The sequence below is a fragment of the Collinsella sp. LCP19S3_D5 genome (assembly GCF_052121415.1).
In the GTDB taxonomy this organism is placed as follows: Bacteria; Actinomycetota; Coriobacteriia; order Coriobacteriales; family Coriobacteriaceae; genus Collinsella.
The window spans coordinates 1-57,671 of sequence record NZ_JBQKEH010000009.1 but is presented as its reverse complement, the minus strand read 5'-3'; the positions used below and the strand labels follow the sequence as shown (position 1 = coordinate 57,671).

Sequence of the window (57,671 nt, the reverse complement as noted above, 5' to 3'; positions counted from 1 at the left end):
CAGGGCATCCGAACAAATCGGATGGAGCGTCAGCTCGCACTACACCATCTTCGAAGGCCTCTGCCCCAACTGTAGGTAGATTTTGGGACATGCCTTAAAATCAACTTTTCACCGATTGCGGCAAAAGAAAGATTTCCAGGCATGTCCCAAATGTCTACTCAGCAAGTAGGCGACGCAGCTCTTCTTCGACCGTGCGCACGTAACGGACGCGGTCGTTGATACCGCGCATACTGGGATTGCAGCTCTCCATCAGACAGGGATGGCCCACCACGTTGAGCATGTCGCGGTCGTTTTCATTATCGCCAAACGCCATCATTTCGTTAGGTGAGATCCCCAGCGCACGACCATAATCGGCAAGCGCGGACCCCTTGCCCGAATCAAAGCCGATAAAGTCGGTCCATTCGGTTCCCGACGTCATCACATCGACCCGGTCGCCAAAGCGACGGACGAAATACTCCAGCGCCGCCGGCTGCTCTGTCTCGGGCGTTTGAAACGCGATCTTAATGACGTCCTCGTCGATGTCCTCGGGACGGTCGACCACCGCCACATCGCAATGGACCTCGTAGCGCAAATGGTCGACGAATGCATCGTTGCCGCTCATGGTGTAGAGGTGCCCCTCGCAGGAAAGGGTCACGTCGGCATGGGGATACGCAACCACGGCATTCGCGATATCCATAGCAAGGTTACGCTCCATGGAACGCTTGACAACGGCACGCCCCTCGCTCATCACGAGGGCTCCGTTTTCGCATACATAGGCGAGCTCATCGGCCACCGGGGCAAACAGAGAGCGCAAGCTCGCATATTGACGGCCGCTCGCCGGCATAAACACGATGCCACGACGATGCAACTCATCGATGAGCTCAAAGGCCTCGGAACGCGGCTCGCACTCCCCCGGATGCAGCAACGTGCCGTCCAAATCGCATGCAATCAGCTTGATTCCCTCAAGACCCATATGCTTTCCCCCACAGCACCTCATCAACAGCAAGACGGACTTTGAATAGCTGCCTCTCAAAGTCCGTCTTACTCATACGCACGTTAACCGCGCGCCTTTTTTACGATCGTAAAGTCGGGAGCCATGCTCACAACGGCATCCGCCGCACTCGACGCAAAGCGCCGGTCCGTATCGAGTTCACGGGTAACCACCGAGAGCATAACGCCCTCGACGCCCCGGAGCATGCGGCCCAAAACAGGCTGCACCGGCGTATACATGCGCACGGTATGCTCGTCCGAATCGCCTCGGAAAAGCGGCGCGTGCATATTGCCGATCTCCCAGCACGCATGCGCGAGCGCAATCGGATCCATGCGGTCGACTTCGACCAAATAGACCTCGGCGCTGCGCAGGCGCACGACAACCGCCACGGGCACCATGCCCGAACGGTCGATGGCGAGCACGTCGCCGTCGGCAAGACGACTGCCGTCGGCAGCATCTAGCCGAACATCGACCGTGCGCCCCAGCTCCGTCACGCCCGCAAACGCGCAAACATCAGCCTGGTCCCAATCGAGCAGCAGCTCGTCAACTTCAAAGATGCCACCCAGCTCCCGACGAAGCAGGAGTTCATAGGACGGATCGTTGAGATTTCCCAAGCATGTCGTCGAAACCAAGCGTTCAGGCATACTCTAACCCTCGACCTCGACGAGCTCGATATCAAAGTTGAGATCCTTGCCGGCCAGCTCGTGGTTAGCATCGAGCGTCACGGCCTCGGGCGTCACATCGATGACAACGGCAGGGACAGGCATGCCGCTCGGCGTGGACAGGAAGAGCTTCATGCCCTTCTCGATCTGCTCGATGTTGGGAACCTGCTCGGCCGGGAAGGTGATAACCATCTCGGGATTGTGCTCGCCGTAGGCATCGGCAGCAGGAATGTGCACGGTCTTCTTCTCGCCCACCTGCATGTCGACAACGGCGGCATCGAAGCCCTTGATCATCTGACCGGCACCGCAGGTGAACTCCAGCGGCTCGCCGCGATCGTAGGAGCTATCGAACTGCGTGCCGTCGTCGAGCGTGCCGCGATAATGGGTCTTGACCTTCTTGCCCTGGTTGGACATGGAAACCTCCGTGATAAGGGCGGCACACAACGCGGGCCGCCATGAACGTATGGCGCTAACTATACCCTAGTCATACAATTCGAAGACAGTTTGCAAAGAAACGCTGCAACCGGAGGAACCATGGCATATCCCGTATTTGACTTGCACTGCGACACCGCCGACCGCATCGGCTGGGCCACACTCGATCTCGACCTGCGCTTTACCGCCGGCACCGACGGTTATTTCCCCGGCGACGAGACGCATCCGCAAGATTTCGACCTCATCGAGGGCAATGCCTGCGCCATCTCGCTCGCAAAGATCGGCAACACGCCGTGGGCACAGTGCTTCGCCACGTTTATCCCCGACGAGATTCCCACCGCCCACGCCGCGCGCTTCCAGGCGCAGATCATGGCGCATATGAGCGGCCAGGCAATGCTCAACCACGACCGCATGGTCAACGTACGCAGCGCCGCTGACATTCGCCCTGCGCTCAAGGACGGCAAGGTCGCCTGCATCCACACCATCGAAAACGCCACGTTCTTTGCCGAGGACCCCGCACTGATCGAGGTGCTCAAGAGCTTGGGCGTACTCATGTCGTCACTCAGCTGGAACGCGCAGGGGCCGCTCGCGAGCGGACACGATACCCACGCCGGCCTCACCGCCGCCGGCATCGAGGCACTTACGCAGATGGAGCACGCCGGCATGGTGCTCGACGTCTCCCACCTCAACGATGAGTGCTTTGACGAGGTCGCCGCCCGCGCCACGCGTCCCTTCGTCGCCAGCCACTCCAACTCCCGTGCGGTTTGCGGTGCCAAACGCAACCTTACCGACGACCAGTTCCGCACCATTCGCGACATGGGTGGCATCGTCGGCCTCAACTACTGCAGCGAGTTCCTTTCCAACGACGCAACCGACAAGACCGCCGCAGACGTCACCTTCGATCAGCTAGCGGCACATATCGAGCACTGGCTCGACCTGGGCGGCGAGGACGTCATCGCGCTCGGCGGCGACTGGGACGGCGCCACGGTCCCCGCTTTCCTCTCCGATGCCAGCAAGATGCCCGAGTTCCAGAACATGCTCTCCAAGCATTTTGGCAAGACCGTGATGCAAAAGCTCTGCAGCGACAACGCGCTTGCCTTCTTTGAGCGTTATTAATTTCACATCCCTTGAGCGGGCCGGCATGCCGAACGGCTGACATGCCGGCCCGTCCCCAATCTGAAGGACCGCTTTTGACGCAGCAGTTTACGATTTCCGTATCCCGACCGGATGGGATGCCCATCCCCGTCGTCGTTACCAAAAAGCGTGTCAAGAACTTCAACCTACGCGTCACATCGAGCGGTGAGGTCCACGCCAGTGCGCCGCTCGGCGCCAGCCGCGAGCGTATCGAAGCATTTGTGAAGCGCAACAGCGCCTGGATTATCAGCCGACTTGCCCAGCGCGAGCAACGTCAGGCGACGGAGCGAGAGCCGCTCAGCCCCTCGTCCATCATTGCGCTTTGGGGCAAGCCCATCACGGTACAAGATGCGCTCGATCACAACTTTGCATCACCCGCACCGCGACCCAAACAGGCCACCTTCGCAAGTTTTATGGGTACCGACGAGCCAGACGAACACCCACAGGCCAAGCGGCACGCAATCCTCGACGGCCTAACGCCCGATGAGCTCCAAGCCCGCATCGACCAGCTCTATACATCCGAGGTCACCACGGCGCTGCGCGATATGGTGCGCACATACGAAATCGCAATGGGTGTCGCCGCTTCCCGCGTTTCCGTGCGCAGCATGAAAACGCGCTGGGGCTCGTGTACGCCCAAAACCGGCGCCATTCGCATCGCACGCGAGCTTGCCGCCTACCCCGTCGAGTGCCTTGACATGGTTGTCGCCCACGAGCTCGTCCACTTGCTCGAGCCAAGCCACAATCAGCGGTTTCACGCCCTGCTCGACACGTACTGCCCCAACAATAGAGCTCTGTCGCAGCGGCTCAAGCAGCCACCCATAGAGACGTATTAGAACCGGTTAGCGCACGCGCTCGATCTCGACACCGCAGCTTGCCAGGGGAAGACCGACGGGCGCCCAAGGCTTATCGAGCTTAACACGCACGCCGAGCAGCAGGGGGTAACGACGTAGCAGCATCTGGGCCACGCCCTCGGCTGCGGCCTCGATGAGCTTAAACGTATGCTCGCGCAGATAGCCATCGACATCGTGGCACACCGAGCCGTAGTCAATCGAGGCATCCAGGTTATCGTGCTCCCCTGCTGCACGCAGGTCGGCATAGAGCACCAAGGACACGATGAACTTCTGACCCAGGGCGTTCTCCTCGGGATACACGCCGTGGTTGGCAAAGACCTCAAGACCTTCAACGGTGATGCGATCGGCATGGCACAGATCGTCATAGCTCACGTGGGGCACCGCCGTTGCGGTGGATATTTCGTCCCTTCCACGGCGGGCGAGCTCGGCGCCTTCAGTCTTGGTTGCATTCTCGGGCAGTTTCTTGTTGGTCATCGCGATCGTCTCCTTCGTTTAGAACCCCGACCGCGCAAACCAACTACACGCGAATCGACAGGTTCTTTTTATCATCGCTCCAGTTGCAGGCATTGCGCGCGGGGCATGCAAAGCAGGCGCGCGATGCTTTGTCGGCTGCATAGAGCAGACGCTCAAGCGGTTGGCTGTTCGCGCGCAGCTTTCTATGGCCTAAAATGGCCGTCTTAATGGCTGCGGCATCGGCCGGATCAAATGCCACGTCATCGGGCATGCCGCCAAGAATCGCATCAGCGACGCGCTCGCTTGCAACATCATGGGATATACCCGATTCATACTGTTCATCTTTGCCGATATCGTGAAGAAGTGCCGTGGCGTAGATGACCTCGCGGTCAAATTCGAGCTGTTCCTCAAGATTCTTAATCCACATAATGCGCGCGACATCCAGCAGATGGTCAATACCGTGGCGGCAGAAGATACGCCCCGATTCCAACTGTGCAATGTTGCCCAGGTGCCGCCGGAACAGCCCGTTGGCACAAATGTAATCAATGCGAGGCATGGCGCCAAAGGGAGTCAGGCCCGAAGCCATAAAGCCGCGACGCGGCGTCCCCTCATCGGTCTTCGATGTAAAGTCGTTGACGACTCTCATGGTTAGCGGCCCAGCATCCTAAAGAATCGCTCCTCGAGCGCGGGATCGGTCTCAAAGACACCGCGACGAGCAAGCGTTACGGTCTTGGTACCGGGCTTTTGCACGCCGCGCATGGTCATGCACATATGCTCGGCTTCCATCAGAACGATCGCCCCTTGGGGAGCAAGATATTCCATGAGGGCATCGGCAACCTGCGCGCACAGCTGCTCCTGCAGCTGCAGACGACGGGCATAGACCTCAACCGTGCGAGCAAGCTTAGACAGACCCGCCACGCGACCGTTAGGGATATAGCCGATCGCAGCCTTGCCATAAAACGGCAGCAGATGGTGCTCGCACAGCGAGTAAAACGTAATGTCGCGCTCGATAACCAAATCGTTCGAAGCGACGGCAAAGGTTTTGGACAGGTGCTCCTCGGCACTCCGGCCCATACCGCCGGCAATCTCGCCATACATACGGGCGACGCGTGCCGGGGTCTCCAGTAGGCCCTCACGAGTTGGGTCCTCGCCTATACCTTCAAGCAGCAGCTTAATAGCAGTCTCGACTTTTTCCTGATCGACCATCTGGGCCTCACTTTTTTCGATTTCGCGTTCGCGCTATGGTACCACGCTGGAACGCAACCTCTTCCAGCTACATAGTATGGGTCGAATAGACCGGATCGTCCCGCCAAAGCTCCACAGCGTCGCAAAGCGCAACGCCCTCGCGCGCAGCACGAGCGCGCGTGGCGTTCATGTCGATCACGCGCTGATTGCTCGAGCCCCTAAAGCGCAACGAAATATCGTACAGATCTTGAACGAACGGACCGTCCACCAGCATGTCGAGGCAAGCAAGGATACGGTCCGTCACGTCGGTATGGTGACGGCCGCCCGGCATTAGTTCCTCGAGCACGTCACCGGTAAAGCACCAAATGGTCTTCCCAGACTCCACAGGGTAGGTCGCACGCACGCGTTCGATAAAATCAACGAGCCCCGCCTGGTTCTCGGGTTCCATAGGCTCCCCGCCCAGAATCGTCAGGCCATCAATAAAGGGATGATCAAGACTCTCGATGATTTTGTCCTCGACGGCACGATCGAACGGTTCACCCGCGGCAAAGTCCCACGCGACGGAGTTAAAACAATTCTTGCACCCACGACGGCACCCACTCACAAACAGAGAAGTACGAACGCCTTCTCCATCAGCAATGTCGAAATACTTAATGTTCGCGTAGTTCATAGGTAACCTTCCTGGGGGTCTGGAGCATATCATCCCGTCCTCAAACATTCTCGGCCTTCGGCCTGCGAAACTGCGGGCGGGACGATATGCTCCAGATCCCTCGCGAGCGACACTCGGTGAACAAAGCGAACATCGAGTATGGGGTTCGAGGTCCAATAAAAACTGGGTTGCGGCTCAACCGCCATCGCAAGTAAATCGCAGCTGCAGCTCGAATTATTTCCGCCAAGAACTTCGAGGAGTGGGCAGACCGCATGCTGCATCTCAGCTACATCAACTTGGCTGCCCCGTAGCGAGGCCCCGGACCTTTACTCGATATGAGTTCCGCACGAACAGGAGGCGCCAGTGGCGCCTCCGTCGTGAGCCAGGACTGTCCGAAATAGCGAGTAAAGGTCCGGGGCCTCGCTACGGGGCAGCCTGGGATGGTTATTAGAGATGCAGCACGCGGTCGCGGATCTCCTCGGTTCGACCCTGGTTCCAGAACTGGGTACCGATGTAGCCGCACGTGCGACGGGCGACATTCATCTTCTCCTGGTCACGATTGCCGCAATTGGGGCACTCCCACACCAGTTTGCCATCGTCCTCGACAATGCGAATCTCGCCGTCATAGCCGCACACCTGGCAGTAATCGCTCTTGGTGTTGAGCTCAGCGTACATGATGTTGTCGTAGATGTACTGCATTACGCGAATGACCGCCTTGAGGTTGTCCTGCATGTTGGGAACCTCAACGTAGGAGATAGCACCGCCCGGCGAAAGCTGCTGGAACATGCCCTCAAACTTAAGCTTGTCGAAGGCATCGATCTCCTCGGACACGTGGACGTGATAGCTGTTAGTAATGTAGCCCTTGTCCGTCACGCCCGGGATAATGCCGAAACGGCGCTGCAGGCACTTGGCGAACTTGTAGGTCGTCGACTCAAGCGGGGTGCCGTACAGCGAGAAGTCGATATCGCTTTCGGCCTTCCACTCGGCGCACTTGTCGTTCATGTGCTGCATGACGGCCATGGCAAACGGCGTGCCCTCCTTCTCGGTGTGGCTGTGGCCCGTCATGTACTTGACGCACTCATACAGACCGGCGTAACCCAGGCTAATGGTGGAATAACCGCCCACGAGCAGCTTGTCGATCGTCTCGCCCTTCTTAAGGCGCGCCAAGGCACCGTACTGCCAAAGAATCGGCGCAGCATCCGAAAGCGTGCCCATCAGGCGCTCATGACGGCACAGCAGGGCACGGTGGCACAGCTCAAGGCGCTCATCGAAGATCTTCCAGAACTTGTCCATGTCCTGATGCGAGCTCAGCGCGACATCGGGCAGGTTGATGGTCACAACACCCTGGTTAAAGCGACCATAGTACTTAGGCTTGGTCGGGTCATAGTTCAGAGCGTTGGCGACATTGTTAAAGCCGTTGCCCGAACGGTCGGGCGTCAGGAAACTGCGGCAACCCATGCAGGTATAGCAATCGCCGTTGCCGGCGGTCTCGCCCTTAGACAGCTTGAGCTCGCGCATCTTCTTCTCGGAGATGTAGTCGGGCACCATGCGCTTGGCGGTGCACTTGGCGGCGAGCTTGGTCAGATAGAAGTACGGCGAATCCTCGCGGATGTTATCGTCCTCGAGCACGTAGATGAGCTTGGGAAACGCCGGGGTGATCCACACGCCGGCTTCGTTCTTAACGCCCTCATAGCGTTGACGAAGCGTCTCCTCCACAATCATGGCAAGGTCGTGCTTCTCCTGGGGCGTACGGGCCTCATTGAGATACATAAAGACCGTCACGAACGGCGCCTGGCCATTCGTGGTCATAAGGGTCACGACCTGATACTGAATCGTCTGGACGCCGCGACGAATCTCATCGCGCAGGCGTTCCTCAACGACCTCGCGAACCTTCTCGGCAGATGCCGAAACACCGAGCTCCTCAAGCTCGCGAGCAACCTCGCCGCGAATCTTTTGACGGCTCACCTCAACGAACGGGGCGAGATGGGTCAGCGAAATAGACTGACCGCCGTACTGGGAGGAAGCAACCTGAGCGATAATCTGCGTCGCGATGTTGCAGGCGGTCGAGAAGCTATGCGGCTTCTCGATCAGCGTGCCCGAGATAACGGTGCCGTTCTGGAGCATGTCCTCCAGGTTCACCAGATCGCAGTTGTGCATGTGCTGGGCAAAGTAATCCGAATCGTGGAAATGGATCAGGCCCTCATTATGGGCATCCACGATCTCCTGGGGCAGCAGCACGCGTTGGGTCAGGTCCTTGGAAATCTCGCCGGCCATATAGTCGCGCTGAACGGAATTGACGGTCGGATTCTTATTGGAGTTCTCCTGCTTAACCTCTTCGTTATTGCACTCGATCAGCGACAGGATCTTGTCGTCGGTCGTGTTCTTTTGGCGCTTCAGGCTCTGAACATAACGATAGATGATGTAGCGGCGAGCGACCTCGTAGCAGTCGAGACGCATGATCTCGTCCTCGACCAGATCCTGGATCTCCTCGACCGATACGGTATGGCCGGCCTTCTCACATGCCTCGGCGACGTTTTGCGCCGCGTAGATCACCTGGCGGTCGGTAAGACGAGAGCCCTCCTCGACCTCCAAGTTGGCGGCGCGAATCGCATTGACGATCTTATCGATGTCAAAGGCAACCTCGGTGCCGCTGCGCTTGATGATCTTCATCCTCTTGCCTCTTTCGCGTCGTAATCCCATTGCGCTTCAGAGCCAAACGATGCCTGGCAGGGCTTGTCCCTGTCTTGCGGCGCCGTCGCGCAATCTGTGTTCTCGATAAACCATAGGTCCTCATGCGGACAATCCTCGCGGCCGATCAAGCGGCTCAAAGGCGTGTCCAAATGGGACGAACAAGGTCTTCGTTCTCTGTCCGCCATCTATCATACGACAAAGACGCCTCTATATCCTGTATTCTTTTTTTAGGTCAAACACAACATATAGTGTTTCAGCAGGTCAAAGCAATTGGTCATTTTACAGACACATTAATTATGAGGGTTTCTCGGCAAGTCGGTAAAACGTTACCAACGCGGCTACCTGCAAGGCAGTTATAAAACCCCCTAGTCAAGCCGCCGACAAATCCTACCAAAACCAAGCCGCTCACGCGAAAAGAATCCAAAAGATTATGCTTGACCAACATGTTGCGGTCGAATGCCGGCGGACGGAGTGACAGGGCTGCAAACGCTCGGAAGACTACAGCCCCGACACCCCGTCCGCCGGCATTCGATAGGCGAGGGGCTATTAGTTCTCTTCGCGAGCTATCATGCGGCCGAGAGCCGCTGTAAAGGGATCGAGCAGCACGCCGGCGATAACCACAAAAGCCCACCCCTTTGTGACAAGGCCCGCCCAGCGCGCGAAGAACGTACGGCCTTCAATCGTTCCGAATCCTCCCTGGAAGGCAATCTCGCCAAAACCGATCACCATAAAAGATTGCGCGGGGGTCAACCATGGAAACGCGGGCGACGTGCACGGTTATGATCAAAATAATCATCTCCCACGAGACCAAGAGGCCAATAACGACAAATTATGCTGGGCAGCAAATGCAACGTGAAAAAGCGACCGAGGTCGATAATTTGACGGCATATTATGTGTGTTTATAACAAAACAGTCCAGAAGCAAAGCCTCTGGACTGCGAACATTTGGTGGGCGTTACAAGATTTGAACTTGTGACCTCTTCCGTGTCAGGGAAGCGCTCTCCCCCTGAGCTAAACGCCCAAATGGAGCGGACAACGGGGCTCGAACCCGCGACCCCAACCTTGGCAAGGTTGTGCTCTACCAACTGAGCCATGTCCGCTTACGGGGATTAATCTTACGTGATGCCCGCATCTTATGCAAGAACTTTTTTTGAAAAGTTTTGCGACGCCCTCGCGAACCTCACGAAGACATCAGCCACCTCAAAAAGGCCGAGCTCCTCACCCTGATACACGTATGCCGAGCCCGGAAGCGCCAGCTCAAGCAAAAGGGCCGCCCGCGCGCGGCGCTCGCCGAGTTCACGGTCCTCGTCATAAGACGACCCGTCGCGTAAGAGCCAGTCGGGCGCAATCTGGCGGTAGCGCGTCGCCTTGATTTGCGGCAGGGCATAGCGCGTCGCCACGCGCGATAGATCTCGTGGACCTCGTTGCGGTCTCACAGCGGATGGGTGTCGTCGTCAACCATGTCATCGCCCTCGGCGAGATGCCACCGGTCAGGGTCATCGCGGTCGAGGTCCTTGGCGAGACCGTGCGCCACATCAATGCGAAAGCCTTCAACGACTCGATCGCTCCAAAACGTCAGGACGTCGCAAAAGAACGCATGAACCTCGGGGCATGACCAGACAAAGTCCGGCCGCTCGGGCGTAAACATATGCAGCTACCACTGACCGTCCGCAACACGCGTCCAGGCGGGGCCGCCAAAGTTGGCATTCCAATTGGTGGGAGGCAGCTCGCCATGTTCGCCGCGACCATCGCGGAATATATAACGGGCGCGTTCGGGCGATCCAGGGCCGGCGGCAAGAGCGGCTTTGAACCAGGGGTGCTGGTTGGATGAATGATTGGGCACGATGTCGACGATGACCTTGATGCCGCGCGCGTGAGCCGCAGCGACCATGTCATCGCAGTCGTCAAGCGAGCCGAGACGTGGGTCGACATCGCAGTAGTCCGCCACATCATAGCCACCATCGACAAGAGGCGATGGGTAAAACGGGCTCAACCAGATGGCCTCGATGCCCAGCCGCTCAAGATAGTCCATCTGCTGGGTAATGCCCGCGATGATACGCCCAAAGCTGTTATTCGCGGCAAATAACGCCACGGCCACGCCCCAAGACGCTCGCTCCCTCTCGGGTTCGAGCCTCTGCAATGGGTACGAAAAAGCCCGGCTACCGTGGTAGTCGGGCTGTTGTGCTTGGAGCGGACAACGGGGCTCGAACCCGCGACCCCAACCTTGGCAAGGTTGTGCTCTACCAACTGAGCCATGTCCGCATATGTAAAACAAAACGGGCGCCGGAGCGCCCGGATGTTGCCTGGAGGCGAAGCCCGGATTCGAACCGGGGGTAAAGGCTTTGCAGGCCTCTGCCTTACCACTTGGCCACTTCGCCGAAAAAGGACCGTTAAGAACGGTCCGGAAATGCAATGGAGCGGACAACGGGGCTCGAACCCGCGACCCCAACCTTGGCAAGGTTGTGCTCTACCAACTGAGCCATGTCCGCTTGCGGGTTATTAATTTACGCGAGTTATCCAAAAGACGCAAGTACTTTTTTCAAAAAAGTTGCCCAAAGCAAGTTCACTCAGGAAAATCATGTCAACCCAAAGCGCTAAGCGCACGATTCCAATGCCGAACTAAACAGCTTCACCATCCGAACGCGTGTGCCGGCACCATCCGTGCGACGGGCAACCTCCACATTATCGACGAGCATGCGCATAAGCTTGATACCGCGTCCGCGTTCCTCGGACGCCATAGGTTCGCTCGCCCCATCGATAGAATAGCCAGAACCTCGATCAAGCACCTCAAGCACAACACGGTCCCCATAGGCCTGAATCGTCAGGATGCAGCCAACACCGCCCGCATGGTCATATGCGTTACCCAATGCCTCCCCCAACGCTAATGCGACGTCATAGCGCTCATCACGCCTCAGGGGAAGCGATTCGAGAAGCTCGGCCACACGGTGCCGATAATACGGGAGATTCTCGATGCCTCGCTGCACCTTGACGCTCTTGCTCCATCGCGGCAACTCCCCCACCGGAATGGCGGGAATCGACTCCCGCACCGGACCCGCAACATGAAGGATGTCGACAAGTCGGGCAATCTCCAAAAAGCGAACGACCTCATCGGAGGCGTTAACAAGCGAAAGCAGCCCTTCTCGTCTCATAAGCTCTCTGGCACGCGTAAGCAAAAACGCCAAACCCGTCGAGTCGATAAAACCCACGGTCTGGCAATTGATGACAACACGGCGCACGCCCCGGTCGATTAAATTATCCAACCGTCGGCGCAGCTCGGGCACCGAGGCGATATCGATATCGCCCGGTGGCGCCAAAACCGCTATGTCATTCCACTCATTCATGCGACCATGGTTCCCCAAAAGAGCTCGCTCGATGCAAACTTTTCTGCAACCGTTAGGATTCTGTATGCCCAACGTCGCGACCTACGATCGACCCCGTAAAAACTCAAGGGACACCAATGCAATGTCATCGTCCAGCGCCGAGTCGGTAAAGCGGTCAAGCTCGCCCAAGACCTTACCGCAGATGCCCGATACGCCCTCACCCGAAACAGAGAGTAGAAGGTCGCGCAGGCGTTGCTCGCCAAAGAAAGCACCCGAGCGGTCGCGCGCTTCGATCGTTCCGTCGGTATACATAAACAGCATGTCACCAGGATCGAACGTAAACACGCCCGTCTCGTACACCATGCTCTCAAAGGCACCGATCACGCCCGATTGGCACCCAAGGAGCTCCACTTCTCCCCCGCAGGTCTCTCCTCCGCCATGCGGCGTCGACGACGGCCTAATGACCATAGTGGGAGGATGTCCCGCAGAGCAATAGGTAGCGCGGCCCGCTTTAAGATCAATCTTGGCGATAAACGCCGTCACAAACGTCTCGACCCTCGAAAAGCCCATGAGCATGCTATTGAGCGAGCGGGCCATGCGAGCGGGTCCCGCACCCTCCCAGGCATAAGCCGTCAACGCCGTCTTGACGAGCGCCGACATCGACGCCGCCTCAATTCCTTTGCCGGAGACATCGCCCAATATCATAACGGCGCAATCGTCGGGAAGACGGACAAGCGTATAGAAGTCACCACCAACCAACGCCGAATTCGTTGCCGACAGGTATACCGAATCGGTTGCGATGCCCGGAACGTCGCCTAGCGAATTTCTCATGCCAATCTGAAGCGTCTGAGCGATATGACGCTCTTCACGCTTTTGAGACTCGCCCTCATAGATCAGCTCAAAGTCGTGTGCCAAATGCACCATGTAGTCGTATTCAAGGTCGTCGATTGGCTCCTGGCTGCCATCACGGAGCAGCAAAACGCGCCTCGTCGGTCCCTTGGCGATATCAGCGGGCACGATTGCATCGTTGCTTCGCGTACCATCCGCCTCCGAGCGGCAGCGCCCCGCCTCGATACCGGAATCGACATAAAGTCCCTGACACGGCAGGCCGTGGGCTCTCAACCATGCGCCCATAGTCGTGGATTCGTCCACGCGCGTAAGGCGCACGTGCTTGAGGTCGTCGGCGCTCGTCCCGCCCAGCACCGATGTCTCAAATCCATCGGAAATTGCCCCCAGGCGCGCCGCCGGCGTCGTGACAGAAAAGAAGAGTGACTCCGGATCGCCCGGCAATGCCACACGACTGCCGCCTTCAAAATCGATGACATAGGTTCCGAGGCCCGCATCATACTCCACGGGGCAGAAATGGCAACTGAGCACAGCGCAGATTTCGGTCGACACCGCACGCGAGGCGGCAATAGGATCATCGAGATAGGCAAACAACTCATCGCGCAGCACGTTGAGAGAACGGCCAAGCTCTGCCGTGCGACGTGAACGCAGACTCGATGCCATGCCGACTAGTTGGATGGAGAGATAATCGCAAATGACCTCGAGCACGTTGACATCATAGGCAAGCGGCGCCTGCGGACGTTTCCAACCGACCTCCAACACACCGAGCACCTGAGTGCCATAAAACACGGGAAGACATATCTCGCTGCGGTATGGAGGCATATCTTGCACGCGTAGCAGGTGCTTAGAACGATTGTCCAGGTCCATGAACATACCCGAGGCAATCCTATCGCCCTCAAGGTCCTGCTGAATCGACAGGCGGCAGGCACGAGACTCACGGAGCACATACGTCGGGATACCCGCACCATACGGCATAAACTCGGGCAGGTAGCTGTCATACAGCTCCTTGGAAACACCGCGAAGCTTAAAACCGCCGCTCTCAGAAAAATAGATGGCAGCACCCGAGGCATCGAGGGTTCCTACAAGCTGGTTCAAAACGGTATCCAACAAACTAGGCAGCTCATCGGAGCCCACCGTGCTCATAATGACCGACAACGTGCCCGAGAGGCGCTTATTCGCCACTCTGAGCTCCGAAAGCGCACGCTTGAGCTGACGGTCATGCGAATACTGCTCTTCGATACTATGGAGCGCCACGAGAACACGCGGCGCACGGCGGCCAAAGATACGAGGCGGCGTAACCGAGCCGGCACAAACTAGGACGGGAATAAAGGAGCCGTCACTTAGCTTAAGCATCAGCTCGCTCTCGGTACCATTGGTCTCAAAAGGAAGACGATGTTCTGTCGCGCGTTCAAATGCTGACGAGTACAAGAGATCTTTAACGTCCCCGTTGATCACATCGGAACGTTCCTCGCAGATCAAGTCGAGCAAGCGATTGTTTACATGCAAAATGGTTCCGTCGAGCTCGCAGATAATGACAGCATCGCTCGTAATATCGACCAATTGGGCAACGTCAACCCACTCATTGCGCTCAAGCGTTTCCATCGTGAACCTCACCGTCTATCGGTAACAAAAAAGCCTCCGAAGAGGCTTCTCAAATGCGATGGTGTCGGAGGCGGGACTTGAACCCGCATGACCAAAAAGCGGTCACTAGCACCTCAAGCTAGCGCGTCTGCCAATTCCGCCACTCCGACATGCTATATTGTTGATTCGCAGTTCGTTTTGTTGGACCCGCGCTTTCAACGAGGAAGATAATAACCTATGATTCGAGAACTGTGCAAGCACTTTTTTCAAAAAAGTTTACGAATTTGAAAATGAGCAGGTAGACTGACCTGTTCGGGCAGGAATGAGGTTGCCTTCCAACGCGTCCTCGGGCATGCGGCATTATTTTGATCTGCGCTTCGCGCTACAAAATAATGCCGCCCCCTGCGGAATGCGTTGGAAGGCAACCTCATTCCTGCCCTAGGGGCACATGCTTCATGCACAGTTCTCAAACATGTTCTGGGGGCTGATATTAATTTAGTGGCTCGGCTTTGCCGAGCCCTTTTATGGGGAGGCCGGAGCTAAAGCTCCGGCATCGCTCAATTTCTTATTAGATTAAGTGAGCGATCAAGGAATCGCCCCCCTGCAGTGGTAACACAGGGCCCGTGCTGGACTTAGTTTTCAGAACATTCCGCAGACCAGGAAACCCCCTTATCCGCAGCTCCAAAGGAGCAGGATAAGGGGGTTTCCATGGTCGAGGACGTTCTGAAAACTAAGTCCAGCACGGGCCCGGACGAAAACAACCGACTACAGGTCGATATGCGATTCCTTGATCGGGAACGGCTCGGCGAAGTGGCAGGCGCAGCAGTGGCCCGGAGCAACTTCCCTAAACTCGGGAAGCTTCTCGGAGCAGATGCCCTGCGCAATCGGGCAGCGCGTGTGGAAACGGCAGCCAGTCGGCGGATCCAGCGGTGACGGCGGATCGCCGGCAAGGATGATGCGCTTACGAGACTTTTGGATATCCGGATCGGGAACCGGCACGGCAGACAGCAGCGACTGCGTATACGGGTGGTGAGGCTCGCTATAGAGCGTCTTCCAGTCAGAAACCTCGACCACCTTACCCAGATACATAACGGCAACGCGATCGGAGATGTGCTGAACGACGGACAGGTCGTGGGCGATAAACAGATACGCCGTACCAAACTTGTCCTGCAGTTCCTTAAGCAGGTTCAGAACCTGGGCCTGAATGGACACATCCAGAGCGGATACCGGTTCGTCACAGATAATCAGCTTGGGCTTCAGCGCAAAGGCGCGGGCAATGCCGACACGCTGACGCTGGCCACCCGAGAACTCATGAGGATAGCGGTTGATGTGCTCGGGGTTCAGTCCGACAACGTCGAGAAGCTCGCGGACGCGCTCAATGCGCTCCTCCTTGGTTCCCACGCCGTGAATGGTCATGGGTTCGGAGACGATCTCGCCGATGGTCATGCGAGGATTCAGCGAGGCATAAGGATCCTGGAAGATAAACTGCATCTCGCGACGCATATCCTTGATCTCATGCTTGCTCATTTCGGCAACATCTTTACCCTGGAAGAACACCTTACCGGCGGTCGGCTTGGTCAGGCGCATGATGGTGCGACCCGTAGTGGACTTACCGCAACCAGACTCACCAACCAGACCAAAGGTCTCACCAGGATAAATCTCAAAAGAGATGTCGTTTACAGCAGAGACGACGCGCTTGGAAAAACGCTTGGCGAACATGCCGGACTCTGCGGGGAACTCCTTAGAGAGGTGCTCGACCTTCAGTAGCGGAGTGCGCTCGTTATTGTCTGCCATTTACGCCTCGCCTCCCTTCTTGGAATCCTTACGCGTGCGGGACGTCTCAGGGGCGTTCTTGAGGAACTCGGGGTCACCGGAATAATGACACGCAGAATAGTGGCCGGACTCGGTGACAAAACGCTCGGGGCGCTGCTTGCGGCACTTATCGGTCGCATAGGGGCAACGAGGCGAGAACACGCAACCCTCGGGCAGGTTCATGAGCGAAGGCGGGTTGCCGTGAATCGGCGTAAGCGGCTTCTTCTCATCGATGGCCTGCTCCGGGATGGAGCGAATCAGGCCCCAGGTATAGGGGTGACGGCTCTCGTAGAAGATTTCCTCAGCAGTACCGAACTCGACGGGACGGCCGGCGTACATAACCATGATCTTGTCGGCCATATCGGCGACAACACCCAGGTCATGGGTAATCATGATGATGGCGTTACCGTTCTTCTCCTGCATTTCCTGCATAAGCTCAATAATCTGAGCCTGGATGGTAACGTCCAGGGCAGTCGTGGGCTCGTCGGCAATCAGAATATCGGGATCGCAGGCAAGGGCCATGGCAATCATGACGCGCTGACGCATACCACCAGAAAACTGGTGCGGATACTCATTGACGCGTTTCTCGGGCTCGGGAATGCCAACGAGGTCCAAAAGCTCGGTGGCGCGCTTGAGCGCCTCCTGCTTGGAGTAGCCACGGTGCAGACGAAGGCCCTCACCCACCTGCTTGCCGATCTTATAGACCGGGTTCAAGGAGGTCATAGGATCCTGGAAGATCATCGCGATATCGTTGCCACGAATGTGCTGCATCTCTTCCTCGGTCATCTCGAGGATAGAACGTCCGCGATAGCGAACGTCACCGCCCTCAATCTTTCCCGGAGGCATCGAGATAAGACCCATGATGGTCATGGCGGTCACGGACTTACCGGAGCCGGACTCACCGACGACACCCAGGGTCTCGCCACGATCGAGCGTGTAGGACACACCATCGACAGCGCGAACGACGCCATCCTCGGTGTGGAAATACATCTTAAGGTCATCAACCTCGAGCAGATGCTGGCCCTCGGGAACCGGCTGGTCCTTCAGGTCCACATAGTTCTTGTTCTTCTTCATCCTTATGCGTCCTTCATCTTGACGTCGAGGGCGTCGCGCAGACCGTCACCCAGCAGGGTGAAGGCGAGCACCGTCGAGAGAATTGCCAGACCGGGCATGATCATCATCCAGGGAGCAGTCAGAAGATACTGCTGACCGTCCTGAATCATGGAGCCCCACGAAGGCGTAGGCGGAATAACGCCCATGCCGAGGAAGGACAGAGCGGACTCGGTCAGAATGGCGCCACCAATGTTCATAGTCGCGTAGACCACGATGGAGGCAACGGAGTTCGGGAAGATGTGACGCACGATGATACGAACATCAGATGCACCCATCGCGCGCGCAGCGTCAACATAGTCGTTTTCCTTGACCGTCAAGATCGCGGATCGGAAGACGCGCGCAATCGAAGGCCAGCCAAGAATACCGATGGCGATAAAGACGTTCTGAAGACCACGGCCGATAACGGCGATCATGGCGACAACGAACAGCACGTACGGGAACGCAAGGAAGATGTCCGCACAGCGCATGATGATCGTATCCCAGATGCCGCCGTAGAAACCGGCCAGAGCGCCCATGACCAGACCAATCACCGTGGAGATCGCAGTGGCCATAATGCCGACGGACAGCGAAACGCGTGCACCGTAGATAACGCGGACGAGAATGTCACGGCCAAGGGAGTCGGTGCCAAACGGGTGCTCTGCACACGGAGCCAGCAGCGACGTCTCGGCCATGGTGGTCGAATCGGAAGCCGTCGGCGAACCGAGCCAGGGCTTAGCCCACAGATCTGCGGTCAAGGCAACCACAACGACGATAATGATCCAGCAGACACCGATAACGGCGAGCTTGTTCTTACGAAGACGCTTAAAAGCGTCGCCCCACAGCGTGCGAGACTTGGCGGGAGCAGATGCAGCCATGGTGGCGGTAGCCTGCTCCTGAGACTGAGAATCAGTTTCCTGCATGAGACGTACCTCCCTTAGGCCTTATCCGACGGACCGCCAAGGCGGATGCGCGGGTCGAGGAATGCATAGCTAATGTCGACGAGCAGGTTGATCACCATGACGACGACGACGATGAGCGTAACGCCGCCCATAACGATGGGCCAGTCACGCATGCTAATGGCGCGATAGACCTCATAGCCGATACCGGGCCAGTTAAAAACCGTCTCGGTCAGGATGGCGCCCGAAAGCATGGCACCAAAGTCGACACCAATATAGGTAACGACGGGGATGAGTGCATTCTTAAGCGCATGCTTGATGATGATCGCGCGATTGGAGAGACCCTTGGCCTTTGCCGTACGGATGTAATCCTGGCTCATGACGTCAAGCAGCTGCGAGCGCATAATGCGGGCGGCATAAGCGGTCGAAACCGAAGCCAGCGTAATGGTCGGAAGCACATAGTGCATCCAATCCTGATACTGAGAACTGGAACCACCGGCACCCGAGATCGGCATGGAGAATGCACCGCCCGTGGCGTCCTTGAGAATGACGCCAAAGAACAGCTGCAGCAACATACCGAGCCAGAAGGCCGGGACGGCAACGAGGATCGACGTGGTGAGCGTTACCAAAATATCCCAGAAGGAATAACGCTTTACCGCCGAAATGATACCCGCACCGATACCCATGATTGCCTCGAGTACGATGGCGCACGCGGCAAGTTTGACCGTATACGGATACTTCTGGGCAAAGATTTCCGTAACCGGCAGCTTGCGCTGATAGGAATTACCCAGATCGCCATGAAGCAGGCCGTTCATGTAATACAAGTAACGGTCCACGAGCGACGTTTGAACGGGGTCGCCGTTCTCGTCAAGGATCGCGTTGCCGTCCTCGTCCGATTGGACCAGGTGATAGCGGACGCGAAGCTGAAGCTCCACCTCGGGGGACAGAGCCTTGTCTCCACCGATCAGCTTGATCGGATCTCCCGGCACGATATTCTGGAGGGCGAACAGAATCAGCGTAACGCCCAAAAATACCGGGATGAACTGAAGCACACGTTTAACGATGTACTTACCCATACCACTCCCCTATCTAGGGATTAACTTAAATGGGATGCCGATCGCCAGACCGGCATCCCAAAATTACCATCAGCCAGTTTACCCCAGGTTAGGGAGAACTGTATGTTTCCCATGAGGTCTACGTAAATACTTGACCCTCACGGAAGCTGCAAAACTCTTAGGCGAGCTCAGCGGTACCCAGATCGGCGTGCTTCTGCGGATCGACATAGAGGTACTTGATGCGATCGGAGCCGGCGATGGTGTGCGTGTAGAACATCAGCGGGATGACCGGGCAGTCAGCAGCGACCATTGCGTCGGCCTCCTGCATCTTAGCGACGCGCTCTTCGTCGTCAATCGTGGTACGGGCCTCGTCGACCTTGGCGTCGAACTCGGGGTTGTTGTAACCAGAACGGTTGTCGCCACCGAGGGAGTCGGAGTGGAACAGCGGATACAGGAAGTTGTCCATGATCGGGTAGTCGGCAATCCAGCCCAGACGACCGAACTGATAGTTGAGGTTCTGGTACTGCTCGAGCAGGGCAGACCACTCGGGGGTATCGGAGACGGCGGTAACGCCAACCTTGGCAAGGTCACCGATGATGGACTCCATGATCTCCTTGTGGCCACCGTCCTGGTTGTAGGACAGAGTCACGTTAATGCCACGATCGCCGTTGGCGTCAGCGGGAGCAACCTTGTCGAGGTACTCGTTAGCCTTGTCGACGTCGTAGGCGCAGAACTCCCATGCGCCCTCCTTGTAGCCATCGATGCCCGGAGGAACAATGCCGTCAGCGGGGGTGCGGGTACCCTTGAAGATGGTCTTGCAGATGGCCTCACGGTTGATGGCCAGGGAGATACCCTTACGCAGATCGGCGTTGTTGAACGGCTCGGCCGTGGTGTTGCAGGTCAGGTAGTAGGTGGAAGGCTCGGCACCGAGCAGCATGCGCTCGCCGTCGCCCATGGTGTAGCCGTCCTTGGACTCGCCGCGATCCTTCTTGGCGGCGTCGATCTGGGCAACGGGAACGTCGCAGATGTCAAGGTTACCGGCCTGGAACTCCTTGTAAGCGGTCTCCACGTCCTTGATGACCTGGAAGTGGATGCCATCGATTTTGGCCTTGTCGCCATAGTAATCGTCGAACTTCTTGAGGTTGATCTCCTGACCATCCTCCCACTTGCCGTCCATCATGAACGGGCCGTTACCGATCGGGGCAAGGTAGAAGCTCTTAACATCGGACTCGGCGCACTCGGGAACAGGGGACAGAGCCGGATGAGAGGCGACGAAGGGGAAGTCGGCGTAAGCGGAAGTCAGCTTGACGACGAGGGTCTCATCGTCAGGGCAGGTAACACCGCTGAGCTCAGTAGTGTTACCGGCAAGCAGATCGTCATAGCCCTCGACCATGGAAAGGTGATAGGAGACCTCGGAAGGACCATACTCTTGAGCGACAGCGGACTTGGTGCTGACCAGACGCTCCCAACCGAGCTTGAAGGACTTGGAGGTAACGTCATCACCGTTGTGGAACTTGGCCTTCTTGATCTTGAAGGTAAACTCGGTGGCGTCGTCGTTGGCCTCGAAGGACTCGCAAGCCAGCGGAACGATCTCGCCCTTCTCGGCGTCATAAGAGGTCAGAGCGTCAAAGAGCTGGTACTCGACCTGAGTGCCCTGGTCCTCCTGGACATTGTAGGGGTCGATGCAGACCGGGTTATTGATGTAGAAGTTCAGCGTCGAACCGGACTCAGAACCGGAAGCGTCGCCGCCCTTCTTGCCGCATGCGGCAAGAAAAGCCATGGAGCTCGCAGCAAGGGTACCGCCGACAAAGGCGCGACGACCCATAACGGGCTGGTGGAACATAGAATCAGCCATGCCATCCTCCTTATGAGATAGGACAAAGAAATGTTCAGTCGGACATTTGTCGAGACAATCCGATCCGAACTATCGAAACGCCGCCCGTTGCTATGGCTGGTTATGCACAACAGGCCAACGTTTTCAATACAGTAGCGCATTTTATGCACGATTTGGGGCCAATTCCGGTTAACGGTCGAGAATTTCTTTAGTTGGGCGCAGTATGTGGTGATATTCTGACTCTGTTACAAATATGTAAACAAAAAGGGCCCCGCACTTGCGGAACCCTTTTTATTTTTTATGCGATTCGTGCTTAGTAGCCCACGATGCCCTGCGGGAAGAAGAACATGCACAGGACGACGCACACGGCAAAAACAACGGCCATAATTACCGTCAGGCGATCGAGGTTCTGCTCCATGACGCCCGTGGCAGAGCTGGAGTTATACAGCGAGCTAGCGATCATATCCGAAACGCCGGTGCCCTTACCGGAATGCATCAGGACGAGAATCGTCAGCGCCACGGCTGAGACAGCCCAAACGACAAACAGAAGAATCTGGAACGGACCCATAGATAAGCTCCTTAATAGAACAGTTCAAACTCCAGTACTGTACCACAATCCCCCGCTCTCCCCTACCTGACACTCAAGGACGGGGTGGAAATGGCAGAAATACCAAAAAGGGGGTTGTCCGGTTGTGGACAACCCCCTTACTAGAAAACGGTATTTGTTTTCTATTAGGCCTCGGTGGCGAGCACGCGGCCCGTCATCTCGGCGGAAGGCTCCAGACCAGCCATGGTGAGCATAGTCGGGGCGATATCGGAAAGTCGACCGTCCTCGATACCGGTGAGCTGTGCCTTCTCATCAACGATGATGAACGGCACGCGGTTGGTGGTGTGAGCCGTAAACGGATGCTTGGAACCGTCGGAAGCAACGTCAAACATGTGATCGGCGTTGCCGTGGTCGGCGGTAATCAGCGCAAAGCCGCCCTTAGCGAGAATCGCCGGGACAACCTTGGACAGGGCATCGTCAACAGCCTCGACAGCCTTAACGGCCGCGTCGAAGACACCGGTGTGACCAACCATGTCGCAATTCGCGAAGTTCACGATGTAGAAATCAGCGCGGTCCTCGTTGATGGCAGCGACGAGCTTCTCGGTAACCTCGGGAGCGCTCATCTCGGGCTGCAAATCGTAGGTAGCAACCTTGGGGGAAGCGACGAGCACGCGCTCCTCGCCCTCCTTGGGCTCCTCGATGCCGCCGTTAAGGAAGAACGTCACGTGGGCGTACTTCTCCGTCTCGGCGGTGTGCAGCTGCTTCAGGCCATTGGCTGCGATAACGTCAGCCAGAACGTTCTCGGGGAACGTCTTGGGGAAGGCGACCTCGACGTCAAACGTCGGATCATATTCGGTCATCGTCACAAAGTGCGAGAGCTTGATCTGCTCGCGCTCAAAGCCGTCGAACTCCTTGTCCGTGAACACGCGGGTCATCTGACGAGCGCGGTCGGGACGGAAGTTGAAGAAGATGGCCGCGTCGCCCTCGTGGATGCCCTCGTTGTGGGCAGCGAACGGCTCAACGAACTCATCGCCGCGCGGATCCTTCTCGTAGTAGGCCTTGATACCGGCAACGGGGTCAGTATCGGCATCGGACGCATTGACCATGACGTCGTAGGCGCGCTCGATGCGCTCCCAACGGTTGTCGCGGTCCATGGCCCAATAACGGCCCGAGACGGTAGCAACGCGAGCGTCGCAACCAGTCTCCTCGGAGATCTTGGCCAGGAAGGCGCAGAACTCGCTCATGTAGCCGGCACCGGACTGCGGATCGACGTCGCGGCCATCCATAAAGGCGTGAACGCGAACGGTCTTAATGCCATACTGGGCAGCCATCTTGACCAGGGCCTCGACATGGTTCATGTGAGAATGAACACCGCCGGGGCTCATGAGGCCCATGAGGTGCAGGGTCTTGCCCTCGGCCTTGACGTCACCCATAGCCTTGACGAAAACCTCGTTCTTGGCGATGGAGCCGTCCTTGATGGCGTTATTGATGCGCGAAAGCTCCTGAAACACGATGCGGCCGGCACCGATGTTGAGGTGACCCACCTCGGAGTTGCCCATCTGGCCGTCGGGAAGGCCCACGTCCTCGCCCGAAGCACCGAGCGTGGTGTGAGGATACTTCTCGTACAGGCTATCGAGGAAGGGCGTCTTGGCGGCAGCGACGGCGTTCTCGCCGTCGGCCGGAGCCAAGCCGCAGCCATCCATGATGATTAGGAGTGCAGGAAGATGACGCTGTGCCATATGCCCTACTCGCCTGCCTTGACGACCATAGAGGCGAAGTCGGCAGCCTTGAGCGAAGCGCCGCCCACGAGGGCGCCGTCAACGTCGGGCTTGGCAACAAGCTCAGCGATGTTGGCGGGCTTGGCGGAGCCACCATAAAGAACGCGGATGCCGTTGGCGAGCTCCTCGCCGAACATCTCCTTGAGGGTCTCACGGATAGCGCCGCAGACCTCCTGAGCGTCCTCGGCGGTAGCGGTCTTGCCGGTGCCGATGGCCCAGATGGGCTCGTAGGCGACGACGACCTGCTTGGGGCAGGTGATCTCAAGACCCTCGAGACCAGCCTTGACCTGGTTCACGACATGCTCGACATAGGTGCCGGCCTCGCGAACCTCAAGGGACTCACCGCAGCAGAAGACGGGAACAAGACCGGCGGCAACGAGAGCCTTAGCCTTCTTGTTCTGGTCCTCATCGGTCTCGTGGAAGTAGTCACGACGCTCGGAGTGGCCGATGATGCAGTAGGTGCAGCCAGCGGACTTGAGCATGTCGCAAGAGGACTCACCGGTGAAGGCACCCTTGGCCTCCCAGTACACGTTCTGTGCACCGAGGGCGATGGGGGCAGCCTGAATGCGGTCATGAACCGTAGTAATATCGATGGTCGGAGGGCAGACGAGCACCTCGACGCCAGCCGGCACCTCGGGCAGAGCCTGGGCCAGCTCGTCGGCGAGCTTGGCAGCCTCGGCGACGTCGTTGTTCATCTTCCAGTTACCAGCGATAAGAAGGGTGCGATTAGGCATCGAGAAGCGCCTCCACTCCGGGCAGGGCCTTACCCTCGACGAGCTCCATGGAAGCGCCACCGCCGGTGGAGATCCAGCTCATCTTGTCGGCCAGGTTAAACTTGTTGACGGCTGCGACGGAATCGCCACCACCGATGATCGAGGTGCAATCAGCCTCGGCGACAGCCTCGGCGATAGCCTGGGTGCCGTGAGCGAAGTTGTCGAACTCAAAGACGCCCATGGGGCCATTCCAGAATACGGTCTTGGCGCCCTTGACGGCCTCGGCGTAGAGCTCCTCGGTCTTGGGGCCGATGTCCATGCCCTCACGGTCGTCGGGGATAGCGTCGGAAGCGACAACCTCGGGGACAGCGTCCTCGCCAAAGTGGTCGGCAACACGGTTGTCGATGGGGAGCAGGATCTTGACGCCCTTCTCCTCGGCCTTCTTGAGCATCTCGCCAGCGCGCTCGACCCAGTCCTCTTCCTTGAGGGACTGACCGACGGTCATGCCCTGAGCCAGGAAGAAGGTATAGGCCATGCCGCCACCGATAATCAGGGTGTCGGCGGAGTCGATGAGGTGATCGAGAACGCCGATCTTGGAGGAAACCTTGGAACCGCCGACGATGGCGACGAAGGGACGCTCGGGCTCGGCGAAGATACCGGTCAACGTGTCGACCTCCTTCTCCAGAAGGAAGCCAGCGACTGCGGGCAGGTAAGCGGCGGGACCCACGACGGAACCCTGGGCGCGGTGAGCGGTACCGAAGGCGTCGAGGACGAAGACGTCGCCATAGGAAGCGAGGGTCTTGGCGATCTCGGGATCGTTCTTCTTCTCACGCTTGTCAAAACGGACGTTCTCGAGAACGAGGACCTTGCCCGGCTCGACGGCGGCGACGGCCTCGACGGCCTTCTCGCCATAAGTGTCGGCGACAAAAGCAACATCGAGACCAGAGAGCTCGGCGAGCTTCTTGGCGACGGGCTCGAGGGAAAGCTCGGGCTGGAAGCCGGTGCCCTCGGGACGGCCGAGGTGGCTCATGAGGATAACGCGAGCATTGTGCTCAACGAGATAGTTGATGGTGGGCAGGGCAGCCTTGATACGGGTGGTGTCGCCAACGACGCCATCCTTGATAGGCACGTTGAAGTCAACGCGGACGAGAACGCGCTTGCCGTCGACATCGATGTCGCGGACGGTCTTCTTGGTAAAGGCCATGTTTGCTTCTACCTTTCGTACGTGTCTGCCTCCCATTACGGCAGACGATTTCTTATAAAAAGGGCGCGACCTTAGGGTGTAAGCCCTATAAGGCCGCGCCCTTTTTTAGACGCTCAACGAGCTATTCGCTAAAAGCTAAATTAAGCAACGAACTTCTCGAAGTACTTGATGGTGCGGACCATCTGAGAGGTGTAGGAGTTCTCGTTGTCGTACCAAGAGGTAACCTGAACGAGGGTCTGGCCGTTGCCGAGGTCAGAGCACATGGTCTGAGTGGCGTCGAAGATGGAGCCATGGGTCTCGCCGATGATATCGGTGGAGACGATGTCGTCCTCGTTGTAAGCGAAGGTCTCGGAGATGGTGGCAGCGTAGGCCTTCATAGCGGCGTTGACCTCGTCGGCGGTAACCTTCTTGTCAACGACAGCGTAGAGGTTGGTGAGGGAGCCGGTCGGCGTCGGGACGCGCTGGGCGGCACCGATGAGCTTACCGTTGAGCTCGGGGAGAACCAGGCCGATAGCCTTGGCAGCACCGGTGGTGTTGGGGACGATGTTGACGGCGCAGGCGCGGCTACGACGCTTGTTGCCCTTGCGCTGCGGGCCGTCGAGCGGCATCTGGTCGCCAGTCCAGGCGTGAATGGTGGTCATGATGCCGGACACGATGGGAGCGAAGTCGTTCAGACCCTTGGCCATCGGGGCGAGGCAGTTGGTGGTGCAGGAAGCAGCGGAGATGATGTTGTCCTCAGCGGTCAGCGTCTCATGGTTGACGTTGTACACGATGGTGGGCAGATCGCTGCCGGCCGGAGCGGAGATGACGACCTTCTTGGCACCAGCGTTGATGTGGGCCTGAGCCTTAGCCTTGCTGGTGTAGAAGCCAGTGCACTCGAGAACGACGTCGACGTCGAGGTCGCCCCAAGGCAGGTTGTTGGCGTCGGCCTCCTTGTAGATCTTGATCTCCTTGCCGTCAACGGTGATGGAATCCTCGCCAGCGACGACCTCGTGATCGCGAGCATAGTTGCCCTGCGTGGAGTCGTACTTCAGCAGGTAAGCGAGCATATCGGGAGAGGTGAGGTCGTTGATAGCGACGATCTCGGAGCCCTCATGACCGAACATCTGACGGAAGGCCAGACGACCGATGCGACCGAAGCCGTTAATAGCAACCTTTACTGCCATTGTGTCTCCTTTCGTAAGGCCCCCGCAAGCTACAGCGCCCGCCGTTGAGGCCCACAAACTAACCACTCGCCTAATATACCTTTTTTTTGACTTGAATTTCACGAGAATGCTCGAAATTGAAAATCAAATTTGCTTTAAAACGTTTTAAAGCATAAAACAGCAGTTCAAGTACTATATAAACTGCCGCTTTAAACTACCTGTTCGCTTCAATGAGCTTTTCAAGACGCAAAACACGGTGATATAGGGCCGACTTTGACAAAGGAGGGTCGGCCATCTCCCCCAAATCTCGCAGTGAGAGATCGGGATAGCGCTCACGTAAGTCACAAAAGGCCGCCAAGGCATCCGGGAGCACATCGCGCATGCCGCGTCGCTCAAGCTCCTCGATAAGCGCGAGCTGATGTTGGGCAGCGCCGGCGCTTCTCGTCTGGTTGGCCAGCTCAGCATTCACGCGACGATTTACGTCGTTTTTCACCAACTTGACCGCACGGGCTTCCTCGATTTCGGCAACGCTGCGCTTGGCACCAATCAATTTGAGCAAATGCTCAATCTCCTCGGCGCTCTTGATGTACACGGCATATGATCCTCGCCGGGCGTTGACGCGCGCATGAACCCCGACCTGCTCCAACAGGTCGCAAAGCCCCTTGGCGTATTGTTCGCCCTGCACCGCAATCTCCAGGTGAAAATCGCCACGCGGGTCTGCCACAAAGCCGCCGGCAATCAAAGCGCCGCGAATGTAGGCGAGCCTGCAGCAGGGCCGGGCGACGATATGGCGCGGCACACCGGCGACGAGCCCTCCCCTGCGGTCGAGAATGCCCAGCAGAACCAAAGCCTTATCGAGGTCGGGCTGGTCGGGCAAGGTGATGAGATAGTTTCGCACCTTATGCAAGACCGACTTGCGAACGGTAAACTCCGTTTTGAGCTTGAGGATGCGGTGCGTCAGCGTAATCATCGTGCGTGCAACGGCACCCGTCTCGGTCGCAACCGTCAAACGGTACCGACCAGAGCCCGCCAGCGAAAGCGTGCCACTCACACGTGTAAGAGCGGCAAGTGTCGACAGATCGCAATATTCACATTCGGGTTCGCAGCGCGCAAGCTCGTCACGCACCTCGGCGGTAAACGACATTCAAACCTATGCTTTCGTATTGGCACGCGACAAGTCGCGGTGAGAAATGCTCACGTGATACTGAGCACCTTCCAGGTATCGGGCCGTAGCCTCTGCAATGGCAACGCTGCGGTGCTGGCCGCCCGTACAGCCGATGGCAATGGAAAGCTGCGGCTTGCCCTCCGCGATATAACCCGGCATGACCGTATCGAGCAACTGCGTCCAAACCTTCCAGAACTCCTGCGTCTTGGGATGGTCCAGGACAAAGTCGGAGACCTTCTTATCGAGGCCGGTCAACGTGCGCATCTCGGGGTCGTAGAATGGATTAGGCAGGAAGCGAACATCGATCATGATGTCTGCCTCGACGGGCATACCATGCTTAAAGCCAAATGAGAAGACGTGGACGTCCATGAGCTGCTGGTCGGACAGCTCTGAAAAAGCCGCACGCAGCTTATTGCGTAAAGCAGAGGTACGAAGGCGGCTCGTATCGATGATCATATCGGCTCGGTCGCGCACGCCCTGGAGTTGTAAACGCTCGCGCTGGATGGCGTCGGCCGTGGTCTCCCCCGGCTTCGCAATGGGATGGCGGCGGCGGTTTTCGCTGTAGCGGCGAATCAGCACCTCATCAGATGCATCGAGAAACACAATGTCACAGCTCATCTCGCGCTCTTCCAAGGCGGCAACGGCGTCAAGCAGCTCATCAAACAGGCCTTGGCTGCGAAGGTCACAGGTAACAGCAAGATGTCTACCCACACCCGTATTGATGCCAACAAGCTCTGCGAGCTGCGCAATCAGGCGCGGAGGCAGGTTGTCGATACAAAAATAGCCCATGTCCTCAAACACATGCATGGCTTGCGTTCGGCCCGATCCGGACATTCCGGTGATGATGACGATATCGGGAATGCGCTCCGTGCGCTCCGCCGCATCCATGGCATCTCCCTTTTGCATGTGCTGCCTCCTAAAATAAGCGCAGGACCCGGCCAGCGGATCCCGCGCGATCAATTGCCTTAGTTGAGTATACCGCCCCAAGCGGATACGAGGCCCGTCTTACGCCTCAAGCGCAGCCTTGAACCAACTCGTAATACTTGTGGGGTGCGTAATGGCAGTGCCAACGACAACGGCCCAGGCGCCGGCGTCAATCGCGGCGCGAGCCTCCTCGGGCGTATGCACACGACCCTCGCAAATAATGGGAAGACCGGGGAACTCCCCGGTTGCCTGGCGCAAAAGCGGCAGGTCGGGGCCGTCTGCCATGGTGCAATCGATGGCGGCGACGCCATGCGAAAGCGTAGTGGAAACCAAATCGAAGCCCATGTCGACCGCGCGGCGGATATCCTCGATCGTGGCGCAGTCCGCCATCAGAAGCACGCCCTCCTCGTGCAGCGGACGAAAAGTGTCCTCGAGCGACTTGCCATCGGGGCGCGGACGATCGGTGGCGTCAATCGCCACGATGTCAGCACCGGCAGCAACGCAGGCGCGGGCGTGACGCAGCGTCGGCGTGATGTAAACGCCCTCGTGTCCATCCTTCCACAGGCCGATAACAGGAACCTCACAACGACCCTTAATGGCAGCAATGTCGGCAAGGCCCTGGCAACGAATGGCGGCGGCGCCACCGAGTTCGCAAGCGCGAGACATTTGAGCCATGGTCTCGGGCGTACGAAGCGGCTCGCCCATATACGCCTGAACGCTCACGATGAGCTTACCCTTCAGGGATTGAATTAAAGGATCGACGGTCATAAGGCTATAACCTTTCTCAGAACAGCCTCCCGAGGCGTGTCGTCTCGGGAGGCTCCTACAGCAGATACGTTTACTTTAACGAGGCAAGAAGATGCTCGGCGGCACCGATAAGCGGTGCGTCGCCCTCCAGAGAACCGATGAGGATCGGCGTGTCCTGAAGCGGATCGAGCGCTTGGCTGGCATAGCCCTCGTGTACCGAATCCTTCCACGTCTGCGAACGCCAATCGGGTCCCTGGTGAATTACGCCACCCGAAAGCACGATGACCTCTGGATCCAGAATGTTGGCGAGCGAGCCCAAGCTAGCGCCCAATGCAAAGCCGGCATCGTGGATGACCTCGGTCGCCTTTGCGTCACCCGCGCGGCACAGGTCGTTCACGTCGCGGCCAACCGAGGGACGGCTGGGGTCAACGCGACCGAAGCGCTCGTCGTACATGCGCCCAATCGACGTACCCGAAGCCACCGACTCCAGATGGCCGGAACGCCCGCAGGCGCAGGGAATGCCGGCGGCAGCCGAGCACTCGATGTGGCCCATATGGCCGGCAGCACCATGGAAGCCCTGCATCACGCGGCCGTTCTCGACATATGCGCCTCCGATACCCGTACCGATGCCCAGACACAAGACGGAGAACTTGCCCTTGCCGACGCCCCAATGGGCCTCACCCAGAGCATGAGCCTGCACGTCGCCTACAACGGCAACGGGAAGACCGAGGTCCTCGCGCAGACGCGGCCCCAACTGAACGCCGGACCAGCCGGGCATGATCTCGTTGGCATACGCGATGGCGCCCGTCTTGGGATCGACGACGCCAGCGGCACCGATACCGACGCCAAGGACCTCGACATCGGGATTCGCCTCGAGAGCGGCCTTGATGGACGCCTCGATACGCTGGAAGACGGCCTCACCGCCCTCTTGGGCCTCGGTGGGAACCTCAGCCTCAAATACGGGATGGGGCACGCCGCCATCAGCCGGATATTCCATAATGGCGGTCGCAATCTTGGTGCCACCGATATCAACGGAGCAGATGTACTTGTTCTCCATGTCGCTCTCCTTAGGAGATAAAAACAACTACAGGAAATAAAGGCGGTGTTATCGCCGCAGCTTGCTAAAGGCTTCCCGAGTGCCCGGGGTTGGGGTGAAAGCGGTCGGGCATTGACCTAATGGGTCACGCTCGATCGCTTGAGCCCCAAGATCGGGTGCCCGGGAAAGCTTTACAGGAGACCGTTGTCCTGGAGGACCTTCCTAATCGCCTCGACGTTCTCGCCGGTCATGGCCTTCACCGGGCGCGGCATGGTCGGGCTGTCGAAAATGCCCATGAGGTTCATAGCGGTCTTGAAGGCGCCAACGCCACCGGCATAGCCCTGGACGCCCGAGGTGACGTCCCAGATGTGCGAAATCTCATTGAGGCGATCCTGCTCGGCTTTGACGGTAGCCCAGTCACCAGCCTGAGCGGCCTTCCACTGACGCACGTAGCCCTCGGGCTCAACGTTGGCGAGACCCGGGACAGAGCCGTCGGCGCCACCAAGGTAGGCACCGTCGACGACGACCTCATGGCCGGTGAGGATGCTCATCGGATGGCCGTTCTTCTCGTTCTCCTGAACGAGGTAGCGGAACGAGACGTCGTCACCCGAGGAATCCTTGACGCCAGCAAGGACGCCCTCGGCGCCGAGCTTTGCAAGGAGCTTCCAAGGGAGCTTGGTGTGAACGCACACGGGAATGTCATAGGCAAAGATGGGCAGGTCGAGCTCCTCGTGCAGGATGCGGAAATGCTCCTCGACCTCGGTCATGCCCTGCAGGGCATAGAACGGACAGGTGGCAACGAGCGCATCGGCGCCCAGCTCCTGAGCAACCTTACCGTGCTCAATCATGCGCTCGGTCTCGGTATCGATGATGCCGACCAGAACAGGAACGCGGTGGTCGACGATTCGAACGGCCTCGGCGATGATCTGTCGACGACGCTCGTCGGTGGAGAAAACGACCTCACCCGAAGAGCCCAAGAAGAACAGGCCATCGACGCCGGCGTCGATCATGCGGTTGATGCTGCGCTCAAAGGAGGCAACGTCGAGCTGGTGATCTTCGGTATCGGGAACAACGACGGGAGGAATAACGCCGGTGAATTTCTGAGTTGCCACAAGAATCTCCTTAGTTGTCTGGCGGGTGGCCCTATGCCGCCCACTCTTGTTGGCAGTGTCCAGGCCGTCTAGGCCAAAGAACACAGGTAGAACGCTTGGTTAAAGAAGTCGACGACTTCGTTTTCGAACGCATTGATGCGTTCGTGAGCATATTTGGCATAGATAATATGCCTCCGGTCACACTCAAGACCGTTGAATACGGCAAACTGGCCCTTGGGATCGCTCACGGCATCCATGAGCGATGTACCCATGAGTACCGATCCGCGCACCCGAGACGACAGCGCTTCGAGGCCGCCGGGAAGCGGATTGGCAACCGCCGTGCAGGCAAGGCCCCGCTCGTCCAGAGCAGAAACCGCCAGCGCGACTCCACCGCCAAGGCCCTCGCCCCATGCAAAGATGCGGTCGGGGTCCATGCCGTCAAGATTGCGCGCGACCTTTGCCATTGCACAGCCCCAGCGGACGCGTTCAACAAAAACGGGCGAGGTAACCCCCTGCTGCAGCTCGCTGAGCCCAATCACATCGTCGTCCAGCGCAAGCACGGCATATCCCATGGCGGCAAACCTCGTCATGTGATGCCATCCACGTACGGGTCGGTCGATGTCGTGAAACATCAGGCATAGCGGCACAAGCTCGGATGCCCGGGCGCAACCTGAGGGCTCAATCAAACGGCCGTGTACGACTTCCCCGGCAAGTTCAAAGGAAACCTCGGAGTAGTGCGCGCACGGATTGGCGAAATCAATCGCCGTGACAGTCAGTCCGCAAACCTCAAAGTCCGAAGCGGCTGCCTCCAACTCGGAAACATCCGCCAAGGCATCGCCACGCCAATCACGGAAATCGGAGAGCCTTGACGAAACCGTCCCAGAGATCCCCGCAAGCTCGGGGTCAATCAGCTCATTGACATTGCTCTCGCACTTAGACATGAGCCTCCCCTTCCTTGCAGAAAAACGGAATGATCAGATCGTCAAAATCCTGAATCTCCTCGTGGCCAAAGCCCTCAAAGAACTCATGGCGCTTCTCACAGGTCAGGTTGTTGTAGACCGCAAACTGCGTCGCCGGTGGACAGACGATATCGGCCGTTCCCGTGCCAAACAGCACGGGGCATTTGACCATGGGGGCAAAGTTCTTGGAATCGAAATACGCCAGCTTGGCATAGGCCTCGTCAATACGAGTCGAGTCCTCGTCAAACCAGCGAGACCAATAGCGCAGGCCCTCGTAGGCAATGTCGTCGGCATCCAAATCCCAGACCAGGCGGAAATCCGACAGGAAAGGATAGAGGATGGCGGCACGATTGATAAGCTCGCTGTTAAGCGCGCAGGTCGCAATGCCCAAGCCACCGCCCTGCGACGCACCGTTCACAAAAACACGGGCAAGATCGATGCCCTCGAGCTCGCGAACAATGCGGCACAGAATGCGGATATCCTGATGCAAGCGTACGTAGTAGAGATTGGCCGGGTCGCCGTCGATACCGGCAACGATATGCCCGGCAACCGTTGTGCCTTCAAATCCACCAATATCCTCGGAGGGGCCACCCTGACCGGGGCAGTCGAGGGCGACAAGTGCCATGCCCATACCCGCAAACGACGCCTGCTCGAACCAGCTGCGGCTTGCGCCCGGATAGCCGTGGAACTGTAGCACCAGCGGCACGGACTCGTCCGAAACCGGCTTGAGATACTTGGCATGCAGGCGGGCGCCGCACATGCCGGTATACCAGAGGTCAAAAAACTGGCAGGTCGCAGCATCGGCAATCGATGCCGCCTCGACCGAATAGTCGATCTCGACGGCGTCAGCCTCGGCCATGCGGTCGTTCCAAAAGAGATCGAAATCTGATGGACGAGGCATGGCGCCCCGATAACCACCAAATTGCTGTTGTAGCTCCTGAGCGCTTGGCATGGCTCGTGAACCCAACCTTTCGAAATCGCAACGAGGGTGCGCCCGGCAAGGGAGCCGGGCGCACAGGAGGGAAAGCGAACCTACTCGCCAAGCTTGGGGTGCAGCAGCGACGGCGCAGCACCGAGCAGCATCTTGGTGTAGGGGTCCTGCGGGTTCTGGAAGACCTGCTTGGCCTCGCCCTGCTCGACGATCTTGCCGCCGTTCATGACGATGATGTCGTCAGAGATGTAGCGGACCGTCTGGATGTCATGGCTAATGAACACCATGGCCAGGCCGAGCTCCTTCTTAAGATCGGTCAACAGGTTGAGGATCTGCGCGCGGACCGAAACGTCCAGAGCCGAGGTGGGCTCGTCGGCGATGATGGCGTCAGGGTTCAACGACAGGGCACGGGCAATTGCCACGCGCTGGCGCTGACCGCCCGAAAGCTGGCCGGGAAGAACCTCGGCGGCAGAGCTGGGCAGACCGGTGAGCTCCAGGAGTTCCTTAACGCGCTTCTCCTGCTCGGCCTCGGTACCCAGGTTGTGGACGCGCATGGGATCGAGCAGCTGCTCACGAACGACCATGCGAGGGTTGAGTGCCGTCGCGGGGTTCTGGAACACGACCGAGATGACGCGGCCCATGTGACGACGATCCTCGGCAGTACGCTTGGTGACGTCCTTGCCCTTAAAGTAGACCTTGCCACTCGTGGGGGCCTGCAGGCCGCACATGACATTAGCAGTGGTGGACTTGCCGCAACCGGACTCGCCGACGATGCCGATCGTCTGACCGGGCATGAGCTTAATGGTCACGCCTTGGACGGCATGAACCAGATTGGGGTGCAGGATCGAACCGGTACGGGTCCTAAAGGTGACGTGGACATCGTCAAGGAAGATAATCGGCTCGACGCCGTTGACCGCAGTCTCGCTCATCTACATCACCTCCGCATGAGGGGTCAAACCATTTGCCTTGAGCACCTCATCGGGGAGCTCGGAATAGAAGTGCTCGGTGCCGGGCACGCGCTTGAAGACCGGACGGGTGTCCAGGCCGATGTGCGGATGGCTTGAGCGGGGCGCGAAGCGATCGCCCTTGGGGAAATCGCGCGGGCTGGGGACGGCGCCGGGCACCTGGTGCAGGCGGCCCGAACCGCTCTCGATGGACAGAACGGAACCCAGAAGACCGCGGGTGTACTCGTGAATCGGGTTGGTGAGCAGCTCCTTGGTGGGCGCCTGCTCGATAACCTGACCGGCGTACATAACCGTGATGTTATGGGCGACCTCGGCGACCAACGCCAGGTCATGCGAAACGAAGATCATGGCAAAGCCGAGCTTGGCCTGAAGATCGTTGAGCAGCTTAATGACCTGCTTTTGGACGGTAACGTCCAGAGCAGTCGTGGGCTCGTCGCAGATGACCAGCTTGGGGTCGCGGGTAAGGGCCATAGCGATCAGAACGCGCTGACGCTGTCCACCGGAAAGCTCGTGCGGATAGCTCTCGAGCGTGCGCTTGGGATCGAGGCCGACGAGCTCCAGGAGCTCCTCGGCGCTGCGGGTGCCGCCGCGCTTGGTGAGCTGCTTCATCTGGGCGGAGATGAGCATAGAGGGGTTGAGCGAGGACAGAGCGTCCTGATAGACCATGGCGATATCGGTACCGCGCAGGCCGAACCACTCCTTCTTGCTCATCTTAAGCAGGTCACGACCCTCCCAGAGGACCTCGCCGGAAAGATGCTCGTCCTCATCGGTCAGGCCCATGATGGCCAGCGTGGTGATGGACTTACCGCAGCCGGACTCGCCTACCAGGCCCATGGTCTGGCCGGGACGGACGTCAAAGTTGACATGGTCGACGACGTTGATATCACCGTGGTGCTCAAACTGGATGCAGAAATCGCGGACCGAAAGAATCGGCTCAACGGACTCATCGGGCACATGGCGGTCGTTACGCTTGAGCTCGACATCGCGCAGGGCGCCAAGACGGGCGGACAGGGACTGGGCCTGCTCCTTGTAGGCGCGAACGGGGTCGGAGACCAGCAGGTCGGCCTCGCGGCGCTTGGAGGAATCGGTCGGATCCAGGGCGGCGGAAGGAGCAGCGGCCATAGCGTCGGTAATGCCCTCGGAGAGGATGTTGAGCGCCAGGCAGGTGATCATGATGGCCAGACCCGGGAACAGCGCCTGCCACCAACGACCGGCGAGCACGCCACCGCGGGCGTCGGCGAGGATGTTGCCCCACGTAGCAGTGGGCTCCTGGATGCCAGCGCCGATAAAGGTCAGCGAAGCCTCGAAGATGATAGCGTCGGCGACCAGGGTGACGGTGAAGACCATGATCGGGGCAATGCAGTTACGAAGAACGTGCTTGATCAGAATCCACGGAGCCTTGGCGCCGGAGACGATAACCGCGCGGACATAGTCCTCACCGTACTCGGATACGATGTTGGCACGCACGATACGGGCGATCTGCGGGGTGTACATAAAGCCGATCGCAAAGATAATCGACGGCACGGAGTTGCCCAGGATGGAAACGAAGACGGCTGCGAGGGCGATACCCGGGACAGACATGATGATGTCCAGGATGCGCATAATCGTCTCGGAGACGGCCTTGCGCGAAACCGCAGCAAGAGCACCGACAACGGAGCCACAGACCAGAGCCATAGCGGTAGCACCAAAGCCGATGATCAGCGAGTAACGGCCACCGTAGAGCATACGCGAAAGGATGTCACGGCCCTTGTCGTCGGTTCCGAAGATAAACCCGTTGCCGGGAGCCTGGCGAGCCGTAAAGATCTCGACCGGGCTATAGGGGGCAAGCAGGGGGGCAAGAATCGCAGTCAGGGCGACCAGCACCAGCACGATGGCGGCAATCTTAGAAGACAGCGTCATCTTCTTCCAGCCACCGAGCTTGAGCCCCTTGGAGGCAGCCTTCTCGAGCTGCTCGGTTTGCTTCTCTCGAATCTTTACCATAATCTACACCGTCCTGATGCGCGGGTTGATGAGCAGGTAGAGCATGTCAACCACGATGTTGATGATGATGAAGGCAAGAGCAACGACGATGACGACGCCCTGAACCAGGTTCGCCTCGTTGCCCTGAACGCCCTGCAGGATCGCAGTACCCATGCCGGGGAGGTTGAAGATGACCTCGATGACGACGGCGCCGCCCATGAGATAGCCAATCTTAAGACCGAGGGTGGTAACCGGGGTGATCAGCGCGTTGCGAAGAACGTTGATGCCGACGACGACCTTCTCGGGAACGCCGGCGCCGCGAGCCATACGGACATAGTCCTTGTCGAGCTCCTCGACCATGGCGGTACGCACGATACGAGTCATCTGACCCGTCAGCGGAAATGCCAAGGCGATGGCGGGCATGATCATGCGTCCCAGATAGCCAGCCGGATTCGTGGTGAAGTGCGGCAGGGCACCCGATGCCGGGAGTACCTTAAGGTAGGAAGAGAACAGCAGGATCAACAGAACGGCAAGCCAGAACGACGGGGTTGCCAAGCCGGCGATGGAAAAGACGCGGATCACTTGGTCCGGCCATTTATCGCGATACAGTGCCGCGATGACGCCGAGCAAAAACGATACGACCGCACCGATGGCAAGACCGATGAAGGTCAGCTGCATCGTGACGGGTAGGGCCGTGGAGATGCGCTTGGCAACGGAGTTGCGAGCAGCACCATAGGTGCCCATGTCGCCATGGATCAAATTGCCCATATAGCGCACGTAGCGCACGGGCCAGGGGTCGTCCAGACCATACTTCTCATGGTACTCGGCAACCGCCTCGGGCGAGGCACCGTCACCCAACGCCGTGTAGGCGGGGTCGGTCTTGGAGAACGACATAAGGAAGAACACCAGGACGGTGACGCCCAATGCCATGATCGGCAGCGCCACGAGACGCCTTCCAATCAAACGTAGAAAGTTGTTCACGTTCTCTCCCCTTTCTTTTGTCGGTAGGACCAACTGGTATATGAGTACGGACACTCATTACAAGACCCGAGCGACATCGTTGCCGCCCGGGTCTTTGTTTCAACTATGAGGATACGGTCCCAACGGCCGACATCCTGCATATAGACTCAAGCGAGTCTTACGCCTTGACGGTCGCGACACCCTTAAAGGACATGCTCGTCGTGCCAATGCCCTTGAAGCCATCGAGGGCCTCGCCGTTGGGCGCAGTGGACGGATCGTTCCAGGAAGCGGAGACGGTCTTAACGTGGACAACGGGGTACAGAACGGCGTTGTCGGCGATGATGTCGAAGCACTCGTTCCACTTCTTCTGCTGCTCGTCGCCCTCGGCGGCAAGAGCCTCGTCCATAAGGCCGTGGAGCTTCTGCCACTCAGCGGACTCCTTCCACGGGCAACGGGTCTGCATCCAGACGTTGTCGCCGTACCACCAGTTGAGCAGCAGGTCGGGGTCTGCGCCGAAGCAGGAAGGATCGCCAGGGGCAAGGAGGATATCGTAGGCCTCGCCGCCGTCGATGGCAGCATAGGTGGCCGGCGAAGTATCGGTCTGGATGGTCACATCGAAGCCGAGAGCGTCGAGGTCGTTCTTGACCTGGGCAGCCATACCCTTGATCTGCTCGTTATCGGTGGTGCGCAGGGTAATGGCGCCCGGGGTGATACCGGACTCCTCGATAAGCTTCTTGGCCTTCTTGGCGTCGGTCTTGTACACCGTGGAGGCCTCATGATAGTTGGTGAAGCTCTTGGGCAGGTAGCAGCTGGCAGCGGTAGCAAGGCCGGCGAAGGTGTTGCTGATCATCTTCTCGGTGTCGAGCGCATACATGACAGCCTGACGGACCTTAACGTCGTTCCAAGGCTCCTTGGCGACGTTGAACATGATGAAGCGGGTGCCGAAGCCCTGGACGTTGTCGATCTTGCAGCCGGCGCCCTCGAGCTGGTCGACGGCGTCAGCGGTAACGAGCTCCATGACGAGCGTGGAGCCTTCCTGCTGAGCGGTGACGCGAGCGGTGGGGTCGGTCAGGATGCTGTACTGGATCTTCTTATCCTCGGCAGCATACTCACCGTTGTACTCGGGGTTGGGAACCAGGGTGATCTCGGTATCGGAGATAGAGTCGTACATCCAGGGGCCGGAGCCGATCGGCTGCTTGGCGCGATCCTCCTCGCTCTGGGCGGCAGGAGTAACGCGAATGATGGCCAGACGATCCTTGAGCAGGGAGAAGTTGGGGACCTTGGTCTTGACCGTCACGGTGCTGGCGTCCTTGGCCTCGATGGACTCGAAAGGCTGGAAGAACGGAGCGTAGGTGGCAGAAGCGGCGCAAGCGGTGTAGGAGGCGACGACGTCGTCAGCGGTAACCTCGGTGCCATCGGAGAATTTGGCGCCCTTGCGGATGGTGACCTCGAAGGTGGTGTCGTCCACGGACTTGGGGTCATCGGTGGCGAGCTCGTTGAAAGTGCTGTAGTCGTGGTAATCGATGCCGTAGAGGCCCTCGACGACGTGCCAGTTAGCGCCCAGGCCCACGGCGGAGCCGGTGCTGGCGGGGTCGAAGCTGGACGGAGCGTAAGCGGAACCGGCGGTGATCACGCCGCCGCCACGGTTGGCGGAATCGGCGGGAGCGGAACCCTCGTCGCTAGAGCTGCCACCGCAGCCAGTGAGACCAAAGCCGGCGACAGCAGCGACGCTGCCGGTGAGGCCAAGGAACGAACGCCTGGACATACCCTTATTGATGATGGCCATGTCTTCTCCTATCAATAGAGAATCTTACCCGGGAGCACCTAAACTTGCCCCCGCGCAACTTGCGGACGATATATACCTTACCTACCGACAAACCCAACTGAGGTGCCGCGCTCGGCGACCGATACATACATACGCTTGAACGGTATTTACTACCGTTCACCGAATTCGTTGACAAACGATACAGCAGACAGTATGTATCGGCGAGGTGAGATATCAGTCTTCGTCAACCCGCAGGATAGCAGGGTTTTCGCTTGGGTTAGTCAAACGTTTTAGCGTTAATAAAACCCGAAACCAGCAGGCAATCATGGCGAAATAAATGGTTGAAAATCGCGCAATCATGTATATCAGTTGTTTATGCTCGTGTTTAGCTATCGGAATGGCCAGCCGCGGCCTCGGCGCGCTCGGCATTCCATGCAACGAGCGCCTCGTGGACCGCCTTGGCAACATCGGCAGGTATGCCGCGAACTTCCGCGATCTCTTGCTCGCTCGCCGCGCGCAACCGCTTCATCGAGCCAAAATGGCGCATAATTGCACGTTTTCTAGTGGGTCCCACGCCTGGAACGTCATCGAGTACCGAAACCGTCATGGCTTTATCGCGCAATTCGCGATGGAACGTGATGGCAAAACGGTGCGATTCGTCGCGCACCTGCTTGATGAGATAGAGCGACGCAGACCCGGTCGGAAGTACGACAGGAGTCTCGTCCCAAGGCACGAAAACCTCCTCATCGGCCTTTGCCAAACCACAAACTGGTATATCGAGCCCAAGGGCCTCAAGTTGCTTAATTGCAGCCGTCAATTGCGGCTTGCCGCCGTCGACAACGAGCAAATCGGGGCGCGAGCCAAAACGTTCGTCGGTCATCCGCTCGGGAGCATAGCGACGCCCCAAAACCTCGGACATCGAAACGAAGTCGTTCGCCTCGTCCAATTCGGCCTGGATTTTAAAGCGGCGGTACTGGCTCTTGTCGGCGTGGCCGTTGGTAAACACCACCATCGAGGCGACCGTAAAGGTGCCATGAAGCGTAGAGATATCGAAGCACTCGATTCGCATTGGCGGCGCAGGTAGCGCCAAGGCGCTCTCAAGCTCCAGGAGCGCTCGATTGGTGCGATCGTCGGCGTATCCCGTGCGCATCATATAACGCATGAGGGCATGACGCGCATTTTTAGATGCCATATCGAGCAACCGGTGTTTTTCGCCGCGCTGAGGCCTATGGAGATGACAGGAACGCTCGCGCTTGTCCGAAAGCCACTCCCCTAGCGCCTCCGCATCCTCAAGCTCGACGGAAAGGTTCACCTCGGCTGGAATATCAGCCGTCTCGTCGTAATAGCGCTTGAGAAAGCCCGACTGAAGCTCCTCTTCATCGACATCCAGGCCCTTATCGAGAATGAACTCACAGGTTCGAACCGTTCGCCCCTCGCGCACAACAAACACGCAGGCGGCCGAAATGGTCTCTTCTCGATAGAAACCAATCACATCGAGATCGACACTCGACGGAAAAACGACCTGCTGTCGGTCGTCCAGGCCCCTAATAACTTCCAAGCGACGCTTGACGCGCGCCGCCCGCTCAAAATCGAGCGCTTCGGCGGCGTCCGTCATCTCGGATGTAAGCTCATCAACGACATCTTTACGATGGCCCGACAAAAATCGCTCGACGCGTTTAACGTTTTTAGCATAGTCGGTTGGAGAGATCGCACCGACGCATGCCCCCGGACCGCGGCCAACATGGAAGTCAAAGCAGGGACGCCCGTTTTGAGCGCAAATCATATTGACGATATCTTCTTCGCCCTTGTGGGACTCGACGATACGGCGGCATCGACGCCATTCCGCACAAGAAGCCGAGCAGATCGGGATTACCTTGCGCAGCGTATCAATGGTCTCGCGCGCCGCGCGGCTGTCGGTATAGGGACCAAAATAACGCGTTCCCGGCTTATGACGCTCACGAGTATATTTAATAGCTGGGAACAGATCGCTCTTGGTGATAGCGATAAAGGGATAGCTCTTATCGTCCTTAAGGTCGACATTAAAGTACGGATGGTATTGACCGATCAGGTTGCGCTCGAGCACCAGCGCCTCGTGCTCGTTCTCGACAACGATATAGTCAAAGCTCGCAACCAGCTGCATCATCAGTGGAATCTTTTGGCGCTCGTCCTGCAGCGTCACATATTGACGCATGCGCGAGCGCAGATTTTTAGCCTTGCCAACGTAAATGACATCGCCCTTGGCATCTTTCCAAAGGTAGCAGCCAGGCTGCATGGGCACACGCGAAACCTGTTCGGCAAGCGTTGGAATGTTGTCATGACCTGCCACGACTGCCTACCTGCGGCGAAGAAGCGCGGAGACCTCAGGCATCTTAAGAAGGACGGCAAGGCCAAAAGTCACGGCAAGCGAAACCATGCCCGCGATGCAAACATAGCCCAAGGTAATAAGAATCGATCCGCCAAGCGCTCCGACAAAACTCTCGAGCGCCCACAAAACGCCGGCACCCGCTGCGGCACCCAGGCCGCCGAGCAAAAGGCCATAGAAGCAGCCGTGCAGAATAGATTTAACCTGAAGACCCTGCAGGCGACGACGCAGCCACCACAGCGAACAGCCGACCAGAATAACATAGTCGACAACATACGACATCGCAATCGCAGGCATGCCATAGCCCAGCACCACACCAAACAGCAGAACCGAACCAGCCTGACCGATGGCAGAGTATAGGCAATAGCGACTATAGGGCTTCATGTCGAGCAGCGCCGAGAAGCTCTTCTGCATCAACACGACCACGCCGTAGAGCGGCAGGGAGAGCGCCAGATAAACCAGAAACTCGGACACAAGCGCCACACCCGACTCGTCGAACTTGCCGGCGCAATAAATCATGTTGAGCGGACGGGCAAACACCATGAGATATAGCGCGAAAGGAATCAGGAAGAAGAGCATCTGGGCCACGCCGCGCGAGATACCAGCGCGCACGCTGTCATAATCCTTTTCCTGGGCATCGTGCGAAAGCTCGGTATAAAGCGCCGTCGAGAGCGAGGCGGCTATCAAGGCATAAGGCAGTGTGTACCAAAGGCGCGCATAGGCAATTACAGAAGGACCGGTCTCGGGCTGCACCACCAGCGCGGCTGCGTTGGTAATGGAAGTCGACACGAACATGCATACCGTAGCGAGCAACGTCGGGACGCCGAGCGCGAGCGTCTGTCGCAGTGCAGGATCCTTGAAGTCGATATGAATATGAGGCCGGACACCATGCTTACCGAGTGCGGGAATCTGGCACGCCATCTGGACAAAAACGCCAAGCGTCGTGCCGAGCGAAATCAAAACGACGCCCGCCCGCTCACCAAAGCAGGCAGATACGGGAGCGAAGCCCATAAAACTCGCAATGACAATCACATTGTTGAGTACCGGGGCGAACGTCGACCAAAAGTAGTCACGATGCGCGTTAAGAACGCCCGAGAACACCGAGCCCAAGCCGTAGAACAAAATCTGAATGGCAAAGAAACGGAACATGAATGCAGCGGTATCCATGCTTCCGCCATCGCCCGAAAGGAACGACTGCGTCCAGATAAAGCCCGGAGCAAACACGGTGCCCAACACCGAAATGCCGCCCAGCAGCAAAAGCAGGATGCCGAGCAGATTACCTACGTATTCGTTTGAGGCGTCGCGACCCTGCTCGCGACGCACGCCCATGTAAACCGGCAAAAAGGCGGTAACCAACATACCGCCCATCACGAGCTCATAGAGCATATTGGGCAGGTTGTTGGCGACCTGATAGGAAGACGAGAGCAGCGACATGCCGATGGCGGCAGCCATAGCCCAAGTACGGATAAACCCGGTGACACGCGACACAATGGTCAGTGCAGTCATGAGGCCGGCAGAACGGCCAACCGTAGAGTAGTCCGACGAGCCCATATCATCTACGTCGTCCTGTGATTGGGGGCTGACTTCAGTGTGTTGTCGAGAATCAACCTCGATATCAGGCTCATCGATTATCGCGAAGGGGTCGTCGACCAAAACGGCATCATCGGCAGAAAAAGCTCCGTCAACAGGCGTGACATCGCTGTCAAACGAAGCGTCATCGTTAGCTACGGCATTATTACCAAACACCGTGTCAACTTCCCTGGCGGCAGCGGTTCGACCAGAAAACGACAATAGATCCCAATCATCGTCGTCGACAGCAACGCCCTCGACCGGATCGGTCGAGCCGAGCGGTGACCACTCGTCATCCAAAAGCAACCGCTCGCCATCACCGTCGGTTGCAGGCCTCGCGGGACGATTGGCTGGGACACCCTGCAGTGCGCCCTTTCCCTGAGCCGCCATCAAAAACACCGCCGTCTCATCGGGACGCGGCGCACGAGACGCCCCGGCGTCAGGCATCCGTCCGGCACGGGATTGAGCCGCGGCCAAAAACACCGCCGTCTCATCGGGACGAGCCGAAGAGAGAATCGTACGGGGAGGCACCGTACCGGCACCGGCGGCACGCAAATACACAGCCGTCTCCCCTGGATCTGCAGCAACGGACCAAGCGTTTCGAATCTGGTCATCGACCGAAGAAGCCTCAGGCGCGGGCGTCTGAGAAGCCGAACCCTTTGCAAAGTGAGCTCCGCGCTTCGATTCTTCCTGCGGCATCGCTCAGTCCTCTCTCGTGATCGGGGCAACCGTCGCCCCGCAAAATGCAACTAAGTCGTCGGGGGCAAGCTCAAGTTGATAGCCACGCTTACCGCCTGAGATAAAAATGGTATCCCAAAGGACGCATGTCTCATCGATCAGCGTCCGAAAGCGTTTTTTCATGCCGACTGGACTGCAGCCGCCCCGGACATACCCCGTCGCGGCAAGCAAGTCCTTGACATGCATCATGGTCAGCGACTTTTCACCAGCGGCGCGCGCTGCGGCCTTTAGGTCAAGCTCGTCGGCAACGGGAATACAGCACACAACGTGTTCGTTGGACGGCGTCACGCAAACCAAGGTCTTAAACCCCTGGCCAGGCTCCTCGCCAAGTTGTTCCAAAATTGCAACGCCTAAACCCACCGACTCATCGCCATCGTCTTCATACGTATGGAGAATATAGGAGATGCCGGCGTTTTCCAGCTCGCGCATCGCATTGGTTTTCGGCGTCTTTGCAGCCTTTGCCATGGCATGTCCCTTCCCTCGCATTCGAACGTAACGCCTAAGTATATGTCCAATTTAGCCGCATACGTCATCTCGACACACAGAAGCGCCACCGAATCGAAAGGAATCGGTGGCGCTTCTCGTCCGACGGCGTCTCTTTACTGGGCGTCGAGTTGTGCCTGGCGCTCGCGGTCGCGCTTGAGCAGCGGTGCCAAGAACTTGCCCGTGTAACTCTGCGAACATGCCGCGACCTGCTCCGGCGTACCCGAGACCACGACGGTTCCGCCGCCATTGCCGCCCTCGGGACCCATATCGATCAGGCGGTCGGCAACCTTGATGACATCAAGGTTGTGTTCAATCACCAGCACCGTGTTGCCCGCATCGACCAAGCGCTGCAGCACATCGAGCAGCTGGCGGACGTCCTCAAAATGAAGGCCGGTCGTCGGCTCGTCCAAAATATAGAACGTCTTGCCCGTCTGGCGTCGATGAAGCTCCTTGGCGAGTTTCACACGCTGCGCCTCGCCGCCCGAAAGCGTCGTGGCAGGCTGCCCCAAACTCACATAGCCCAAGCCAACGTCATACAAAGTCTGAAGCTTGCGCTTAATCTGCGGGATATTCCCAAAGAAGGCCAGCGCCTCGGTGACGCTCATGTCGAGCACGTCCGAGATGGTCTTGCCACGGTAGGTGACCTCGAGTGTCTCGCGGTTGTAGCGTTTACCGCCGCAAACTTCGCAGGGAACGTAGATATCGGGAAGAAAGTGCATCTCGATCTTGATCTGTCCGTCGCCCTTGCACGCCTCACAGCGCCCGCCACTCACATTAAAGGAAAAACGACCCGGCGAGTAGCCGCGCGCCTTCGACTCCGGCGTACTCGCAAACAGCGCGCGAAGATCATCCCACAGGCCAATATAGGTAGCAGGGTTGGAACGCGGTGTGCGGCCAATCGGCGACTGGTCGATATCGATAACCTTATCGATACACTCGATGCCCTCGATTTTCTTATACGGACCCACAGGGCGCGTCGAACGGTGAATAGCATTCGTAAGGGCAGGCGCAATGGTGTCGGTAACCAGGGAGCTCTTGCCCGATCCCGACACGCCGGTAACAACCGTAAGCGTACCAAACTCGATCTTGGCAGTAACGTTTTTGAGGTTGTTAGCTCGAGCGCCCGTAATTTTAAGGCAGCCGCGACCGGGCTTGCGCCGTTCATCAGGCACCCGGATCATTCGTTTGCCGGTCAGATAAGCGCCCGTCATCGACTCAGGACACGCCATGATATCGGCAGGCGTTCCCGCCGCGACTACGTGTCCGCCGTTGACGCCGGCGCCGGGCCCCATGTCGATCACGTAGTCGGCGGCACGGATCGTGTCCTCGTCGTGTTCGACGACGATGACGGTATTGCCGATATCGCGCAGACGCTCAAGGGTCTTGATCAGGCGCTCGTTATCGCGCTGATGAAGGCCGATCGATGGCTCGTCCAAAATGTACAGGACACCCATGAGGCCGGCGCCGATCTGTGTTGCCAGGCGAATACGCTGCGCCTCGCCACCAGAAAGCGTCGCCGAGGCACGATCGAGCGTCAGATAGTCGAGTCCAACATCGACCAGAAAACGCAAGCGCTCCAGGATTTCCTTGACGATGCGCCCGCCGATAAACTGTTGGCGCTCGGTGAGCTCCAGGCCCTCAAAAAACTCGAGCGACTCACGGCACGACAGGCAACAAACCTCGTAAATGGACTTGCCGCCCACGGTGACGGCGAGCATCTCGGGGCGCAAACGAGCGCCGTGGCAGCTCGAGCACGGTTCCTCGCGAATGTACTTCTCCAAGCGCGCCTTGGTGTTCTCGTTCGTCGTCTCGGTATAGCGTTCGTACAGGATGTTGCGAACGCCCGAAAACTTGGTATCCCACTGGCTACGACGTCCGTCGAGCTTTTGGTAGTCAACCGAGATCTTCGTATCGCCCAGGCCATCCAAGAATGCACGACGCACGCGAGGGGGCAAGTCCTCCCACGGCGTATCGGCGCTTACCTTAAAGTGTTTACAGACCGCAGCAAAAATCTGCGGGTAGTAGTTCGAATTGCCAAACAGGCTACCAAAGACTCCGTCGGCAACGGACTTCGAGGGGTCCTCGATCAGCGCCTCGGCATCAACGGTTTTCTTAAAGCCCAGGCCGTCGCACTCAGGACATGCGCCATAGGGAGCGTTAAACGAAAAATCACGCGGCTGAAGATCGTCAATGGAGTGTCCATGCTCCGGGCACGCCAAGGCCAACGAATACTCCAGCAGCTCGCCCTCGGTCCCCTCGGGAGCATCACGATCGGGCAGCATGTACACATTTACATTGCCGTGAGCCAGCGCGGTCGCCTGCTCAACAGACTCGGCGATACGGCCCAGAGAGTTCCCACGGATCACGATGCGATCGACCACGACCTCGATATCGTGCTTGAACTTCTTGTCCAGATCGATTGGATCGTCGAGCGAGCGCACTTCACCGTCGACACGCACGCGGCTAAAGCCCTCGGCACGAAGGTCCTCAAACAGTTTGGTGTACTCGCCTTTTCGCCCGCGCACCACCGGTGCCAGCACAAACGCGCGGCGACCCTCCCCCGCCGCCAAGACCTTGTCGGCAACCTGGTCGGTCGTCTGGCGCTCAATGACGCGGCCGCATTCGGGACAGTGCGGGGTGCCCACACGGGCGAACAGCAGGCGCAGATAGTCATAAATCTCGGTTACGGTGCCAACCGTCGAGCGAGGGTTTTTAGACGTCGTCTTTTGGTCGATCGACACCGCCGGCGAAAGGCCGTCGATTGAATCCAAGTCGGGTTTGTCCATCTGGCCCAAGAACTGGCGCGCATAGCTCGAAAGGCTCTCGACGTATCGACGCTGGCCCTCGGCATAGATAGTGTCAAATGCCAGCGAGCTCTTGCCCGAGCCAGAAAGACCGGTAATGACCACGAGTTGGTCACGCGGAATGGAAACATCGATATCACGGAGGTTGTGCTCACGAGCGCCGCGAATAACGATAGAAGAATCAGACATGGAAGCTCCTTGCCTCCTATTGCATCGAATCATACTGCCGATGAGTTTAGCGCACTCGACGCGCACAGATGTTCGTAATACAAGATTCCCAGACCTTTAGCTTTGCGTATCGGGCGCTTTGTTTCTCGAAATGCCGTGGAAAGGTTACAGTAATCTAATACTGAACTTAATTTGCTGTAACAGAGGAACGTCCATGACCGAAGATATCCCCCCTGAAATCACTTCGAGTGACATGGCCAATCTGCCCATATTCATCGCCGTCCTTATCGTGGCCACCGTCGTCGTGCGCGTGTATTTTTCAATCAAACACAATGAAAAGCCGCCCATTGCCCGCGTCTTTTGGTGCGCGACGCTCCTCATCCCGCTCGGCATGGTAGCTGCATGGATTACGAATCAATTGCTCGTAAATGAGGGCAGTTCCCTATGGGTCCTTTCTTATTCGGCGCTCGGTGCCGCCGCCGTCATACTTCTTGTCGAGCCCTTGGTTTCGGGACTTATCGACCAAACCGATCTTGCGACGGGAACGGTTGCCTGTATTTGCCGTGACATCCTTGTCATCGCCGCTGTTTCAGCGCTCTCGTTCGTTTCACTCGAAATTGCCTGCAACGAAACGTTCTATCGCATTCCCGCCAACTCATTCGGGTTTTCCGTCGGGCTGCTCGCGACGGTTCTGCTCTCCCTTTATTTGCTGGGACAGCGTCATGGAGGCGTCATGGTCCTCGTGCCCGTCGTCTGTTGCATCCTTGGCATTGCCGAGCACTTCGTCATAACGTTTAAAGGCGAGGCCATCCTGCCAAGCGATATCTTGGCCCTTGGCACCGCAATGGAAGTGAGCGAGGGATACGAGTTTACCTTTACCGCCGGAATCGTAACCTCTCTAGCCCTGCTAGAGATTTCCCTGGGGCTTCTTTCGCTTATCCGACCGAGAAAGCTCCGTACGCCCACCCATGTCTTCCCCGCAATCGCCGCTAACCTCTGCGCTTTTCTGCTAGTGACCGTTGTGGGGCTCTCGGGCTTTTCCAGCATCGACTTGGAGCAGGCGCTGAATTTTGGATTTGACCGTTGGCAGCCCATCACCACGTATGCGTCTCAGGGTTTTATCACTTCGTTCACCGAAATGGTCAACGAGTTGCCCATTGAGAAGCCCGAAGACTATACGCCCGATGAGGCGCAGAGCATCGAGCAGGAGCTCGCCGCCACCTACGACAGCACGTATGGCTCGAGCGAGCAGCGCGCGGCGGCCGTTGCCCAGTTCAATGAAATCAAGCCGACGATTGTTGCCGTCATGAACGAGAGTTTTAGCGACCTTTCGTGCTTTGAGCAGCTCCAGGCGGCCGGGTACACCGGCCCCGCATTCTACAACTCGCTTCCCGACACACTTGTTCGCGGCACCATGCTCGCTTCGGTCGCCGGTGGCGGAACGGCGAACTCCGAATTCGAATTTTTGACCGGAGCGACAACGGCCTTTGTCGGATTAGGCAAAATCCCCTATCAGCTATATCAGATGAATGGCGTCAGCAGCCTGGCAAAGGACCTTAAGGAGCTTGGGTATACCGCTACCGCTATGCACCCGCAAAACCCCGTCAACTACCATCGAGATAAAATCTATCAGCAGCTGGGCTTTGGAGACTTTCTTTCAATCGGCGATTTCGAAGGTGCGCCCTGTTACCATGCCGGCGTATGCGACTACGCCACCTACGACAAGATACTCGACCTGCTTAGAACCGACGAAGCCCCGCAGTTCATCTTTGACGTCACGATGCAAAATCACGGCGGCTACGACTATGGCACCGTTCCCGCCGAGGAGCTGACAAACTATTGGGTCGAGGGAGCCAGCGAGGGCGCCAATAGCGCGCTCAATACCTATCTTACCTGCATCAACGCATCCGACCGGGACCTCGAGTACTTTATCAACGAGCTCCGCAATATCGGCAGACCGGTTGTCCTTGTCTTTTTTGGCGACCATCAGCCGAGCGCCGCAACGACTCTCAACGACGAGCTGCACCCTCAGGAAGATACGGCAAGCCACGCTTTCCGTATCTATCAGTCGACCTATTTCGTCTGGGCTAACTATGAAATCGCCGGTAATACCGAGCTCAACGTCTACGACACCGTCGGGGCAAACGAGATTGCAGCCATTACCCTTAATAAGATCGGCGCCCCGCTCACCGACTATCAAAAGGCTCTGCTTGCAACAAGGTCAGATGTGCCCACCATCAATGTCGCCGGCTATCTTGGTGCCGACGGGCTGCGCTACGACTTGGAATCTGAAGACAGCCCATACGCCTCGACGATCGACAAGCTGCAGCGCATCCAATACCTCGAGTTCGCCAGCAAAGTTCAGTAAGCCCGCTCATTCGCTTGGGCCCATCGTATTGCAAGCACGCTCGGCCCAAATGCATCACAAATGACTCCCGCTCGCAAACGAGGGTACAATGACGCTCGTGTCACATCACGGGGCCCCGGCCCCAACATATACAAAGGAGTCATACATGGGTTGCGAGCACGCACAGGCCGCCGGCGGACAAACGTCGCCGTCGCAATTTGAGGAGAACACGCTGTCCGAGGTCAAACGCGTCATCGCCGTGCTTTCCGGCAAAGGCGGTGTCGGCAAGTCGTTTGTCACCGGTGCCATCGCCACCGAGCTTGCCCGTCACGGCCACAAGGTCGGCGTCCTCGATGCCGACATCACCGGTCCCTCTATCCCCAAGATGTTCGGTATGAGCGGACGCCACGTCCATGCCCTTGGCAACCTTATGCTGCCCGAAATCTCCGAGCACGGCGTCAAGGTCATGAGCTCCAACCTGCTGCTCCAAAACGAGACCGACCCCGTCCTTTGGCGCGGTCCGGTCATCGCAGGCGCCATTAGGCAGTTCTGGAGCGAGACCTCGTGGGGCCCCATCGACTACCTGCTGGTCGACATGCCTCCGGGAACAGGCGACGTCGCGCTCACCGTCTTCCAGTCGCTGCCCGTCGACGGCATCGTCATCGTCACGAGCCCGCAGGATCTGGTCTCGATGATTGTCGCCAAGGCGGTCAACATGGCCGAGAAGATGAACGTCCCCATTCTGGGCATTGTCGAGAACATGAGCTATATTGAGTGCCCCGACTGCGGCAAGAAGATCGAGGTCTTTGGCAAGAGCAAGCTCCCCGAGGTCGCAGAGCGCTATAACCTCGACATCTTGGGCCAGCTTCCCATTAATCCGGCACTCGCCGAGGCCTGCGATAAGGGCGAGGTCGAGACCGCGCTGCCCGACGGCATGTTGCCCCAGGCCGTCTCTGCCGTCGAGGCCATTGCCCCGCACGAGACCGACGAGGCCTAAGTGAACACGAGCGCCTTCTATGACGTCCTGGTAATCGGCGGCGGGGCTTCAGGCCTCGCCGCCGCCATTACGGCCGCACGCGCGGGTAAAAGCGTCTGCATCGTTGAGCGCGATGTCGCGTGCGGCCTTAAGCTGCTTGCGACCGGAAACGGTCGCTGCAACCTCTCCAACGAATCGATTGATCCTCAGCGGTATAACCACCCCGCATTCGTTGAATCCGTCATGAGCCCCCAGCCCGAGCAAGAGCTTATGGGTTTCTTCTCCTCGCTGGGCATCATGACAACCTCCGAGGAAGGCCGGCTGTACCCGCGCTCGCTTCGCGCCGAATCGGTGCGCGACGCGCTTCTCAACGTTTGCGACCGCCTAGGTATCACCTTAATCTGCGGGGCCAACGTTGCCTCGGCGCACAAAGCTTCCGAAGGCTGGGCACTCCAAATAAACCGTCCAGCGCGGGCGCTCAAGGCAAAAAAGCACGACGACCGAAAATCGGAGCTCCGCTCGCTTCGGAAGGCACTCGCCGATGTCCCTCGCAAGAACGAGGCCCTGCAGGCGCGCGCCGTAATTATCGCCACGGGTGGCAACCCCACCGGTATCGCCGATACGTTTCGCCTCCCCCTCACTTCGTTGCGCCCCATCCTCTGTCCCGTATCGGCAACGGTCGTTGGCGATCGGGCGGCACTCAAGACGTTGGATGGTCTGCGCGTCCGCGCCCGCTTGACGCTCACCCGAAACCATAGGGAGCTCTGGCACGAAGACGGTGAAGTGCTGTTTCGAACCTTCGGTATCTCTGGCGTCGCTGTCTTCAACCTCTCCCGTCGTATCCAGCGCGGCGATACGATCCTGCTCGACGTTTTCCCCGACCTCTCTAAAGACGAGTTGCTCGATATGCTTAACCGGCGCGTTGAGCTGCTCGGCGGCTTTTCGCCCCGCGATCCCCGTTGGCTCGACGGCATGCTCGCCCCGCAACTCTCCCGCGTCGTCTGCACAGCGTTCGAGCAGTGCCATCCAGGCTCCAACGATGTCATCCACCTGGTCTCGATCCTCAAGCACTTTAAGTTGCTCGTCGAGGGAACAGCCGAGGAGCGCTCGGCGCAGGTCACGCGGGGTGGCGTATCTGTCGAGAGCATCTCAACACCCAGTCTACGCGCGCGCAGCGTTGTCGACGCCCCGCTTTACGTCTGCGGCGAAGCGCTCGACATCGACGCCGATTGCGGAGGCTTTAACCTTGCGTGGGCCTGGATCTCGGGCATTCGCGCTGCAAGCAGCCTGTAGCCGCACAGTCTATAATCAAAAACGCATTCGGGCCGCCTGGGATACCGGACGGCCCCTTTCTTGCCTCTAAGGAGACCTCGATGATCGAACTCACCCAAGTCAACGCGTCGCTCGATGAAGCCGGCGATGAAAATGCCTGCCTCATTGTTGGCAAGCGATTCGCCAAGCGCGTCCTACGTTGCAAGGACTCCGAGATCAAGTCCATCGAGCTCCACCGCAAGTCAATCGACGCTCGCAAAAAACGAGACGTCCATTTTATCCTGAGCTTTCGTGTTGAGCTGACTAGTCCCCACCTCGAGCGAGAAGCGGTCGACAGCGTTGCCGAGCGTGACCGCTCGCGCGTACGCGCGATAGAAGACGATGAATCTTCATTCCCCTCCCCCGTTTCCGGCGCACCCAAAGAGCGCCCCGTCGTCGTCGGTGCCGGATGCGCCGGCCTTTTCGCCGCACTCACCCTTGCCGAAGCAGGTCTGAAGCCCTTGCTCATCGAGCGCGGCGACCCGGCATTTCGCCGCTCGCAGGCGATCGACCTCTTTCTAAAGGAGCGCATCCTCGACCCCGAGAGCAATATTCAGTTTGGTCTGGGCGGCGCGGGGACCTTCTCGGACGGCAAGCTCAATACGGGAACAAAAAATCCCGCCCATCGCCTTATCCTCGAAACCTTCGTCGAGGCAGGTGCGCCCCGCGATATTCTGTGGGATGCCAAGCCGCACATTGGCTCCGACATCCTTCCCACGGTTGTCACCGCTATATCCCAGCGCATCGAGCAGCTCGGAGGTGTCGTCCGTTATCGAACAAAACTCGTCGACATTCGCATCGACGCGTCTGGCGCCATCACCGGTATTGATGTCCAATCGTCCCAAGACGCCGCTTACGAGCCAATTGTGACAAAGCACCTCATCCTCGCCTGCGGGCATTCTGCTCGCGATATTTTTGAACTCCTTAAGGACCACAACGTGGCCCTCGCACAAAAGACCTTTGCCATGGGCGTTCGCATCGAGCATCCGCAGCGCGACATCGACCGAGCCCAATATGGAGCCTCGGCGGGACATCCTGCCCTCGGAGCAGCCCCCTACAAACTCGTCGCCCGTCTTCCCAACGGCCGCAGCGTGTTCTCGTTTTGCATGTGCCCCGGCGGGCAGGTTGTCGCCGCCTCTTCCGAGCAGGGCCACCTGTGCGTCAACGGCGCCAGCCTCAATGCCCGCGACGGCCGTAACGCAAATGCCGCCCTGCTCGTTAACGTCACGCCTGAGGACCTTCCCGACGATGACCCGCTCGCCGGCATCGAGCTCCAGCGCGCCTGCGAGGCGGCCGCCTATCGCCTGGGCGGTTCCAACTGGAACGCACCGGCACAACTCGTCGGAGATTTCCTCGCAGGACGCGCCAGCAAGGCGCCCGGAAAGGTAAAGCCCACCTATCCGCTCGGTGTGACCTGGACGGCAATTGACGAAGCCCTACCGCAGCATATCGTCGAGTCGCTCCGCCTGGGACTTCCCCTACTCGGAAAAAAGCTACGGGGCTACGACCGCCCCGATGCCGTTCTTACCGGCGTGGAGACTCGTTCGAGCTCACCGGTCACTGTCACCCGAGACCGAACGTGCCATGCCGTGTCGACCCCGGGCCTCTACCCTTGTGGTGAGGGAGCTGGATATGCCGGAGGCATCATGAGCGCGGCCACCGACGGTATCCGTTGTGCCGAAGCCCTGATCGCAGACCTCTAGCGAACGAATTCCAGCGCGCAAAAGACACAGGCCCCGAGCTCCCTATGGAGCTCGGGGCCTGTTCGCTATTTCTTAAACCGTGCACCCTGTCGTTTTCTGCCCGATGCGAACGTGGAACCCTTGCGGGCCTGCGAACGCAAGCGCTCGATCGTCTCGTCCTCAGACGCACCCTCGAGCATCGCCCGAATCTGAACGACAGCATCACGCAGGCGCGCCGCCTCCTCAAAGTCCATGGCGGCAGAAGCGTTACGCATATCCTCTTCCATGGTTTCGACGATCCGCACAAGCTCGTCATGCGGTAGTTCTTCCAACTGCTCCGCAAGTGTCTGCTCGGGCGCCACCGTTTCCGGCACACCGCCCTCGCCCGACTCATCGGGCGTATAGAATGCGCCATGGCCAAGAGAGTCGCCCTTCGAGCGTCCCTTGGAGCCCACAGTTTTTTCGGCCTCGGCAATAAAACTTGAGATGTCGTTGATGGCCTTGCGCACTGTCTTGGGCACAATGCCATGTTCGTCGTTATATGCCATCTGAATCTCGCGACGGCGCCGCGTCTCCTCGATGGCCGCTTTCATCGAATCGGTCACAACGTCTGCATACATGATGACTTCGCCATCGGCGTTACGGGCCGCACGGCCAATCGTCTGAATCAGCGAACGGCGGTTGCGCAAGAAGCCTTCCTTATCGGCATCGAGAATTGCCACCAGTGAGACCTCGGGAAGATCCAAGCCCTCGCGAAGCAGGTTGATGCCAACGAGAACATCGATCTTGCCCTCGCGCAGCGTTCGCAGGATCTCGACACGGTCCATTGTCGCCGTATCAGAGTGCATGTAATTGACCTTAATGCCCGCATCAAGTAGATGGTCGGTCAGGTCCTCGGCCATGCGCTTGGTCAACGTGGTCACCAGCACGCGCTCCTTGCGGGCAACACGCTCGCGAATCTCGTCCTCAAGATCGTCAATCTGACCGCGAACGGGACGCACGTCGATCTTGGGATCGAGCAGGCCGGTCGGACGAATAATCTGCTCCACGTCGTTTTGGCTCACCCGCAGCTCGTAGTCGCCCGGCGTTGCCGAAACATAGATGAACTGGGGGATTCTCGCCTCAAACTCATCGAAACGAAGCGGGCGATTGTCGAGCGCCGAGGGCAGGCGAAAACCATGCTCAACAAGCGTAACTTTGCGCGATCGGTCGCCTTCGTGCATGCCGCGAATCTGTGGCACCGTCACGTGGCTCTCGTCTATGATGCAGAGCATGTCCTTGGGGAAGTAATCAATCAAGGTAAACGGCGGTTCGCCCGGCTTACGCCCGTCCAGATGACGCGAGTAGTTCTCGATGCCGTTGCAAAAGCCCATCGTCTCGAGCATCTCGAGGTCATAATCGGTCCGTTGCTGTAGACGTTGCGCCTCGAGCAACTTGTCGGTCGCCTTGAGCTCCGCGACGCGCTTCTCGCACTCTTCACTGATTGACTTCAAGGCCGCCTTGACCTTGGGCTTCTCGGTCACATAGTGCGATGCCGGCCACACGGGAATAGCCTCATACTCACGAAGCATCTCACCGGTAACCTCATCGATTTCGGCGATAAGCTCGACCTCATCGCCAAAGAACTCAAATCGCAACGGATGCTCGGCATAGGGCGGATACACATCGACAACATCACCGCGCACGCGGAAGGTGCCACGCGCCAAGTCATAGTCGTTCCGGTCGTACTGAATGTCGATGAGCGCATGGATAAAGTCATCGCGCTCGAGCGGTACTTTCTTGTCGACATTCGGCGCCAGCCCCGCATAGTCCTCAGGAGAGCCGATGCCATAGATGCAGGACACCGAAGCAACGACGATCACATCGCGTCGAGAAAGCAACGAGGCGGTCGCCTGATGTCGAAGCATCTCGACTTCTTCGTTAATCGAAGCATCCTTCTCGATATACGTATCGCTTTGCGGCACATATGCCTCGGGCTGATAGTAGTCGTAGTACGAGACGAAGTAGACCACGGCGTTGTTGGGAAAGAATTCTTTGAGCTCGCTCGCAAGCTGGGCGGCGAGGGTTTTGTTGGGAGCCATGACCAGCGTTGGCTTACCGAGAGCTTCGATGGTCTTGGCCATGGTAAAGGTCTTGCCCGAGCCGGTCACGCCAAGCAAAACCTGATACCGGTCTCCGTCCCTCACACCCTGCACAAGCGACTCAATGGCCTTTGGCTGGGAACCTGCAGGCTCATAGGGAGACACGACCTCAAACGGTACCTCGGAGCCCTCAACGCCAAAGCGCTTGAGCTCTCCGCCAACACGCTCAACTTCAAAATCCGCCATGGATACTCCTAACTCATACATCTGCAGTATACGCAGGCGGCAAGCATAGTCCTATACGAACCGGTCCGGATAGAGGGTCTTATAGCGAATCCAGGCATTATTGACACGAATCAAATAGGCTTGCGTCTCAGGAAAGGCAATCGCGTTGTGGAGCGATGTGTTTTGCTGCGCCCACCCATCGACATTGCCCATTCCGGCATTGTAAGCAGCAATAGCGCTATCCGTCGAACCATTGAAATATGTCAGCAGGTACGAGAGGTACGCGCACCCAAATTCGATATTCGAAGCGGGGTCATTCAGGTTATCGGCAGAATACTCATCCCCGTCGACAAGGCCCTTAGCGATCATATCCTGAGCGGTTTCGGGCATAAGTTGCATGAGACCTTGGGCGCCCTGGTTTGATTCCGCCTCGGGATCCCAGTTTGATTCCGACTTGATGACGGCACACACCAGATACGGATCGAGATTATGCGAAATACTGGACTGCTTTACATACGCCTCATAGTCGATCGGATAGAACGGTTTAAAGAAAGCGGCGGGAGCACACGAGTAAACGAGCGAGATAAGGCCAAAGACGAAAACGACAACCAGCGGCACAAGGCGATACCACGTAAAGAAACGCGTCTTAGGCATCTGTCGTCCCCTTATCCATAGCAACCATAAGGCCATGGCGAGCAAGCCACGCGTCCAGTTGTTCAAAAAGCGAGCTGTCGCCCGCTGCGTTATCAATCACGGTCGTGGCGAGACTGCAAAGCGAAGACTCATCGGGTTGGCAAGCACAGCGAGCATCAAAATCGGATGGCACCATACCACGGTGAATAGCGCGTTCGCGACGGACCGCTAAAGGAGCGCTAACAACCATAATTTCATCCGCAAGGCCAAAGGCGTCCTCAAAGCCAGTCGGAGCAGATACTTCGACCGCCGCAAAGGGATAGCGGGGAGACGAGACCGTACAGCAAACAGGATCGAGAATCCTCAGCGAAAGCTGCTCAATGAGAGCGGGGTGCACAATACTATTGAGCCTTGCAACCGTATCGGGAGAAACAAAAGCTCGAGAAGCGAGGACGTTACGTCGAACACCGCCATCATCGTCCAAAATATCCCAGCCAAACTCTTCAGCAAGAGCATTGACGATATCCGACCCCGGCACGTACAGCGATTTGGCAAGAACGTCTAAATCGATAAGCAGGGCTCCGCGAGATTCCAGAAAGCGGCAGGCAGTCGATTTACCCGAAGCAATATTGCCCAAAACGAAAACGGTAAACATCAAGCCCTCCCTAACGTCAATGCGAGTAATTATCGCGCAAATACAAAGCGACGGTTCAAAAAACAGCCAAACAGTAAGAGAGTCAAAGGAAAAGTCCGTTCACAAGGCACAGCTTGTATATAGCGCAAAAAAGGGGGAGGCCGCGAGGCCTCCCCCTTCCCAGTCCAAGCGCACGGCTCGGTGCCGTCCACCGGTCAGCGGCGCCCTGGCCTCCCACGGGCTGGCCCCGCAGTACTCTCGGCGCGATGGGGCTTAGCTTCCGGGTTCGGAACGGGACCGGGCG

47 protein-coding genes, 6 tRNA genes, 1 rRNA gene and 1 pseudogene (1 of these 55 running past the window's edge) are annotated in these 57,671 nt (G+C 58.2%); 7 read left to right on the top strand and 48 right to left on the bottom strand.

The features are described 5' to 3' along the window. On the top strand, positions 1-79 hold the 3' portion of the coding sequence (locus ACTQXO_RS05250) for a Fur family transcriptional regulator (protein WP_154517406.1). It extends 302 nt beyond the left edge of the window; only the last 79 of its 381 coding nucleotides appear in the window; its start codon lies off the left edge, out of view; the stop codon is at positions 77-79. Between the two features lie 75 nt (positions 80-154). Here the strand turns inward: ACTQXO_RS05250 and ACTQXO_RS05245 are convergent, their stop codons facing one another. The 3 genes from ACTQXO_RS05245 to ACTQXO_RS05235 form a co-directional block, all read right to left on the bottom strand. Beyond that, complete coding sequence (locus tag ACTQXO_RS05245) at positions 155-952, bottom strand: HAD-IIB family hydrolase (protein WP_441545514.1); 798 nt, start codon at positions 950-952, stop codon at positions 155-157. Positions 953-1,035: 83 nt separating this feature from the next. Continuing rightward, positions 1,036-1,614, bottom strand: coding sequence for an urease accessory protein UreE (locus ACTQXO_RS05240; protein ID WP_441545513.1), 579 nt, complete (start codon positions 1,612-1,614; stop codon positions 1,036-1,038). A 3-nt stretch (positions 1,615-1,617) separates the two neighbouring features. After that, positions 1,618-2,046, bottom strand: a complete 429-nt coding sequence (locus ACTQXO_RS05235; RefSeq protein WP_055286916.1) for an FKBP-type peptidyl-prolyl cis-trans isomerase — start codon at positions 2,044-2,046, stop codon at positions 1,618-1,620. A 120-nt stretch (positions 2,047-2,166) separates the two neighbouring features. On the opposite strand from ACTQXO_RS05235, the gene ACTQXO_RS05230 reads away from it, so the two are divergent. Both ACTQXO_RS05230 and ACTQXO_RS05225 read left to right on the top strand, forming a co-directional pair. Beyond that, positions 2,167-3,180, top strand: coding sequence for a dipeptidase (locus ACTQXO_RS05230; protein WP_427747977.1), 1,014 nt, complete (start codon positions 2,167-2,169; stop codon positions 3,178-3,180). 74 nt (positions 3,181-3,254) lie between these two features. Beyond that, the gene (locus tag ACTQXO_RS05225; RefSeq protein ID WP_441545512.1) at positions 3,255-4,031 is read left to right on the top strand and encodes a M48 family metallopeptidase; all 777 of its coding nucleotides are present in this window, start codon (positions 3,255-3,257) and stop codon (positions 4,029-4,031) included. A gap of 6 nt (positions 4,032-4,037) precedes the next feature. Here ACTQXO_RS05225 and folB read toward each other — a convergent pair whose 3' ends face one another. From folB to uvrA, 41 genes and pseudogenes are all read right to left on the bottom strand, one after another. Further along, entirely contained in the window at positions 4,038-4,523 is a 486-nt protein-coding gene (gene folB, locus ACTQXO_RS05220) for a dihydroneopterin aldolase (RefSeq protein ID WP_441038743.1), read from the bottom strand. Between the two features lie 43 nt (positions 4,524-4,566). Next, positions 4,567-5,148 (bottom strand): HD domain-containing protein, encoded by a 582-nt coding sequence (locus tag ACTQXO_RS05215; protein ID WP_441038744.1) that lies wholly within the window; start codon positions 5,146-5,148, stop codon positions 4,567-4,569. A gap of 2 nt (positions 5,149-5,150) precedes the next feature. Further along, on the bottom strand, positions 5,151-5,708 hold the full coding sequence (gene folE, locus ACTQXO_RS05210) for a GTP cyclohydrolase I FolE (RefSeq protein WP_427718613.1): 558 nt from the start codon (positions 5,706-5,708) through the stop codon (positions 5,151-5,153). 67 nt (positions 5,709-5,775) lie between these two features. Then, on the bottom strand, positions 5,776-6,357 hold the full coding sequence (nrdG, locus tag ACTQXO_RS05205; RefSeq protein WP_427727760.1) for an anaerobic ribonucleoside-triphosphate reductase activating protein: 582 nt from the start codon (positions 6,355-6,357) through the stop codon (positions 5,776-5,778). A gap of 426 nt (positions 6,358-6,783) precedes the next feature. Further along, positions 6,784-9,006 (bottom strand): anaerobic ribonucleoside-triphosphate reductase, encoded by a 2,223-nt coding sequence (nrdD, locus tag ACTQXO_RS05200; RefSeq protein ID WP_427718616.1) that lies wholly within the window; start codon positions 9,004-9,006, stop codon positions 6,784-6,786. A gap of 567 nt (positions 9,007-9,573) precedes the next feature. Next, positions 9,574-9,756: a hypothetical protein gene (locus ACTQXO_RS05195; protein ID WP_154517425.1), complete on the bottom strand. Its 183-nt coding sequence runs from the start codon at positions 9,754-9,756 to the stop codon at positions 9,574-9,576. 216 nt (positions 9,757-9,972) lie between these two features. Then, positions 9,973-10,047, bottom strand: a tRNA-Val gene (locus ACTQXO_RS05190). Positions 10,048-10,050: 3 nt separating this feature from the next. Beyond that, a tRNA-Gly gene (locus tag ACTQXO_RS05185) sits at positions 10,051-10,126 on the bottom strand. Positions 10,127-10,159: 33 nt separating this feature from the next. Then, the gene (locus tag ACTQXO_RS05180) at positions 10,160-10,426 is read right to left on the bottom strand and encodes a hypothetical protein (protein ID WP_441038747.1); all 267 of its coding nucleotides are present in this window, start codon (positions 10,424-10,426) and stop codon (positions 10,160-10,162) included. Between the two features lie 32 nt (positions 10,427-10,458). Next, positions 10,459-11,058: pseudogene (locus ACTQXO_RS05175) on the bottom strand (alpha-amylase family glycosyl hydrolase). 154 nt (positions 11,059-11,212) lie between these two features. Next, a tRNA-Gly gene (locus ACTQXO_RS05170) sits at positions 11,213-11,288 on the bottom strand. Positions 11,289-11,330: 42 nt separating this feature from the next. Further along, positions 11,331-11,404, bottom strand: a tRNA-Cys gene (locus ACTQXO_RS05165). Positions 11,405-11,439: 35 nt separating this feature from the next. Continuing rightward, positions 11,440-11,515: transfer RNA gene (locus ACTQXO_RS05160), tRNA-Gly, on the bottom strand. 105 nt (positions 11,516-11,620) lie between these two features. After that, positions 11,621-12,367: an anti-sigma factor antagonist gene (locus ACTQXO_RS05155; RefSeq protein ID WP_441038749.1), complete on the bottom strand. Its 747-nt coding sequence runs from the start codon at positions 12,365-12,367 to the stop codon at positions 11,621-11,623. Positions 12,368-12,448: 81 nt separating this feature from the next. Beyond that, a complete protein-coding gene (locus ACTQXO_RS05150) occupies positions 12,449-14,794 on the bottom strand; it encodes a GAF domain-containing SpoIIE family protein phosphatase (protein ID WP_441038751.1) in 2,346 nt (781 codons plus the stop codon). 59 nt (positions 14,795-14,853) lie between these two features. Beyond that, positions 14,854-14,943, bottom strand: a tRNA-Leu gene (locus ACTQXO_RS05145). A gap of 595 nt (positions 14,944-15,538) precedes the next feature. Next, positions 15,539-16,567, bottom strand: a complete 1,029-nt coding sequence (locus tag ACTQXO_RS05140) for an ABC transporter ATP-binding protein (protein ID WP_154517434.1) — start codon at positions 16,565-16,567, stop codon at positions 15,539-15,541. Then, positions 16,568-17,659, bottom strand: coding sequence for an ABC transporter ATP-binding protein (locus tag ACTQXO_RS05135; RefSeq protein ID WP_154517437.1), 1,092 nt, complete (start codon positions 17,657-17,659; stop codon positions 16,568-16,570). A gap of 2 nt (positions 17,660-17,661) precedes the next feature. After that, a complete protein-coding gene (locus ACTQXO_RS05130; RefSeq protein WP_441038768.1) occupies positions 17,662-18,552 on the bottom strand; it encodes an ABC transporter permease in 891 nt (296 codons plus the stop codon). Positions 18,553-18,611: 59 nt separating this feature from the next. Next, positions 18,612-19,649, bottom strand: a complete 1,038-nt coding sequence (locus ACTQXO_RS05125; protein ID WP_304212150.1) for an ABC transporter permease — start codon at positions 19,647-19,649, stop codon at positions 18,612-18,614. A gap of 157 nt (positions 19,650-19,806) precedes the next feature. After that, positions 19,807-21,483 (bottom strand): peptide ABC transporter substrate-binding protein, encoded by a 1,677-nt coding sequence (locus ACTQXO_RS05120; RefSeq protein ID WP_441038752.1) that lies wholly within the window; start codon positions 21,481-21,483, stop codon positions 19,807-19,809. A gap of 292 nt (positions 21,484-21,775) precedes the next feature. Continuing rightward, entirely contained in the window at positions 21,776-22,030 is a 255-nt protein-coding gene (gene secG / locus ACTQXO_RS05115) for a preprotein translocase subunit SecG (protein WP_006236144.1), read from the bottom strand. Positions 22,031-22,194: 164 nt separating this feature from the next. After that, on the bottom strand, positions 22,195-23,748 hold the full coding sequence (gene gpmI / locus ACTQXO_RS05110) for a 2,3-bisphosphoglycerate-independent phosphoglycerate mutase (protein WP_441038754.1): 1,554 nt from the start codon (positions 23,746-23,748) through the stop codon (positions 22,195-22,197). 5 nt (positions 23,749-23,753) lie between these two features. Continuing rightward, positions 23,754-24,521, bottom strand: a complete 768-nt coding sequence (gene tpiA, locus ACTQXO_RS05105) for a triose-phosphate isomerase (RefSeq protein ID WP_154517452.1) — start codon at positions 24,519-24,521, stop codon at positions 23,754-23,756. After that, positions 24,514-25,704 (bottom strand): phosphoglycerate kinase, encoded by a 1,191-nt coding sequence (locus tag ACTQXO_RS05100; RefSeq protein WP_441038755.1) that lies wholly within the window; start codon positions 25,702-25,704, stop codon positions 24,514-24,516. The genes tpiA and ACTQXO_RS05100 overlap by 8 nt, the downstream gene beginning before the upstream one ends. Positions 25,705-25,844: 140 nt before the next feature. Continuing rightward, complete coding sequence (gap, locus tag ACTQXO_RS05095) at positions 25,845-26,870, bottom strand: type I glyceraldehyde-3-phosphate dehydrogenase (protein ID WP_154517458.1); 1,026 nt, start codon at positions 26,868-26,870, stop codon at positions 25,845-25,847. Between the two features lie 193 nt (positions 26,871-27,063). Continuing rightward, positions 27,064-27,993 (bottom strand): DNA-binding protein WhiA, encoded by a 930-nt coding sequence (gene whiA, locus ACTQXO_RS05090; RefSeq protein ID WP_154517461.1) that lies wholly within the window; start codon positions 27,991-27,993, stop codon positions 27,064-27,066. Positions 27,994-27,999: 6 nt separating this feature from the next. Then, on the bottom strand, positions 28,000-28,920 hold the full coding sequence (rapZ, locus tag ACTQXO_RS05085) for an RNase adapter RapZ (protein ID WP_427718645.1): 921 nt from the start codon (positions 28,918-28,920) through the stop codon (positions 28,000-28,002). 99 nt (positions 28,921-29,019) lie between these two features. Beyond that, positions 29,020-29,706 carry an N-acetylmannosamine-6-phosphate 2-epimerase gene (locus tag ACTQXO_RS05080; protein WP_441038757.1) on the bottom strand — a complete coding sequence of 229 codons (687 nt, stop codon included), beginning with the start codon at positions 29,704-29,706 and terminating at the stop codon, positions 29,020-29,022. Between the two features lie 70 nt (positions 29,707-29,776). Then, positions 29,777-30,742, bottom strand: a complete 966-nt coding sequence (locus tag ACTQXO_RS05075) for an ROK family protein (RefSeq protein ID WP_427728775.1) — start codon at positions 30,740-30,742, stop codon at positions 29,777-29,779. Between the two features lie 170 nt (positions 30,743-30,912). Further along, positions 30,913-31,833 carry a dihydrodipicolinate synthase family protein gene (locus tag ACTQXO_RS05070; RefSeq protein ID WP_427718650.1) on the bottom strand — a complete coding sequence of 307 codons (921 nt, stop codon included), beginning with the start codon at positions 31,831-31,833 and terminating at the stop codon, positions 30,913-30,915. A 68-nt stretch (positions 31,834-31,901) separates the two neighbouring features. Beyond that, positions 31,902-32,753, bottom strand: a complete 852-nt coding sequence (locus ACTQXO_RS05065) for an acetylxylan esterase (RefSeq protein WP_441038758.1) — start codon at positions 32,751-32,753, stop codon at positions 31,902-31,904. Further along, positions 32,746-33,723, bottom strand: a complete 978-nt coding sequence (locus ACTQXO_RS05060; protein ID WP_427728772.1) for an acetylxylan esterase — start codon at positions 33,721-33,723, stop codon at positions 32,746-32,748. Before ACTQXO_RS05060 ends, ACTQXO_RS05065 begins: the two co-directional genes overlap by 8 nt. A gap of 80 nt (positions 33,724-33,803) precedes the next feature. After that, positions 33,804-34,631 (bottom strand): ABC transporter ATP-binding protein, encoded by an 828-nt coding sequence (locus ACTQXO_RS05055; protein ID WP_154517508.1) that lies wholly within the window; start codon positions 34,629-34,631, stop codon positions 33,804-33,806. Further along, positions 34,632-36,647, bottom strand: coding sequence for a dipeptide/oligopeptide/nickel ABC transporter permease/ATP-binding protein (locus ACTQXO_RS05050; protein WP_154517511.1), 2,016 nt, complete (start codon positions 36,645-36,647; stop codon positions 34,632-34,634). It lies immediately after the preceding gene. A gap of 3 nt (positions 36,648-36,650) precedes the next feature. Next, the gene (locus ACTQXO_RS05045; RefSeq protein WP_370450641.1) at positions 36,651-37,607 is read right to left on the bottom strand and encodes an ABC transporter permease; all 957 of its coding nucleotides are present in this window, start codon (positions 37,605-37,607) and stop codon (positions 36,651-36,653) included. A 157-nt stretch (positions 37,608-37,764) separates the two neighbouring features. After that, positions 37,765-39,372: an ABC transporter substrate-binding protein gene (locus tag ACTQXO_RS05040; protein ID WP_427718660.1), complete on the bottom strand. Its 1,608-nt coding sequence runs from the start codon at positions 39,370-39,372 to the stop codon at positions 37,765-37,767. A 364-nt stretch (positions 39,373-39,736) separates the two neighbouring features. Continuing rightward, complete coding sequence (gene uvrC / locus ACTQXO_RS05035; RefSeq protein WP_441545524.1) at positions 39,737-41,623, bottom strand: excinuclease ABC subunit UvrC; 1,887 nt, start codon at positions 41,621-41,623, stop codon at positions 39,737-39,739. A gap of 60 nt (positions 41,624-41,683) precedes the next feature. Beyond that, the gene (gene murJ / locus ACTQXO_RS05030; protein ID WP_441038761.1) at positions 41,684-43,981 is read right to left on the bottom strand and encodes a murein biosynthesis integral membrane protein MurJ; all 2,298 of its coding nucleotides are present in this window, start codon (positions 43,979-43,981) and stop codon (positions 41,684-41,686) included. A 3-nt stretch (positions 43,982-43,984) separates the two neighbouring features. After that, positions 43,985-44,485, bottom strand: coding sequence for a Cys-tRNA(Pro) deacylase (gene ybaK / locus ACTQXO_RS05025; protein WP_427718664.1), 501 nt, complete (start codon positions 44,483-44,485; stop codon positions 43,985-43,987). Between the two features lie 134 nt (positions 44,486-44,619). After that, the gene (uvrA, locus tag ACTQXO_RS05020) at positions 44,620-47,499 is read right to left on the bottom strand and encodes an excinuclease ABC subunit UvrA (protein ID WP_441545511.1); all 2,880 of its coding nucleotides are present in this window, start codon (positions 47,497-47,499) and stop codon (positions 44,620-44,622) included. Between the two features lie 193 nt (positions 47,500-47,692). Here uvrA and ACTQXO_RS05015 point away from each other — a divergent pair, with 193 nt between their 5' ends. The 4 genes from ACTQXO_RS05015 to ACTQXO_RS05000 all read left to right on the top strand — a co-directional run bounded on the left by ACTQXO_RS05015 (position 47,693) and on the right by ACTQXO_RS05000 (position 53,815). Next, positions 47,693-49,846, top strand: a complete 2,154-nt coding sequence (locus ACTQXO_RS05015; protein WP_441038763.1) for an LTA synthase family protein — start codon at positions 47,693-47,695, stop codon at positions 49,844-49,846. Between the two features lie 145 nt (positions 49,847-49,991). After that, positions 49,992-50,822: an Mrp/NBP35 family ATP-binding protein gene (locus ACTQXO_RS05010; RefSeq protein WP_427718672.1), complete on the top strand. Its 831-nt coding sequence runs from the start codon at positions 49,992-49,994 to the stop codon at positions 50,820-50,822. Next, positions 50,823-52,094, top strand: a complete 1,272-nt coding sequence (locus ACTQXO_RS05005; RefSeq protein WP_441038764.1) for an NAD(P)/FAD-dependent oxidoreductase — start codon at positions 50,823-50,825, stop codon at positions 52,092-52,094. It abuts the gene before it with no gap. An 80-nt stretch (positions 52,095-52,174) separates the two neighbouring features. Beyond that, positions 52,175-53,815 carry an NAD(P)/FAD-dependent oxidoreductase gene (locus tag ACTQXO_RS05000; protein WP_441032768.1) on the top strand — a complete coding sequence of 547 codons (1,641 nt, stop codon included), beginning with the start codon at positions 52,175-52,177 and terminating at the stop codon, positions 53,813-53,815. Positions 53,816-53,880: 65 nt separating this feature from the next. Here the strand turns inward: ACTQXO_RS05000 and uvrB are convergent, their stop codons facing one another. The 4 genes from uvrB to rrf form a co-directional block, all read right to left on the bottom strand. Next, entirely contained in the window at positions 53,881-56,121 is a 2,241-nt protein-coding gene (gene uvrB, locus ACTQXO_RS04995; protein ID WP_441032771.1) for an excinuclease ABC subunit UvrB, read from the bottom strand. Positions 56,122-56,172: 51 nt separating this feature from the next. After that, the gene (locus tag ACTQXO_RS04990; protein WP_441032774.1) at positions 56,173-56,754 is read right to left on the bottom strand and encodes a lytic transglycosylase domain-containing protein; all 582 of its coding nucleotides are present in this window, start codon (positions 56,752-56,754) and stop codon (positions 56,173-56,175) included. Continuing rightward, positions 56,747-57,388 carry a dephospho-CoA kinase gene (coaE, locus tag ACTQXO_RS04985; RefSeq protein WP_441032777.1) on the bottom strand — a complete coding sequence of 214 codons (642 nt, stop codon included), beginning with the start codon at positions 57,386-57,388 and terminating at the stop codon, positions 56,747-56,749. Before coaE ends, ACTQXO_RS04990 begins: the two co-directional genes overlap by 8 nt. 192 nt (positions 57,389-57,580) lie before the next feature. Further along, positions 57,581-57,671, bottom strand: a 5S ribosomal RNA gene (rrf, locus tag ACTQXO_RS04980); the annotation flags it as partial.

Coding starts and splice junctions, on each gene's coding strand:
- ACTQXO_RS05245 (WP_441545514.1), bottom strand. CDS start 952: ATGGGTCTTGAGGGAATCAAGCTGATTGCATGCGATTTGGACGGCACG.
- ACTQXO_RS05240 (WP_441545513.1), bottom strand. CDS start 1,614: ATGCCTGAACGCTTGGTTTCGACGACATGCTTGGGAAATCTCAACGAT.
- ACTQXO_RS05235 (WP_055286916.1), bottom strand. CDS start 2,046: ATGTCCAACCAGGGCAAGAAGGTCAAGACCCATTATCGCGGCACGCTC.
- ACTQXO_RS05230 (WP_427747977.1), top strand. CDS start 2,167: ATGGCATATCCCGTATTTGACTTGCACTGCGACACCGCCGACCGCATC.
- folB (WP_441038743.1), bottom strand. CDS start 4,523: ATGACCAACAAGAAACTGCCCGAGAATGCAACCAAGACTGAAGGCGCC.
- ACTQXO_RS05215 (WP_441038744.1), bottom strand. CDS start 5,148: ATGAGAGTCGTCAACGACTTTACATCGAAGACCGATGAGGGGACGCCG.
- folE (WP_427718613.1), bottom strand. CDS start 5,708: ATGGTCGATCAGGAAAAAGTCGAGACTGCTATTAAGCTGCTGCTTGAA.
- nrdG (WP_427727760.1), bottom strand. CDS start 6,357: ATGAACTACGCGAACATTAAGTATTTCGACATTGCTGATGGAGAAGGC.
- nrdD (WP_427718616.1), bottom strand. CDS start 9,006: ATGAAGATCATCAAGCGCAGCGGCACCGAGGTTGCCTTTGACATCGAT.
- ACTQXO_RS05195 (WP_154517425.1), bottom strand. CDS start 9,756: ATGGTGATCGGTTTTGGCGAGATTGCCTTCCAGGGAGGATTCGGAACG.
- ACTQXO_RS05155 (WP_441038749.1), bottom strand. CDS start 12,367: ATGAATGAGTGGAATGACATAGCGGTTTTGGCGCCACCGGGCGATATC.
- ACTQXO_RS05150 (WP_441038751.1), bottom strand. CDS start 14,794: ATGGAAACGCTTGAGCGCAATGAGTGGGTTGACGTTGCCCAATTGGTC.
- ACTQXO_RS05140 (WP_154517434.1), bottom strand. CDS start 16,567: ATGGCAGACAATAACGAGCGCACTCCGCTACTGAAGGTCGAGCACCTC.
- ACTQXO_RS05135 (WP_154517437.1), bottom strand. CDS start 17,659: ATGAAGAAGAACAAGAACTATGTGGACCTGAAGGACCAGCCGGTTCCC.
- ACTQXO_RS05130 (WP_441038768.1), bottom strand. CDS start 18,552: ATGGCTGCATCTGCTCCCGCCAAGTCTCGCACGCTGTGGGGCGACGCT.
- ACTQXO_RS05125 (WP_304212150.1), bottom strand. CDS start 19,649: ATGGGTAAGTACATCGTTAAACGTGTGCTTCAGTTCATCCCGGTATTT.
- ACTQXO_RS05120 (WP_441038752.1), bottom strand. CDS start 21,483: ATGGCTGATTCTATGTTCCACCAGCCCGTTATGGGTCGTCGCGCCTTT.
- secG (WP_006236144.1), bottom strand. CDS start 22,030: ATGGGTCCGTTCCAGATTCTTCTGTTTGTCGTTTGGGCTGTCTCAGCC.
- gpmI (WP_441038754.1), bottom strand. CDS start 23,748: ATGGCACAGCGTCATCTTCCTGCACTCCTAATCATCATGGATGGCTGC.
- tpiA (WP_154517452.1), bottom strand. CDS start 24,521: ATGCCTAATCGCACCCTTCTTATCGCTGGTAACTGGAAGATGAACAAC.
- ACTQXO_RS05100 (WP_441038755.1), bottom strand. CDS start 25,704: ATGGCCTTTACCAAGAAGACCGTCCGCGACATCGATGTCGACGGCAAG.
- gap (WP_154517458.1), bottom strand. CDS start 26,870: ATGGCAGTAAAGGTTGCTATTAACGGCTTCGGTCGCATCGGTCGTCTG.
- whiA (WP_154517461.1), bottom strand. CDS start 27,993: ATGTCGTTTACCGCCGAGGTGCGTGACGAGCTTGCGCGCTGCGAACCC.
- rapZ (WP_427718645.1), bottom strand. CDS start 28,920: ATGCAAAAGGGAGATGCCATGGATGCGGCGGAGCGCACGGAGCGCATT.
- ACTQXO_RS05080 (WP_441038757.1), bottom strand. CDS start 29,706: ATGACCGTCGATCCTTTAATTCAATCCCTGAAGGGTAAGCTCATCGTG.
- ACTQXO_RS05075 (WP_427728775.1), bottom strand. CDS start 30,742: ATGGAGAACAAGTACATCTGCTCCGTTGATATCGGTGGCACCAAGATT.
- ACTQXO_RS05065 (WP_441038758.1), bottom strand. CDS start 32,753: ATGTCTAAGTGCGAGAGCAATGTCAATGAGCTGATTGACCCCGAGCTT.
- ACTQXO_RS05060 (WP_427728772.1), bottom strand. CDS start 33,723: ATGCCAAGCGCTCAGGAGCTACAACAGCAATTTGGTGGTTATCGGGGC.
- ACTQXO_RS05055 (WP_154517508.1), bottom strand. CDS start 34,631: ATGAGCGAGACTGCGGTCAACGGCGTCGAGCCGATTATCTTCCTTGAC.
- ACTQXO_RS05050 (WP_154517511.1), bottom strand. CDS start 36,647: ATGGTAAAGATTCGAGAGAAGCAAACCGAGCAGCTCGAGAAGGCTGCC.
- ACTQXO_RS05040 (WP_427718660.1), bottom strand. CDS start 39,372: ATGGCCATCATCAATAAGGGTATGTCCAGGCGTTCGTTCCTTGGCCTC.
- uvrC (WP_441545524.1), bottom strand. CDS start 41,623: ATGCAGCCTGGCTGCTACCTTTGGAAAGATGCCAAGGGCGATGTCATT.
- murJ (WP_441038761.1), bottom strand. CDS start 43,981: ATGCCGCAGGAAGAATCGAAGCGCGGAGCTCACTTTGCAAAGGGTTCG.
- ybaK (WP_427718664.1), bottom strand. CDS start 44,485: ATGGCAAAGGCTGCAAAGACGCCGAAAACCAATGCGATGCGCGAGCTG.
- uvrA (WP_441545511.1), bottom strand. CDS start 47,499: ATGTCTGATTCTTCTATCGTTATTCGCGGCGCTCGTGAGCACAACCTC.
- ACTQXO_RS05015 (WP_441038763.1), top strand. CDS start 47,693: ATGACCGAAGATATCCCCCCTGAAATCACTTCGAGTGACATGGCCAAT.
- ACTQXO_RS05010 (WP_427718672.1), top strand. CDS start 49,992: ATGGGTTGCGAGCACGCACAGGCCGCCGGCGGACAAACGTCGCCGTCG.
- ACTQXO_RS05000 (WP_441032768.1), top strand. CDS start 52,175: ATGATCGAACTCACCCAAGTCAACGCGTCGCTCGATGAAGCCGGCGAT.
- uvrB (WP_441032771.1), bottom strand. CDS start 56,121: ATGGCGGATTTTGAAGTTGAGCGTGTTGGCGGAGAGCTCAAGCGCTTT.
- ACTQXO_RS04990 (WP_441032774.1), bottom strand. CDS start 56,754: ATGCCTAAGACGCGTTTCTTTACGTGGTATCGCCTTGTGCCGCTGGTT.
- coaE (WP_441032777.1), bottom strand. CDS start 57,388: ATGTTTACCGTTTTCGTTTTGGGCAATATTGCTTCGGGTAAATCGACT.